General features: G+C 49.8%; 46 protein-coding genes, 1 tRNA gene, 1 rRNA gene and 4 pseudogenes. 29 read left to right on the forward strand and 23 right to left on the reverse strand.

What is annotated here, in order from left to right:
• The first annotated feature begins 77 nt into the window (after positions 1-77).
• From JW878_03725 to JW878_03735, 3 genes are all read left to right on the forward strand, one after another.
• A tRNA-His gene (locus JW878_03725) sits at positions 78-149 on the forward strand.
• Between the two features lie 272 nt (positions 150-421).
• Positions 422-631, forward strand: coding sequence for a hypothetical protein (locus tag JW878_03730; GenBank protein ID MBN1762178.1), 210 nt, complete (start codon positions 422-424; stop codon positions 629-631).
• Positions 632-1,099: 468 nt separating this feature from the next.
• Positions 1,100-1,741, forward strand: coding sequence for a CDP-alcohol phosphatidyltransferase family protein (locus tag JW878_03735; protein ID MBN1762179.1), 642 nt, complete (start codon positions 1,100-1,102; stop codon positions 1,739-1,741).
• 59 nt (positions 1,742-1,800) lie between these two features.
• Here JW878_03735 and purE read toward each other — a convergent pair whose 3' ends face one another.
• The 4 genes from purE to JW878_03755 are packed head-to-tail and all read right to left on the reverse strand — an operon-like array spanning position 1,801 to position 4,271.
• Positions 1,801-2,190: a 5-(carboxyamino)imidazole ribonucleotide mutase gene (gene purE, locus JW878_03740; GenBank protein ID MBN1762180.1), complete on the reverse strand. Its 390-nt coding sequence runs from the start codon at positions 2,188-2,190 to the stop codon at positions 1,801-1,803.
• A 25-nt stretch (positions 2,191-2,215) separates the two neighbouring features.
• Positions 2,216-3,190 (reverse strand): transcriptional regulator, encoded by a 975-nt coding sequence (locus JW878_03745; GenBank protein MBN1762181.1) that lies wholly within the window; start codon positions 3,188-3,190, stop codon positions 2,216-2,218.
• A complete protein-coding gene (gene proC / locus JW878_03750; protein ID MBN1762182.1) occupies positions 3,187-4,050 on the reverse strand; it encodes a pyrroline-5-carboxylate reductase in 864 nt (287 codons plus the stop codon). The genes JW878_03745 and proC overlap by 4 nt, the downstream gene beginning before the upstream one ends.
• Positions 4,047-4,271, reverse strand: a complete 225-nt coding sequence (locus JW878_03755) for an LSM domain-containing protein (protein ID MBN1762183.1) — start codon at positions 4,269-4,271, stop codon at positions 4,047-4,049. Before JW878_03755 ends, proC begins: the two co-directional genes overlap by 4 nt.
• Before the next feature lie 49 nt (positions 4,272-4,320).
• Between JW878_03755 and JW878_03760 the strand changes: the two genes are divergently transcribed.
• The 8 genes from JW878_03760 to JW878_03795 all read left to right on the forward strand — a co-directional run bounded on the left by JW878_03760 (position 4,321) and on the right by JW878_03795 (position 13,702).
• A complete protein-coding gene (locus JW878_03760) occupies positions 4,321-5,622 on the forward strand; it encodes a dihydroorotase family protein (GenBank protein MBN1762184.1) in 1,302 nt (433 codons plus the stop codon).
• A 90-nt stretch (positions 5,623-5,712) separates the two neighbouring features.
• Complete coding sequence (locus tag JW878_03765; protein ID MBN1762185.1) at positions 5,713-6,261, forward strand: CDP-2,3-bis-(O-geranylgeranyl)-sn-glycerol synthase; 549 nt, start codon at positions 5,713-5,715, stop codon at positions 6,259-6,261.
• Positions 6,262-6,374: 113 nt separating this feature from the next.
• Positions 6,375-7,634, forward strand: a complete 1,260-nt coding sequence (locus JW878_03770; protein ID MBN1762186.1) for a methanogenesis marker 15 protein — start codon at positions 6,375-6,377, stop codon at positions 7,632-7,634.
• Positions 7,635-7,638: 4 nt separating this feature from the next.
• A complete protein-coding gene (tsaA, locus tag JW878_03775; GenBank protein MBN1762187.1) occupies positions 7,639-8,058 on the forward strand; it encodes a tRNA (N6-threonylcarbamoyladenosine(37)-N6)-methyltransferase TrmO in 420 nt (139 codons plus the stop codon).
• Positions 8,059-8,084: 26 nt separating this feature from the next.
• Complete coding sequence (locus JW878_03780; GenBank protein ID MBN1762188.1) at positions 8,085-8,585, forward strand: M48 family metallopeptidase; 501 nt, start codon at positions 8,085-8,087, stop codon at positions 8,583-8,585.
• A gap of 161 nt (positions 8,586-8,746) precedes the next feature.
• Positions 8,747-10,315, forward strand: a complete 1,569-nt coding sequence (gene argH / locus JW878_03785) for an argininosuccinate lyase (protein ID MBN1762189.1) — start codon at positions 8,747-8,749, stop codon at positions 10,313-10,315.
• A 144-nt stretch (positions 10,316-10,459) separates the two neighbouring features.
• A complete protein-coding gene (locus tag JW878_03790; protein MBN1762190.1) occupies positions 10,460-13,324 on the forward strand; it encodes a DUF4062 domain-containing protein in 2,865 nt (954 codons plus the stop codon).
• Between the two features lie 30 nt (positions 13,325-13,354).
• On the forward strand, positions 13,355-13,702 hold the full coding sequence (locus JW878_03795; protein MBN1762191.1) for a hypothetical protein: 348 nt from the start codon (positions 13,355-13,357) through the stop codon (positions 13,700-13,702).
• A gap of 16 nt (positions 13,703-13,718) precedes the next feature.
• On the opposite strand, the gene JW878_03800 is transcribed toward JW878_03795, so the two are convergent.
• On the reverse strand, positions 13,719-14,966 hold the full coding sequence (locus JW878_03800; protein ID MBN1762192.1) for a cofactor-independent phosphoglycerate mutase: 1,248 nt from the start codon (positions 14,964-14,966) through the stop codon (positions 13,719-13,721).
• 68 nt (positions 14,967-15,034) lie between these two features.
• Between JW878_03800 and JW878_03805 the strand changes: the two genes are divergently transcribed.
• On the forward strand, positions 15,035-15,604 hold the full coding sequence (locus JW878_03805; GenBank protein ID MBN1762193.1) for a CBS domain-containing protein: 570 nt from the start codon (positions 15,035-15,037) through the stop codon (positions 15,602-15,604).
• Between the two features lie 17 nt (positions 15,605-15,621).
• On the opposite strand, the gene radA is transcribed toward JW878_03805, so the two are convergent.
• The 3 genes from radA to JW878_03820 form a co-directional block, all read right to left on the reverse strand.
• Positions 15,622-16,572 (reverse strand): DNA repair and recombination protein RadA, encoded by a 951-nt coding sequence (gene radA / locus JW878_03810; GenBank protein MBN1762194.1) that lies wholly within the window; start codon positions 16,570-16,572, stop codon positions 15,622-15,624.
• A 71-nt stretch (positions 16,573-16,643) separates the two neighbouring features.
• Entirely contained in the window at positions 16,644-17,144 is a 501-nt protein-coding gene (locus JW878_03815) for a pyruvoyl-dependent arginine decarboxylase (protein MBN1762195.1), read from the reverse strand.
• Between the two features lie 25 nt (positions 17,145-17,169).
• Positions 17,170-18,129, reverse strand: coding sequence for a carbohydrate kinase family protein (locus JW878_03820; GenBank protein MBN1762196.1), 960 nt, complete (start codon positions 18,127-18,129; stop codon positions 17,170-17,172).
• A gap of 113 nt (positions 18,130-18,242) precedes the next feature.
• On the opposite strand from JW878_03820, the gene JW878_03825 reads away from it, so the two are divergent.
• Positions 18,243-18,584 (forward strand): DUF3467 domain-containing protein, encoded by a 342-nt coding sequence (locus JW878_03825; GenBank protein MBN1762197.1) that lies wholly within the window; start codon positions 18,243-18,245, stop codon positions 18,582-18,584.
• Between the two features lie 9 nt (positions 18,585-18,593).
• Here the strand turns inward: JW878_03825 and JW878_03830 are convergent, their stop codons facing one another.
• From JW878_03830 to JW878_03850, 5 genes are all read right to left on the reverse strand, one after another.
• On the reverse strand, positions 18,594-19,955 hold the full coding sequence (locus JW878_03830) for a glutamate-5-semialdehyde dehydrogenase (protein ID MBN1762198.1): 1,362 nt from the start codon (positions 19,953-19,955) through the stop codon (positions 18,594-18,596).
• Between the two features lie 46 nt (positions 19,956-20,001).
• Positions 20,002-21,129 carry a hypothetical protein gene (locus JW878_03835; protein ID MBN1762199.1) on the reverse strand — a complete coding sequence of 376 codons (1,128 nt, stop codon included), beginning with the start codon at positions 21,127-21,129 and terminating at the stop codon, positions 20,002-20,004.
• 65 nt (positions 21,130-21,194) lie between these two features.
• On the reverse strand, positions 21,195-21,986 hold the full coding sequence (locus tag JW878_03840) for an alpha/beta fold hydrolase (GenBank protein MBN1762200.1): 792 nt from the start codon (positions 21,984-21,986) through the stop codon (positions 21,195-21,197).
• A 41-nt stretch (positions 21,987-22,027) separates the two neighbouring features.
• Complete coding sequence (proB, locus tag JW878_03845; GenBank protein MBN1762201.1) at positions 22,028-23,185, reverse strand: glutamate 5-kinase; 1,158 nt, start codon at positions 23,183-23,185, stop codon at positions 22,028-22,030.
• Positions 23,186-23,233: 48 nt separating this feature from the next.
• A complete protein-coding gene (locus JW878_03850; GenBank protein MBN1762202.1) occupies positions 23,234-23,707 on the reverse strand; it encodes a hypothetical protein in 474 nt (157 codons plus the stop codon).
• A gap of 60 nt (positions 23,708-23,767) precedes the next feature.
• Between JW878_03850 and JW878_03855 the strand changes: the two genes are divergently transcribed.
• Positions 23,768-24,082: a hypothetical protein gene (locus JW878_03855; protein MBN1762203.1), complete on the forward strand. Its 315-nt coding sequence runs from the start codon at positions 23,768-23,770 to the stop codon at positions 24,080-24,082.
• 73 nt (positions 24,083-24,155) lie between these two features.
• Here JW878_03855 and JW878_03860 read toward each other — a convergent pair whose 3' ends face one another.
• The gene (locus JW878_03860; GenBank protein ID MBN1762204.1) at positions 24,156-25,502 is read right to left on the reverse strand and encodes an FAD-dependent oxidoreductase; all 1,347 of its coding nucleotides are present in this window, start codon (positions 25,500-25,502) and stop codon (positions 24,156-24,158) included.
• Between the two features lie 96 nt (positions 25,503-25,598).
• Positions 25,599-26,282, reverse strand: a complete 684-nt coding sequence (locus tag JW878_03865; protein MBN1762205.1) for a hypothetical protein — start codon at positions 26,280-26,282, stop codon at positions 25,599-25,601.
• Between the two features lie 114 nt (positions 26,283-26,396).
• On the opposite strand from JW878_03865, the gene JW878_03870 reads away from it, so the two are divergent.
• Positions 26,397-28,382 (forward strand): hypothetical protein, encoded by a 1,986-nt coding sequence (locus JW878_03870; protein ID MBN1762206.1) that lies wholly within the window; start codon positions 26,397-26,399, stop codon positions 28,380-28,382.
• A gap of 109 nt (positions 28,383-28,491) precedes the next feature.
• On the opposite strand, the gene JW878_03875 is transcribed toward JW878_03870, so the two are convergent.
• Together JW878_03875 and JW878_03880 are read right to left on the reverse strand one after the other, a co-directional pair.
• Entirely contained in the window at positions 28,492-29,256 is a 765-nt protein-coding gene (locus JW878_03875; GenBank protein MBN1762207.1) for a DUF1828 domain-containing protein, read from the reverse strand.
• Complete coding sequence (locus JW878_03880) at positions 29,253-29,687, reverse strand: hypothetical protein (protein ID MBN1762208.1); 435 nt, start codon at positions 29,685-29,687, stop codon at positions 29,253-29,255. Before JW878_03880 ends, JW878_03875 begins: the two co-directional genes overlap by 4 nt.
• Positions 29,688-30,222: 535 nt before the next feature.
• Here JW878_03880 and JW878_03885 point away from each other — a divergent pair.
• The 3 genes from JW878_03885 to lysS all read left to right on the forward strand — a co-directional run bounded on the left by JW878_03885 (position 30,223) and on the right by lysS (position 33,064).
• Positions 30,223-30,996, forward strand: coding sequence for a hypothetical protein (locus JW878_03885; GenBank protein MBN1762209.1), 774 nt, complete (start codon positions 30,223-30,225; stop codon positions 30,994-30,996).
• 257 nt (positions 30,997-31,253) lie between these two features.
• A 5S ribosomal RNA gene (gene rrf, locus JW878_03890) occupies positions 31,254-31,375 on the forward strand.
• A gap of 159 nt (positions 31,376-31,534) precedes the next feature.
• A complete protein-coding gene (gene lysS / locus JW878_03895; protein ID MBN1762210.1) occupies positions 31,535-33,064 on the forward strand; it encodes a lysine--tRNA ligase in 1,530 nt (509 codons plus the stop codon).
• A gap of 69 nt (positions 33,065-33,133) precedes the next feature.
• Here lysS and JW878_03900 read toward each other — a convergent pair whose 3' ends face one another.
• A complete protein-coding gene (locus JW878_03900; protein MBN1762211.1) occupies positions 33,134-33,304 on the reverse strand; it encodes a hypothetical protein in 171 nt (56 codons plus the stop codon).
• Between the two features lie 140 nt (positions 33,305-33,444).
• Positions 33,445-34,065: a hypothetical protein gene (locus tag JW878_03905; protein MBN1762212.1), complete on the reverse strand. Its 621-nt coding sequence runs from the start codon at positions 34,063-34,065 to the stop codon at positions 33,445-33,447.
• A gap of 337 nt (positions 34,066-34,402) precedes the next feature.
• On the opposite strand from JW878_03905, the gene JW878_03910 reads away from it, so the two are divergent.
• Both JW878_03910 and JW878_03915 read left to right on the forward strand, forming a co-directional pair.
• Positions 34,403-35,455, forward strand: coding sequence for an AAA family ATPase (locus tag JW878_03910; protein ID MBN1762213.1), 1,053 nt, complete (start codon positions 34,403-34,405; stop codon positions 35,453-35,455).
• Entirely contained in the window at positions 35,439-36,047 is a 609-nt protein-coding gene (locus tag JW878_03915) for a hypothetical protein (GenBank protein MBN1762214.1), read from the forward strand. Before JW878_03910 ends, JW878_03915 begins: the two co-directional genes overlap by 17 nt.
• On the opposite strand, the gene JW878_03920 is transcribed toward JW878_03915, so the two are convergent.
• Complete coding sequence (locus tag JW878_03920; protein ID MBN1762215.1) at positions 36,041-37,153, reverse strand: class I SAM-dependent methyltransferase family protein; 1,113 nt, start codon at positions 37,151-37,153, stop codon at positions 36,041-36,043. The genes JW878_03915 and JW878_03920 overlap by 7 nt on opposite strands.
• Before the next feature lie 330 nt (positions 37,154-37,483).
• Between JW878_03920 and JW878_03925 the strand changes: the two genes are divergently transcribed.
• Complete coding sequence (locus JW878_03925; protein MBN1762216.1) at positions 37,484-38,923, forward strand: pyridoxal-phosphate dependent enzyme; 1,440 nt, start codon at positions 37,484-37,486, stop codon at positions 38,921-38,923.
• A 64-nt stretch (positions 38,924-38,987) separates the two neighbouring features.
• Positions 38,988-39,521, forward strand: coding sequence for a class I SAM-dependent methyltransferase (locus JW878_03930; protein ID MBN1762217.1), 534 nt, complete (start codon positions 38,988-38,990; stop codon positions 39,519-39,521).
• 111 nt (positions 39,522-39,632) lie between these two features.
• On the opposite strand, the gene JW878_03935 is transcribed toward JW878_03930, so the two are convergent.
• Together JW878_03935 and JW878_03940 are read right to left on the reverse strand one after the other, a co-directional pair.
• Positions 39,633-39,920 carry a hypothetical protein gene (locus JW878_03935; GenBank protein MBN1762218.1) on the reverse strand — a complete coding sequence of 96 codons (288 nt, stop codon included), beginning with the start codon at positions 39,918-39,920 and terminating at the stop codon, positions 39,633-39,635.
• Positions 39,917-40,663, reverse strand: coding sequence for a TIGR00266 family protein (locus JW878_03940; GenBank protein ID MBN1762219.1), 747 nt, complete (start codon positions 40,661-40,663; stop codon positions 39,917-39,919). The genes JW878_03935 and JW878_03940 overlap by 4 nt, the downstream gene beginning before the upstream one ends.
• 114 nt (positions 40,664-40,777) lie before the next feature.
• Here JW878_03940 and JW878_03945 point away from each other — a divergent pair, with 114 nt between their 5' ends.
• The 7 genes and pseudogenes from JW878_03945 to JW878_03975 all read left to right on the forward strand — a co-directional run bounded on the left by JW878_03945 (position 40,778) and on the right by JW878_03975 (position 48,695).
• Positions 40,778-41,566: a TatD family hydrolase gene (locus JW878_03945; protein ID MBN1762220.1), complete on the forward strand. Its 789-nt coding sequence runs from the start codon at positions 40,778-40,780 to the stop codon at positions 41,564-41,566.
• A 377-nt stretch (positions 41,567-41,943) separates the two neighbouring features.
• Positions 41,944-42,372 (forward strand): annotated as a pseudogene (traF, locus tag JW878_03950) (conjugal transfer protein TraF).
• Positions 42,346-43,062 (forward strand): annotated as a pseudogene (locus JW878_03955) (right-handed parallel beta-helix repeat-containing protein). Before traF ends, JW878_03955 begins: the two co-directional pseudogenes overlap by 27 nt.
• 39 nt (positions 43,063-43,101) lie before the next feature.
• A pseudogene (locus tag JW878_03960) lies at positions 43,102-43,548 on the forward strand (right-handed parallel beta-helix repeat-containing protein).
• A gap of 648 nt (positions 43,549-44,196) precedes the next feature.
• Positions 44,197-44,826: pseudogene (locus tag JW878_03965) on the forward strand (hypothetical protein).
• Positions 44,827-45,672: 846 nt separating this feature from the next.
• Positions 45,673-46,914: a thrombospondin type 3 repeat-containing protein gene (locus tag JW878_03970; protein ID MBN1762221.1), complete on the forward strand. Its 1,242-nt coding sequence runs from the start codon at positions 45,673-45,675 to the stop codon at positions 46,912-46,914.
• 23 nt (positions 46,915-46,937) lie between these two features.
• Entirely contained in the window at positions 46,938-48,695 is a 1,758-nt protein-coding gene (locus tag JW878_03975) for a hypothetical protein (protein MBN1762222.1), read from the forward strand.
• 168 nt (positions 48,696-48,863) lie between these two features.
• On the opposite strand, the gene JW878_03980 is transcribed toward JW878_03975, so the two are convergent.
• Positions 48,864-49,211, reverse strand: a complete 348-nt coding sequence (locus tag JW878_03980; GenBank protein MBN1762223.1) for a cupin domain-containing protein — start codon at positions 49,209-49,211, stop codon at positions 48,864-48,866.
• Between the last annotated feature and the right edge of the window lie 486 nt (positions 49,212-49,697).

The following is a 49,697-nucleotide window of genomic DNA, read 5'->3' on the forward strand; positions in this document are numbered from 1 at the left end:
AACGGTAGTTAAAAGAAAAATAAATAGATAACCCCCAATAGTTTGTATTAGTGATTCCGTTATCTGATTGCAGGATGGCCGGGGTGTGGTAGAGGCTATCCCTGGGGACTGTGGATCCCTAGACCTGGGTTCGAATCCCAGCCCCGGCCCTTTTACAAGCAACTACTTTGAAACGGCGCGATGCAAGCTGCTCGTGCTCTGGCAGTTAAAGCTAGCCTTCTTTAAACGGAATACTCGAATGCCCGTTCTCCGAGACTATTTATGTTATTCTTCTTCCAAAGTCGCTTCGGTTCTCGGGTTTGAATAAAAGAGATAAATGTGGCAGAATACTTCCCATACTCCACACACACTAAAATCAAGCAAAAGCGATAAGTTTAAATATATAGTTGGAGATTCTTGTTTATATGGTGAAATTTGAAAAATGAAAACTGAAGAAGCGCGAACCGCACACGAGTACTTTATAGGATTATTCGCAGGATTATGGTCTGGAATTATAGTATCGGTGATTAATGTTATGGTGGAAAGGGAAGCTTCTATTTGGGTGGCTGTCCCAGTTGTGTTTGTGGCTGCTGTGATTATGGCGTTCATCGGATGGGGGATGGTTAAGTTTCTAATTCTGCGAGACCCTTAAGCACTTTCATCTCCATCATTTTGAAATAATAAATGCACCGTTAAACCCTAAGCATGGGCTAGTTCCTTAACCTTCTGAGCCGTATCCTCCCTAACCGTTAAGATCGCCCAGCCCTTCTCAGGCATACGTGACTTGTCGGTAAACGTCGGTATAAAATTGACTAGTCAAATATCTGCGTGGTTAGTCGTGAGTTCATAGAATACACGACAAAACGGGGAGCTTTGAAACCTTGTTTAGGATATAATAAACTGAAGATCCGTTCAATCCTTCTGAGGATTTTTCTAAAATTGGAGAAGTGCCAAAATTTGTAGCCAACCGCTATCCTTTGGTGCAACCTGTAAACGACAAATCTCACATGTGGGGAGGCGTTGCTTCGTTGATTCTTCAATCTTCTTGGCCAGGCTTTTCTTGCGCGTTCGCGGTAAAGCTTTTATTAACAGTTTTGCAAAGAAAAGATGAAGTGTTACGATGGCTCTTAATTTTCTCCTGCGTACTATTGTAGATAATTCCGGCTTCGTGAGGACGACAACGCGATTTTTCGCCAATCGAGGCATCTCGCCGAATGTGTTGTCCCTGCTCTCGCTCGTCTTTGCCGCGCTCGCCGGCTTACTATTCGGCTTATCCCGCACGAGCATGTCTTTCAACCTCTTTTTATTAGTCGCGGGCGTTTTTGTATGCCTGAATGCCGTTTTGGACGGTCTGGACGGACTTGTCGCGCGAGAGATCGGTAATGCAAGCAGAAAGGGCGATTTCCTTGACCATGTGGTCGACCGTTATTCAGACGTATTCATCATCGGCGGTATCGTCTTCGGCGGCTATGCAGGCTGGCAAATTGGCGTTGTCGCGATTATTGGCGTCTTGCTCTCTTCCTACATGGGCACACAGGCGCAGGCAGTCGGGCTGAGCAGGATGTACGGCGGACTGCTTGGCAGAGCGGACCGCATGATACTTATAATAGCTGCAACGGCGCTCACATTGGTCTATCCCTATCCGATTCCCGCGTCAGGACTCGTGAGCTTGTCCTTCCTCGGCTGGGCACTCCTCGTCTTTGCTCTTGTCTGCAACGCAACGGCGCTCCAGCGGTTCGTTTACACCTGGAGAAGGCTCTAACTCGATAACAGAATGCAAACTGTCAGCCAGCGCACCTAATTCCGTTCGGAGTGCCTTACCTACCGTGCACGCACTATCCGCACGGCGAGCACGGCCGCATTCGTGCCGTTGTCGATACCCACTACGCCTACCGGCACGCCCGGGGGCATTTGAACCATGGACAGGAGCGCATCCATGCCCCTTAACGGCCCGCTTACCGGAACGCCGATGACTGGCTTATCCGTTTTCGACGCGATGATCCCCGGCAAAGCCGCCGCGAGCCCTGCAATCGCTATGAATACCGCGACATCGCCGCTCTCCTTCAAATAGCAATCCAGCTCTTCTGGGTTCCGGTGCGCGGAGAGCACCTGCACATCGTAAGGAATGTTGTGCTCTTCCAATACCGCGATCGCTTTATCCGCCACCGCTTGATCGCTCTTCGAGCCCATTACGATAGCTACTTTAGTCATGATCTTTCGGATTGCGCATTTAGGTTTAGGCCTTTATCCGCTCCTCCATCACCTCGGTGAACTCTTCTGGATCCTTTATCCGTTTCAGCTCGTCTTTTCCGATTAACACGGTATCATCTATCTGCACGTATTTGACATTCCCGTTCACGACGAATACCGACTTCGTTCTCGTAACCTGCGATAAGCTGCTCACTATCCTCGCCCGTTTTATCATGCGCTCGGTATATTCGCTTACGCCGGTAAGGATCTTCGGACATTCGACTCGCGCTTTCGACGGCGGCTCAGGGAACGAAACAGCGCTAAAAGGAGCGTAAGACGTCGTAAAAATTTCAAAGCCGATCTCTTCCATCATACCCAAAATGCGCTTCTCCAAGCTCGAAATCGCTTCGTCCGCGCCCTCTTTTAATACCTCCGCGGAAGGTTCCTCTGATTCGGCATTTAAGAGCTCTAAAGGCACTATGAGTACGGTATCTAAGATCTCCTCGAGTTTCAGCGCGATGTCGATGGTCGTACTCATGCCGCCCTCTTCGTATTTGCTCACGCTCCTCCGCGAGATGCCTAATTCCGAGGCGATATCGCCCAGGGACAATTCCTTCTTCTCCCGCGCCGTCTTCATCGCTGCCCCGTCGATATTGACATACACGCCGCCGGTGGCCGAATAAACGTAGGGATCCACGCCCTCCACAAAGTAATCGTAAAGTGTATGCGGGTTTAAAGCAGGGATACCGTATCGATGATAGACCACATCGTCTTCCAGAAAGGACACGCCTTTTCGCTCGCCGATGACCAGCGGAGACGCGAGTAAGCAAAATGCCGCGCGTTTTATGCTCTTCGCTACGTCTTCGTTAAGGCCGTCTATATTACGCATTATCTTCGCCAGCAGGGTCACTTCGCTTCGTCGCGCCGCTAAATCGAAACTCCGCGCCTCACATCTCTGTGATACGATAAAGCCCGCATCCTGCAATATTCCCAATACCTGAGAGATCAGATCGTCCTTCATCTGGCCTTCAACGAGCTAGCTTTGTCCGAGGATGATAGTTCCCGTGCCCGCTTTGTTGCTTCACTTACCGCTTCCATCAGCGCTGCCTTTACACCGACCGTGTCCATCACACGAAGCCCGCGTATCGTCGTCCCACCGGGAGAAGCAGTCCGATGTGTTATCGAAGACGGCTCGTTACCTGCAAGGATCATCTTCGCAGCGCCCAGGGCGGTCTGGGCAGAGATCGAAAGCGCCACATCATAGGGCAAGCCCTCGTAGACGCCGCCTTCAGACATTGCCTCGATCACTGCGGCGAAGAAAGCGATGCCACTGCCGCTTAATCCCGTAACAATATCAAGATCGCTCTCTTTCAAGCTATAAACGGCACCGAGCGCACTGAAGATCTCCCGTGCGAGCTCCACATCCTCTTCTCCTGCGTACGCGCCTTTACAAATCGCCGTTACGGATTCACCCACGAGCACGCCGATATTCGGCATCACTCGGATTACCTTCTTGCCTGTGCCCAGGGCACTCTCGATCGCGTGCGTTGGTACGCCAGCAGCTACCGATATGATTATTTTACTCCCAGATATGAACGGTGCAATCTCCTCCACGACCCTCTGTACATCGTTTGGCTTAACGGCCAAAATGGTCACGTCTGATTGCTCCGCGACCTCGCCGTTGCTCTCGCAGACGACGACGCGCGATTCTGAGTCGCCCACAAAGGATTCGAGACTTGCCTTCCGTACGTCGCTGATAAAAATCCGCTCGTTCAATCCGCCGCCGTTATCAGCAGCAAGAAGCCCCCGCAGAATAGACGCCCCTATGTTGCCCACGCCGATAATGCCGATTTTCTTCCCCTCGACCACGCTCACGTTCATTCCTTCAATGGATTTATAAGCACAACATTATTGCCACGGAGTATAACAGAGCCCAGAGAGCGTTTCTTTTCGCCTTGCAAGATCTCGCTCGCACCGCTCAAATGCAGATTCAAATAGTCATCAACCGATGTCAGCACGCCCTCCAGCACGCACTGCTCACCCTTCATCTCTACGTGTATCTCTCTTCCCACCAGACTCTGAACTTTTTTGTTTGGAAACATAGCTTCAACTCCTCTTATCTTTTCTATTTTACTTCCTTATTTAAAAACCATGCTCCATGAGCTTGTGGTTACCGGTAAAATCGTAAATCCTGAAGGGATACACGAGGCTCAGATCGGCATTGACGGGGCGTTTATTACCGCGTTGAAAAAGCAGGGTTTACGCGGCGAGCGGGAAATAGACGCGCGGGGATGTCTCATCTTTCCGGGATTTATTGATATGCACGTGCATTTACGGGAAGACGGCAGTCACAAGTGGGGTTACAAGGAAGATTTCACGTCGGGCACTGCGGCTGCGCTTCACGGCGGTGTAACGACCGTCGTTGACATGCCCAACACCCCGTTGCCCGGCATAACTGCCGAGCGGATACGAGAGAAGAAGGAACTCGCTCGCACAAAGTCGAAAGGCTTGCTTGACATTCTTTTCTGCGGTGCTGTAGCAGAATCCAATCTGAAGACGCTTGCGGATATGCAAGAAGACGTTGTAGCATATAAGATCTACCTTGCCAGGACGGGCGGGTTATACATAGATGAGAAAACGTTACCACACGCACTTACGGCGGTAGAAGCGACTTCTAAACCCGCCGTCATCCATTGTGAAGACCAGCATATCATAGACCGTAAGCAAGAAGAATCGCGATCACGAGGCGGCGGTGGGAAGAACCATGGGGAACTCCATTCAGAGCTAAGACCCGCGGAAGCTGAGTTGTCCGCGGTCAGAAACGTTTTATCCGCCGCTTCTACTGCACGAGAATTTAAAATAAGCATCGCACACATCTCCGTTTCCGAGACCGTAAGCCTCCTGAGGCAACACAAAAACGTGCACGGCGAGGTCACGCCGCATCACTTGTTCTTCACCAGAGACGATCTATTGTCGAAGAAGGCGTTTTTAAAGACGAATCCACCGCTGCGAACGGAAGCGAACAGGCAGCGACTGCTGACTGCATTCAAAGCGGGCGCAATCGATTTCTTAGCGACCGATCACGCACCGCACACGCAGGAGGAGAAGGCACACGACATCTTAGATGCGCCTGCCGGCGTTCCACATTTGGATACGTACGGTAATTTCGTGTCATGGTTGATTGCGCGTTGCGATGTCTCGCCAACTCTCATGGCACGCGTCTGCTCGTTCAATCCTGCGCGCTTTCTGGGCTTGAACGATAGAGGCAGGATAGAAGTAGGTAAGCGGGCGAATCTGACCATCCTGGATTTACAGAAGCCCGTTAAAATCAGCAGTGATCGGTTATATACAAAATGCGGGTGGTCGCCGTTTGAAGGGTACGAGTTTCCGGGTGCGGTGCGGCATACCATTTCCAGTGGCGTCGTTGCGACCGAATACGATGAAGTCTTTTGACGTATCTATCCTATCGCTCCAGCGTAAAAGCATAAAAATTGCTAGAGGTTTGTTTACTATGACTAAGGTACACACGAGTAACGTACTACTATGAGCGCTATTATAGTGACCATTGTTGCTGCACTCTGGCTGATGCTGCCGGCGTACGTAACGAATTCGAGCGCGGCGTTCTTTGGCGGCAAGACGCCCATTGACCGGGGCATGTATTGGGGTACGAGCAGGTTACTGGGTGATGGCAAGACGTATGAAGGCCTCGTAAAGGGCATCGCGTGCGGCATCCTCGTCGGCATCGTTCAGACCCTTTTTGCGGGCACTTATGTGGATATGCCTTCTTTCGGTACCTTTCCGTTCTTTTTCGTGACACTCATCTGCCTGTCGGCAGGAGCCATGCTTGGCGATCTGCTCGGTAGTTTTGCAAAACGGCGAGTCGGGCTGAAACGAGGTGCGTCTCTACCGCTGGTGGATCAGCTCGATTTCGTGGTTGGCGCCTGGCTGCTTTTGTTCCTCTTCGCCCGCACGTGGTTTCGTAACGCCTTCTCACTGGAGGTGATCATTGTGGTGGTTCTTATCACCCCGCTCTTGCATCTGCTTACCAATTACATCGGCTTCAAGATAGGAAGGAAGCAAGTTCCGTGGTGAATCGACGAACGGTGCTAAAAACCGTCGCGTCATTGGACGCGACGATATTAAACGGCCGCCGGTGAAAAAAGCGCAATGTTTAATTAGAAGGTCGGCATACATCTTTTACAATTATGGGTAAGACGAAGAAGGCCGAAGGCGAGGAGGAAGGAATAAGGATAGCCCAGGTTTCGTGTGGCACACTCTACGGTAATGTGCAGCACGAGATAGAGAAGGCTGCAGCGGAAGTGGGTGCAGAGCTCTTCGTGCCCGAAATTGATCTGGATTATCTCAAGGCAAAGGTGGACGAATTCGGTTACGACATGAAGACGAGCCTGGGTTTGAGTGTCGCGTTAGCGCGTGGCTTCGCCGTTGCGGAAGGTCTGAGCGATGCGGACGCGGTATTTCTGGCGGGCTGTCACAAATGTCCGCGCGGGGCTGTTATTCGGACGGAGATCAGGAAGATCATACAAGAAAAGACCCGCTTGCCCATCGTTATGTATCCGTTTTCAGAACGGACAAAGGCAGGGGAGCTGTTGACGCGAATGGAGGCGCTGGTGACGATTGTGAGACGGAGATGGATACTGGAGCGCACGGTGCAGGAGGGCCTTACCGCGGGCATTGATTCCGGCTCGACAACGACAAAGGCAGCGATCATGCAGGACAACGAGGTGCTGGGAGCGACGTGGTCACCTTCACGGGACGTGATAAAGACTGCGGAGAAAGTATTCGAGAAGGCGCTGGAGATCGCAGGCGTGAAACGCGGGGATATAGAAGCGCTGGGGACCACCGGTTACGGTCGGCACCCGTTAGGAGAGCATTTCAAGGCGGATCTGGTGCAAGAGGAGCTGACCGTGAACTCGAAGGCCGCAATGTATCTTGCGGGCATCGAGAAGGGAGAAGCTATGATCATCGACATCGGCGGCATGGACAATAAGATAATTACCGCTTATGATGGCATTCCTGATAACTTCACGATGGGCGGGATATGCGCTGGTGCTTCAGGAAGATTCCTGGAGATGGTCGCACGTCGACTGGGCGTCGACGTGGTCGAGATGGGTAAGTTAGCGTTAAAGGGCGACCCGAATAGAATAAAGACAGACAGTTACTGCATCGTGTTCGGCATTCAGGATCTTGTATCCGCGTTATCAAGCGGCGCGCGCAAAGAAGACGTGGCGGCTGCAGCGTGCCACTCGGTCGTGGAGCAGGTGAAGGAGCAGTTATTACAGGAGATTGACCTCAGGCAGCCCGCGATAGAGGTTGGCGGGACTTCGTTGGTGGAGGGCGTGCCGGTAGCGATGAACGACGTTCTGGGCTTTGAAGTAATTGTGCCGCAGTATCCGCAGTATATCGGTGCCGTGGGCGGGGCGCTGCTCTCGTCGTCCTTTAGGTGACGCGATGTTGCGATTTATCGGTGTGGTAGAGAAAGCGAACGAAAAAGGAGTTTCGCAGATACGAATTTTCGACGAGTTTCGTGACGGTTTGGAAGGATTAGATAGCTACTCGCATATAATCGTCCTCTATTGGTTCCATTTACGCGATACCGAGGAGGAGCGAAGCGTGCTCAAAGTAGTCCCGCGGCGACATTCGGGCGCGCCAGAAGTGGGCGTCTTCACCTCCAGGAGCCCAAGCAGACCGAATCCGATAGGGTTATGTGTGGTGAAGCTGGTGAGGCTGAAGGGGGCTGTTTTGTCGGTGAAAGGGCTCGATGCGTTTGAAGACACGCCGATAATCGACATCAAGCCGTACAATTCACGGGCGGATTCGGTTCCCGATGCCGTGGTTCCACCGTGGGCACTTCGTGGTCCCAAAACATGAGGGATTAGTTCGTGGAGAGCAGTGGAATGGACGTTAAGATCGTTCGCAGTCAGAGGCGGAAGAAGACAATCAGTGCACACGAAGTAGATGGTGAAATCCACTTATATCTGCCGATGGGGCTCTCACGCGCGGAAGAAGACAAGTACGTGCTGTGGGCGGAGAAGCGTTTTGAAGCACAGCGTCGTAAAAAGGAACTCAGAGCAAACAACGCTGACGCCGAACTGAAAAAACGCGCTCAGGCACTCAACAAGCGGTATTTCAGCGGCGAACTCACGTGGGAACGAATATGCTACACGACCGGGCAGAATGGAAGCACGTTTGGGATTTGCAACACGAAGAACAGAACGATCAGGATTTCGGATCGTTTACTGCAGATGCCGACGTTCGTGCATGACTACGTCGTGGTGCACGAGCTCGCGCACTTGCACGTGCCGAGACACGGACCTGAGTTCTGGGTGCTCGTCAATCGATATCCGAAAACGGAGCGTGCGCGCGGCTATTTAATGGCGGTTGGCATGACCGATTGAGATGAATGCATGAATGGTGGAGTCCTCAAACTTAAAAAGTACTTTTAAAGTATCATGTAGATATACATAAAGTTTATGCTCTGATTTAATGATCGTGAACGTAAGATCATTGAGAAGGGAGAAGCAGAGGCGAAAGAGAGGAACGGAAGAAGGAGAAGAAAATGAGAAAGAAAGAAGGGTATAAAGATGATTTCATTTTATCATTGGAAGCCGATAGGTGGCTCTTTCATGCGGATCTCCTCGTTGACAAGGCGCACGTGGTGATGCTAAAGGAGAGGGGGATCATAAAGAAGGAGGGCGCGGCTATTCTGAACTGCTTAGTGGATATAGAGGAGCGCAGCGAGGATTTTATCGAGCACGAGCTTCCCAAATACGAGGATGTGCACACGGCGATCGAATCGGTGGTGATACGGGAGATAGGCGCGGACGTCGGCGGGCGGATGCATACCGGGCGGTCGCGCAATGACGAAGTGGCGACGTGCATACGCATAGCGCTCCGTGCTGAGCTGTTCGAGCTGCTGGAGGCGGTGAACGACTTGCGAAGCGCGTTACTCGATAAAGCGGATAAGAATGTCAATACGCTCATGCCGGGCTACACGCATTTGCAGCATGCACAACCAACCACCTTCGCACACTACGCGTTGGCGCACGCCGATGCGTTCGCTCGCGATTTCGCACGGCTCATAACCGCATACGAGCGTACGAACGTCAGTCCCCTGGGTGCCGCCGCATTTGCCTCGACGGGTTTTCCGATCGATCGGGATCAAACGGCGAAGCTGCTCGGGTTCGATTCCGTGCTGGAACACTCGATGGATGCTGTATCCACACGCGATTTCGTCATTGAGTCGATTGCGTGCTTCTCCAATCTGATGACCAACCTGAGCAGACTGGCGGAAGAGCTTATACTCTGGAGCACGTCCGAGTTCGATCTCATCCGCGTTCCTGAGGACTATGCGACGGGAAGCTCGATCATGCCGCAGAAACGGAACCAGGACTACGCAGAACTGGTACGTGCGCGAGCAGGCACGGTCCACGGCTGTTTGCTGAGCGTGCTTTCGATCTGCAAAGCGTTACCCTATTCGTATAATCGGGATTTACAGGAAGTGACGCCGCACCTGCTGCGCGCCGTGAAGACCACGACCGCGTCGGTAGCCGTAATGAAGAGCATGATCCAAGGCCTGGAAGTGAAGCAGGAGGCGCTGGAGAAGCAGGCGTCACGCGGCTTCACCACGGCAACCGAGCTGGCGGATACGATTGTTCGAGAGACCGGCACGCCGTTCAGAACCGCGCATAAAATCGTCGCTTCGTTAGCTTCCGTTCTGACGGAAGAGAACTGGGGAGTGCTGACCGATAAGGAGGCTGAGAAAGCGTTCGTGGCTGAAATCATTCGGATGATAGACGATATCGCTCTGGAGATCACCGGTGAGAAGCTGAGCGAGAAGAAGGGACTGACGGAGAAGAAAGTAGCGGAAGCGCTGAACATCGCGTCGAACGTGCAGAAACGGCGCGTGAAAGGGGGACCCGCGAAGAAAGAAGTGCAGCGGATGCTCGGCAAGCGGAAAGCGGATCTGGAGAGGGACGAGAAGGAGCGGCAGGAGAAGGAGGAGCGGGTGAAGAAGAGCCTGGACGAGCTGGACCGCGAGGTGAAGCGGAAGAAGCGCGTTATTACCGTGATACGAAAGCCGAATCCGAACGTCGTCGTCGAACGCATAAAAGAGATGCGAAAATGAGCTAGATAGATGGGAATGAAAATTTTTCTGAGTTCTACTTACTGAACTCAGATATATTAGTCTTTTATTTATCATCTAGTATACTAAGTTAGTTTACCCGCATGTGTTCGATTATGGTCAAAACTTACGGAAGAGTATTTGGAGATGAGTACATACACTAATACTGGAAGCGGATCTGAAAAGCGAATCGTGGAAAAGCTTCAGAACGTACGAATCTTTGTAGCTTCGCCGGGTGACGTAGCAGAAGAGCGAGAACAGTTGCGAAAGGTTGCTGATAAACTAAACCATTCAATCACGCATGAACTGGGATTCAACTTAGAAGTCGTAGGATGGGAAACTCATGTTATTCCCGAAATGGGTGACCGACCGCAGGCAATCATAAATAAACAGATTGACCCGTACGATGTTTTTGTTGGCATCATGTGGAAGAGGTTTGGAACACCTACTGGCGAAGCGGAATCGGGAACTGAGGAAGAGTTCAATATCGCTTTTGAATGCCGCAAAAAGTTTGGTATCCCTTGCATCATGTTTTACTTTAACCAAGAGCCATTCATGCCTCGAACTCAGCATGAGATAAAGCAGTTAGAGAAAGTGATAGAATTTCGAGAGCGTCTGTCTCAAGAAGGGTTAATTTGGGAGTATACAGGAGCCGAGAGGTTTAAAGATATTGTTGATACACATTTGTCGAAACTTATTGTTCAGTGGAGCAAAAGAGAGGAAGAAGAGACTTCTAAACCTAAAAAAGAACAAGTGCTTGAACCATATTTCGCCCAGCCATACGCATTGCAGGAGAACTTCGTGGGCAGGCAAAAAGAGCGGGAGTTGCTCTCGGAATGGTTAGAGCAGGATCCTACGTCTATGCTGGCATTAGTAGCGATTGGCGGTATGGGCAAATCAGCTTTGTCGTGGTACTGGCTTAACGAAGATGTACTGGGAAAAGGCAAGCAATTCGACGGAGTTGTCTGGTGGTCTTTTTATGATAAAGAAGCGAGTTTTGAAAGGTTTTTAGACAATTCCATACGTTACGCCAGTAGACAGGCGATTGACCCCAAAGAGCTAGAATCAATGTGGGATAAGATGCGCGTATTTTTCAAATTATACGGAGAGAGCAATTACCTTGTGGTCCTCGACGGCGTAGAGCGGTTGCTTAGGGCATATGCCGGCTTGGGATCACCTTATCAGGGAGAGGCTGTAAAGGAGGATGAAAAACAGGAATTCCGTGCCTGTATTGATCCAAATGTAGCGAAATTTCTTCAATGGCTTTCTGCGGGTTATCCTCAGACTAAAAGCCTTATTACAACACGTCTCTTTCCTAAAGAACTTGAGGGTATTGCTGGATGCCGATATGTAAATCTGGAACGGATGATTAACGAAGATGCCGTCGAATTTTTCCACCGTCAGGGCGTTACCGGCGCACGGGCGGAAATTGAAACGGCTTGTGGTAGCGTTGATTATCTTCCTCTTTCTCTCCGACTGCTTTCTGGTATGATTGCGAGCGACCCCAAAAATCCAGGGGATATACAGGAATGGCGGAAATACAACCCATTGCCTGAATTGAAAGGTAAAGAAGGACACCACATCTTAGATCTCGCTTATAATTCTCTGGATGAACAAAAGCAGAAGTTTATCAGCAGACTTGCGGCGTTCAGAAACCCGATGGATTACGATGCGGTTTCTATTTTCAACGAGTTTGGCACTGAGGAAAAATTTAATGAGGTTCTGCGTGAACTCGTGGAAAGGGGTTTAATATTCAGAGACGAGAAAAGCAATAAATTCGATTTGCATCCGATTGTGCGAAGATACTGCTACGAGCGATTAAAAAATAAAGAAAGCATCCATTCAGTGCTCATGGATTATTTTGCTTATATCCCAGCACCAGAAAAAGTCGAATCAGTGGACGACTTGGCACCAGTTATCGAGCTGTATCACCATACGGTAAGTACAGGCAAGTATGACGAAGCTATTGATTTATTTGGCAACAGGCTTGCAGCGCCGTTATTTTATGTATTTGGTGCATATCAAGCAAGAATAGAACTGCTTCGTGCGCTCTTTCCTGATGGCGAGGATAAACCACCAAGATTGAAAGATGAATCTACTCAAGCATGGACGCTGCAAGCACTTGCAAATAGTTACTTAATGTCGGGTCAGCCTAAAAAAGCCCTCAGAATTTTAGAAACTGCTATTGACCTTGATAAAAAAATTGGAGGGATGAATTGGAAAAAAGTTGGTCTGAATATTCTTGCCTGGATTCAAATGCAAATCGGGGAACTTGACCTTGCTGAAACAAATCTCAAAAAACAAATTGAATTCTGCCGCGAAATCAAAGACATAATTAGAGAAGCGGTTGGTCATGCGGAATTAGGCCGATTGTTTGCCTATGAGGGCGAATTCGCGGAATCTCAAGAAGAATTGAATCGAGCACAAAAAGGCGTTGATGATTTTAGGGAAAAAGGAGGAAGAACAGGGTATATTTCAGTTGTTAGAGCGTACAAATCCATCCGTTCCATTTTTATGTTTAACGCCGACGAGGCTATGAAAGCAGCCAAAAAAGCCCGTGAACTTGCTGTGATTGACTACACAGAACGAGATGTCATCCAAGCAGAATGCCTCCTCGGAGCCTCCTACTTGATGCAAGAGAATTTAACAGAAGCCGAGCAGCATCTATCCGACGCTCTTACGAGAGACCGAAAAATCAATCTCGTGGAATTAGAGCCTGATATTCTGCTGGAGTTTGCTAAACTCAGGTTTAAACAGAATTACAAGAAAGAAGCGCTGGAAAAGGCGGAAGAAGCGCTGCAGATCGCGGACCGTTGCGAGTACCGGCTGAAGCAGGCTGATATTCACAACTTTTTGGCGGCGTTCTATCTGGATGCCGGTGAGGTGGAGAAGGCGAAAGAGCATGCAGAAAAAGCAAAGGAAAGGGCGGAGTGTGGCTACGTTCCAGCGTTAAAGAAGGCGGAGAAGCTTTTCAAAGAGATCGAACAAAGAAGTAAAGTAAATAAGGGATAAGGAAACAAATCCTTAGAAGAGAGAAAGAAAATGAAAACCAAACGAATCGCAATCGCGACCGTGATAGGATTCTTGTGCGGGCTGTTCTGCGCGTACGGGACGATCTTGATCGCAGCATCGAAACCGTCGCTTGTTGTTACCACCGGGCTGCTGGCCGTGGTCGTGTATAATCGCGTGCTCATCGGTCTGTTCGTTGGCCTCGGCGATGACATTCCGTTGCATCCCGTGCTGAGAGGTGCGTTGATCGGCGTCATTATCAGTCTCGCAATGGCGCTCATGAACATGATCGATGTCGGTATAAGTGACGGTGCAGCCTTTATCGGATTCGGCATCGTCTACGGCATCATCGCGGATGTCGTGGCCACGAAGTTCGCCTGAAGGGATACAGAAACCCTTATTTCAGCCGGAAGAACAACCGCATCAACTCTTGCGAGCGTGCATCGAGTACCTTTTCCGCACGCTTCTGCGCAGACTGTTCGTCAAACCGACCTTCCTTCTTCTGCTCCTGCGGATCAAGGGAATCGTATATGGCAAACGGCACGGGCTCTCGCGTATGCGTGCCCACGGACACCGGCGTGTAATGGTCCGGCATGACCAGGATCCGGTAGCCCTCAGTTTCTGCATAGTTTTCGTTCAAGCCGCTGAGAACGGTGCCGACCACCAACTCATCGAACTCTTCGATCGCGTTCACTTTCAGATCGATATCGCCGAGATGCCCGGCTTCGTCCGGCGCCTCGACATGTACGAGCACGAAATCATTATCCGCCAGGCTGCGTAGCGCGTACTCCGCCTTGCCGGTATAATTCGTGTCCAGATAACCCGTAGCGCCCGGCACATCAATCGCATCCAGTCCGGCACACCGCCCAATGCCTTTTATCAGGTCCACGCCCGAGATCACCGAGCCCCGCTGCACGCCGTACAGCGCGCTAAACGACGGCATCTGCGGCTTCTCACCACCGCTCCAGAGCCAGACCATATTCGCCTTCTTTTCGCCGCGTGCCGCACGCTTAACGTTGACCTCATGGTTCTCTAAAACGTCCTTCGAAGCGAGCATGACCGCTCGTAAAATCGCCTCTTTCGGGAGGTACGCTTCGATACGCTCGCCCACGATATCGTGTGGTGGTGCGCACCCGATCTCCTTCTCTTCCTGAAAAGCAAAATCGTTCGGCTTGGATTCGAGCACAAAAATGTTCCGGTAGCTCACGCCGGCATAAAAGGTAAATTCCCAGCCCTCATCAAGCCACTTACCGCGAAGTGCCGCATTGAGCGCCGCTATTAAACCCCGCGCCTCTTCGGTTGTTACGTGCCCGCCACTGAAATCCGCTAAAATGCCGTTGCGCTCGGTGATTAGATTACAGCGAAAGGCAATATCGCCGGCTTCGAGCGGAATCCGCAGTGCCATCGCCTCTAACGGACCCCTCCCGGTATGATATCTCGCAGGGTCATACCCAAGAATCGAGAGGGTGGCTATATCGCTCCCGGCGGTCATTCCCGCTGGAATCGTCTGCACCAACCCACAGGTACCTGCCGCCGCGATGTGATCGAGATTGGGTGTGGAGGCAAGTTGCAGTGCCGTCTTGTTACCACGCTCGGGAATCGGATAATCAGCCATGCCGTCCCCTATTAAAAGTACATACTTCATGCTCATACCTCAGCAGTATCTCTATTTGTTTTTAAAGCATACGTTCAACTTATAATTGTTGAGGAGACATGGAGACCGATATACCACTGAGAGATGTAATGGTACAGGAGGTCGTACGGGGGGAGAGAGATCTAACCGTACTGGAAGCGGCGAAGCTGATGAGGAAGTATAAGGTGGACAGTATCATAGTGCTCGATCACGGCGAGCCGGTGGGAATCGTTACCGAAGGCGATATCATCAGCGGCGTGGTGAGTCAAGATCTCAAGCCGAGCACGAGGAAACTGAATGACATAATGACGTCACCCTTGGTAACCGCATCTCCTAACGACCGCGTCTCAGCCATAGCGCGGAAAATGGCGAAGGAACGGATAAGGAAGATACCCGTAATCGAAGCCGGTAAGCTCGTGGGCATCGTTGCCGATGTCGATATTCTCTCTGTTTCGTCCCAGATGAATTCGATCCAGGCAGAATTGCTAGAGATGAGTATGGAACGAGAAGAACTGGAATTAGAGGACGAGAGTGTCGGGCAGGGACTCTGCGAGAAATGCGGGAGCTTCTCGAATTACCTGGTAATGAAAAGCGGGCTCATGGTCTGTGATACGTGTAAAGAGGAGTTAGAAATGGAAGGGTTGGATTAAGTAAGTACGCTAGCTAGCTAGTCCCCGATTCCCGCCTTGGTCACAGAGAACACCGCCTCGGCTTCCGGAAGATTCGGTGAATCAACTAAGCGTGCTATTCGCTTCTCTCCTTTTGACTTACGCAGGTATAACCTGAACGTCACGGTATGGCCGAGCACATGGCCGCCGATGGGCCGTGTCGGGTCGCCGAAGAAGGCGTCCGGTCTCACCTGTACCTGATTCGTTATCATTATCACCGCGTTATTAAGGTCCCCAAACCGCAAAGCGTCGTGCAGATGCTTGTTTATCTTCTGCTGACGGTCCGCTAACGTGCCTCTGCCGACATACTCACTCCTGAAATGGGCTGTTGCCGAGTCTATTATCAGTAACCGCACGGGCTTTTCCGTCTCTTTCAACTCCCCTGCGAGCTGTTCCGCCTTATCCACCAGCAGTATCTGATGATTCGAGTTGTATGCGCGTGCGATGTGTATGTTCTTGAGAACCTCATCGAAATCGAGTTCTACCGCTTCAGCCATATCCTTTATCCGTTCCGGCCTGAAGGTATTCTCGGTATCAATTATTATGACCGAGCCGTTTAATCCGCCCTTATCCAGTGGTAACTGCACGTTCACGGCGAGCTGATGCGCTATCTGCGTCTTGCCACTGCCGAATTCGCCATAAAACTCGGTTATCGATCGCGTCTCGATACCGCCGCCTAATAATGTATCCAGCGATTGCGATCCCGACGTGAGCTTGCCGACCTCCTGCCGGCGCTCTAATATCTTATCTCCGGTCTCAAACCCGCCGATGTCCGCAGCCTCTCGCGCGGCATTGATTATCTTCGCTGCAGTCGCTTCACCGATCTCCGCAGCGGCCACCAACTCGGCAGGAGATGCCACCGCTATCGCCTCTAACGAATTATAACCACCATCACGTAACTTCTCCGCAATTGCAGGTCCAACACCGGGTAATTCCTCTAAATCCACGATTATTCACCTCTTCGGTACTAAAACGATGACTAATTATACACCGTTATTTGAGCACTTAAACCTTTCGCACCTCAGAATACAAACACCAGTACTACGACGACCGAGCCGAATTTCCCCTTCTCTACCTCTACCGACTCCACCAACAACGCCTCTTCAAGTATGTTCATATCGCGAATCGTAGCCATCGTCTGTAACTTCTCCTGCACCTTCTCCGCCAGATATTCTCGTGCATGATGCCCATGATGCTCGCAGATGATGCCGAACTCTCTTTGCGCTCTACCGCCTTCTGTTTTTGCGCCTAACCAGCCGTAGCCGACACCTGCGCCAATGACTTCGCCCGACTTGCCATCTGCTCGTGAGAGCACGCAGAACGTTATGCTTCCCGGAGTTATTGTCACGTTACGTCGTTCCGTAACCTCTGCATTCGCCGGCAGGATAGACGAGACCTCGACCAGATTGCATTCGCTTATCCCTGCATCCCGCAACGCGAGATCGAACGCGTTCGCTTGCTCCTTGTCCATACCCACACCGGACGTAACGAAGAACGCTGTGGGTACCATGTGTCCATCCATTTTTTTCCTCTTTATCTTTATCCTACTAGTACTTATACAACTTTTCCGCTTCTTCGAATGCGGGATATGCCGTCCCCGTTCTTTTGGTGCTCAGGTATACTGCCGCGCAGGCATTAGCGAAGCGCAGGCACTCCTCAGCTTCTTTACCGTTTAAGACGGCATAGATAAAACCTGCATTGAAGACATCGCCCACGCCCGTCGGACTTAGCGGCTCTACATCAAACGCGGGAAAGCTTAGCTCGAACTCGTGGCTTATCCACGCAGAACCCTGCGCACCCCGGTGCAGAATCACGTTTTGGCAGCCCTTCTCCAACACATCGCGCGCTCCGTTCCTCCCTATCTTTTCACTCAAGCTCTGCAGCTCCGCGTCGTTAACAAAGAGGAACTCGGTATCCGGTAAGAGATTGAAAACAGTTTGCCGTGCACGCACAGTCCATCCGAGATACGCGCTCCAACCAATATCTACACCAGTACACGCACCTGCTGATTGCGCGACTCTGAGGAGCTTGTTATTGGCGGCGAAGAGCCCTTCGGTGTTCCAGTGACCGGCACGCATCACGAACCGCGCTTTTCGGAGAAGTTCTGTGTTCGCATCCTCTTCCCTGAGGTCTACATTTGCGCCACGGTCGGACAACATTGACCTGCTGCCATCGTCAAAGGCGATGCTCACCGTTATACCGGGATGCTGATGCTCTTCTCTCTTCGCTAGCGCAGCAAAGCAGTCCACACCTAACTTCAGTAACTCGGAGCGCACCCAGTGCGAAAGCGCATCAGTGCCTAGTTTACAGATAAGTGCGGTATTCAAGCCAAGGGCGGCACATGCAGCCGCACAGTTTCCTGCCTGGCCGCCTAGCTTGAGCATAAATTCACAGCCGAGCTGCTTGTCGCGCTCAGGATAATCCGCAATCGGCATCGTGATTATGTCACAGAACACATCACCGATGACCACGACATCATATCTCTCTACTATTTGCTTTGCCGTCATCATGTGCCACCCGTCCAAACCTATTTATTTATATCACTGCGATAGTAGCTGAACATATAGAAATAGAATAGACGATACGGGCTTATAAAAACGTGAGGAGGTGAACACGACACATGGATCAAATACCAAGACCGAAATTCGTGGTGCGAAAGCATCCGGAGTTTAAGCGCTTTTATTCGTCAGGCGTCTTCGGCGGCCATACGCCGTACGAATTCAAGATGATCGTGTATCAGGAGGGCTACGAGGATGTCACGGAAGGTACGGTGACGGGACGGGAACCACCAGTGATACTGCGGGAGTTACAGGCGGAGATAACGATGTCACCGGAACAGGCGAAGGCACTGCTGAGCTGGTTGGAGCGACATGTAAAGGCGTACGAGGAGCAGTTCGGCAAGATTCCATCGCCACCGATACCGGAGGAGCCGACAAGGCCTCCTGAAGGCATGTACGGCTAGCGAGGCACGCTAAAAGGTAAAGCTCTTCGGTAATCGCTTATGCGTGAATTCCTTCGCATCACTACCCACATAGGGTGCGACGGTCTGCCCTGAACCGACCAAGAGATATTTATAGATAACCAGCCCTTCTAAGCCGACTGGCCCCCGCGCATGCACCTTGTACGTGCTGATACCGACTTCGGCACCCTTGCCGTATCGGAATCCATCGCTGAACCGTGTGGATGCGTTATGCATGACCGAAGAGGAGTCGACGAACTGCAGAAACTTCAGCGCGGTGTTCTTATTATCCGTAACGATCGCATCGGTATGGCCGGATCCGTAGGCATTGATATGCTCGATAGCCTCGTCAACGCCGTCAACCACTTTGATAGCGATAATCAGGTCGTTATACTCGGTACGCCAATCCTCTTCTGTTGCGGACTTGAGCTCCTTGTTCTCCTTCAAAATGTCCATCGTTTTAGGACAGGCGCGTACCTCGACACCTGCTGCCAGGTACCGGTCGACCATGCGCGGTAGGAACTCGCGTGCAATTGCAGCATCCACAAGCAGCGTCTCCGCAGCGTTACAAACCGCAGGATATTGCACCTTTGCATCGTAACTGATATCCAGCGCCATAGCCACGTCAGCGTCCCGGTCGACGTACACGTGGCAGATTCCATCAGCATGCCCGAGGACCATGATACTGGTGTTCTCCTGGATGTATTTCACCAGCTGGTTGCTTCCCCGTGGCACGATGAGGTCGATATAGTCGGACAATCGGAGCATCTCCTTAACGTCCTCTCGTGTTTCCAATAGCTGGATCCAGCCCCCAGGGATACCGTTGCCTTCGGCCGCCGCCGTTGCGACAAGGTCAAAGAGCGCTTCGTTTGAATACCGCGCTTCCGATCCGCCCTTGAGCAGCACGGCATTGCCGGTCTTCAGGCAGAGCGCGGAAATTTGCACGAGCACATCGGGTCGTGATTCGAAGATCGTACCGATCACGCCGATGGGGCAGGAAACCTGAAAGAGCTCTAAACCTTCGTCTAACTCAATCGCGGCGAGCGTTTTCCCAACGGGATCCGGTAATTTCTCGACGTCCTTTACGCTCAGGATCATCTCGTTTATCTTCGCATCGTCCAGGATCAGCCGATGGAGAAGCGCTTGGGACATCTTCCCCGCCTCTACCAACTCGCGAGCAAGGGCGATGTCTTTGCTATTCGCCGCCAGTATCGCTTTCCGTTTTGCATCAAGCGCTTCTGCGATTTGGAGCAAGGCGCTGTTCTTCTCAGCCGTTGTCGCGCTCCCCAATTTAATCGAGGCTGCACGCGCCATCTTCGCTTTCTCTACTATTCCGGTACCAGACGCTAATCCGGGGTCCTTACCCTGTGTCATCTTCGTAACCTCCTCGGTTATAGGAATGGTATGATCTCGTGATAGATTATCTTATGTACTGCCCGCCGTCCAACGGTGCTGCCGTCCAGAGGTCCCAGCTATCGTCAGGAAGTGGCTGAAGATTGTTCATTTCGTACTGATCCCGGTTGGTGTTATAGGTATCATAAAATCCGTTCTCGACCTCGTAGACCTCACCCGTTTCGGGATCGTACACGCGTTCGTTACCCAGGATCGCGTCGCTTCGCTTCTCCGCGACGATGTCGTCCACCTTGTTTCTACTCTCCCAGCCGTCCATGATGATGTCCGATGCCTCGCTGAGCGTCTTGCCGGCTTCGAGAATGGCGCCATACGTCTGCGCTTGCTGCTGCATGCAGTTCTGGGCGTATGATTGAGAGACGGTGAAACTCTGCATTGATGCGGCAAGGGAGTTTTCGAGATAGCGGAATTCCTGCTTGGGCGCGGTAATGCCCATAACCTGGAAGCCGTACGCGATATCGCCGCCGGGACCGCCCATTGCGGGCAGAACGGGCGCGACGGTAACCAGGAAAAGCCCTTCTGCTACCGCACCATCCTGGACAAACAATCCTCGTACGAGCTCGGTTGTGCCGCCGGAAATGAAACTCGATTGTGAGGTTGTAGAAATGACTTCAAAGTGCTCCAGCGGCGGTGCCTGCGGCATGAACGACTGCGCGATGCTCGTTTCCGTGATGAGATGGAACTGTTGGAGGAAATTCTCAGGTGTTAGGGGGTCAACCACGGGCATCTCGATATACTGGATTGGATAGCCGCCCATGCTCATGTAGTCGTAGTCAATCTGCTTCTGCTCTTCGCTCATGTAGACCGGGCCAACCTCGCCGAAGAAGAAGACCTGCCGCAGCGGGTCCTGGGGGTCGCGGAGCAAGAACGCGAAATCGGCGCACGAGCCTGCGGTATAAATGTTCCAGCCCTGTGGTTTATCGATCGTGAAGAATCCACCGTTAAAGGTTTCCAAGCTCAGCGCGACGGGTTCTTCAGACGTTTGCGGGGTTTCTGAGGCCCCGCCGGTCTCTGCAACGTCTGATGAAGGTTCGCCGGAGATCTCCGGTTCGGATACTTCCTCCTCGACGCATCCCAAACAGGCAACGACCGAAACGAGCACGATGAGCACAAGAAAAACAGCACGTTTTCTTCTCATTTTCAGCTTCACGCTCCGTTGTTGGTTTTTCTCATTATTTAAGGTTTTCTTTTTTGTTCTGTGTTTTAGTGTTTGGCCAGGAATGCCAAGACGAACCGGGAAAGTTCAGGGAGCTTTTCTGGAATGAGCACGTTATGAGCGACACCGTCCAGTATTACCCACGTTGAGCCTTGGATAGCGTGATGGATCTGTTCGGAGAAGCGGAGCGGGACGAACGTATCCTCGCGACCGGAAATGATCAGCGTCGGAAGCGCGAGCCGGGATAGCCGATCCGCTACATTGAACTCCACACACGCATCAATGGCACGGACAAGAGCAGTGGCGGAATTCATCGCGACCATTTCCTCCTTAACCATTGCGATCTCATCGGCATGTGCAGCGGCGAACTCTGGAGTGACAGTTCGTTTAACCGCATCATCGAAGAATGCCGGGCAACCGCCCGTAATCAGGCTGTTTCGAAGCTTTTTGAACGTATCCTGCAAAGCAGGATCGGTATAGCTAAACGTGGAGAGGAGTATGAGCGAACGAACTTTTTCGGGATGTTCGAGGGCACATTGCTGGGCTATGGCTCCGCCCAGGGAAAGCCCGAGCAGATGGGCCCGTGGGATATCCAGTTCTCGCAGAAACTCACAAAGGTCATCGGAGAATTGCCGGATGGAATACGGCATATCAGGTTTCCCTGAGCGTCCATGGCCTCTGACATCCAGGGCGATGGTCCGGTACTTTTTGGCTAAATCGGGCATCAGCGGCGTCCACAGGCGGGCATCATCGGACAGCCCGTGAAGCAAGATAAGGGGAAAACCAGCCCCTTCTTCATGGTAATTGAGCTCTCTATCAGTTATAGCAACCTTTGGCATTTCAAAGATCTCCTGATGTTTTTCGTTAAAAGAAACCGTTTTTACAGCAGCACTAAATTGCCCCGGTACACGACCTCGGCGTGATCCTTCCGCCCTAAAATCCGCTCGATCTCGCGTGATTGTGCGCCTTTGATCTTCTCGATATCGCTGCTCGAGTAATTCGTGATGCCCTTGGCGAACGCAACACCGTCGGTGTCGACGATGCTCACCGGATCACCGCTCTTGAACTCGTTCTCGACACCGATGATTCCCGAAGCGAGCAAGCTCCCACCATCTTTTGTTACCGCGGATTTTGCACCGTCATCCACTTTAATACTGCCCTTTGGCGACGATGCGAAGCGAATCCAGTGCGCTCGCCCGTTCAGCTTTTCCGTCTTCGGCATGAAGAGCGTGCCAAGCGGTTCGCCTTCTATCACACGCACGAGAACGTTCTCTTCCCGGCTGTTGACGATGACCATGGGAATGCCCGCTTTCATCACGACCTTGGCAGCTTGCAGTTTCGTCTTCATACCCCCAACGCCCGTTCGTCCGCCTTTATCCGCGCCGTGCTCGATCTCCGACGTTAGCTCGTCCACCACTGAGATGAGTTCCGCCTGTTTGCTCCGTTTCGGGTTCGCGCTGTACAGGCCATCGACGTCAGACAAGATGATAAGCAAATCGGCATCGAGATTGCTTGCTACCAACGCTGACAGGTTATCGTTATCGCCCAGTTTTATTTCATCTACGGCCACCGTGTCGTTCTCGTTGATGATCGGGATGACACCGGACTTGAGTAAGGTATCCAGAGTATTGCGGAGGTTGAGATACCGCTGTCGGTTACGGAAGGCTGCATGGGTCAACAGGACCTGCGCGATGATCAGATCGTGTGCGGAGAAATATTTGTCGTACGTGCTCATGAGGATGTTCTGGCCGACTGCGGCCGTCGCTTGTAATACTTTTATGTCGCGCGGTCGCTGCTTGAGGTCAAGCTTTCCGATACCCGCACCGATCGCACCAGAAGTCACTAAAATGACCTCTTTACCCAATTCTTTCAGCGACCTGATCTCACGGGCGATCTTCTCTACTTTGTGCGGATTCATGCGGTAGTCGGCATCGGTGATGCTGCTGGTTCCCACCTTGATGACGATTCGCTTCGCTTGCAAGAGATCCAAACCGCCACGTTTCTCCGATGCGGCGACTGCTGCTGTTTCGCGTGTCATTCCTTGCGTACGCACCTGTTCCTCGTCTCTACCTTATCTCTATCTATGTTACAGAAGAGGATACATAATAAATGCTTTTTTCTCCTGCTTCGCCCCTTCCAGCCCTTTGAGTTCCACGCCGCCTTCGACGCCCAGTATCTCGGTGCCCTCGAATTCCGGCATGCCGCAGAGCAAATGCTGCTCGGGATGTGTGCCCGGCGTGATCTTACAGCTCAGCACGATGCGCTTGCCTGCCGAGACCACGATCTTCAGCCGTTTCGTTGCCGGATGATCTTTTGGTAATACGATCAACGGGGAGTTCACCTCGCGGATCATGTAGAGCACACACCGTAACCCGTTCACTACTGATTCATCTGTGCCAAACCCGGAGGCAACGAGTAAATCTTCAGGACCCAGCCCATACACTATCTCGCGTTCCGGCGTCTCAACGAAGAACTGTCGTTTTTCCCCCACCTTCACGATCGCTAAGGTGCCGGTCGTTCCGCGGACGAGCAGCAGCTCGGTGCTGTTTAACGGGATCATGGTATAGATTAAAATAAAAACAAAAATATATTAAATTAAGAGTATTTGAATTCACAGAGGATGATCGAAGAAAATTTCAAAATATTTAAGGAATTTTGGGAAGAAGAGATAAAAAAAATCGAAAACGCGGTTATCGACAATCGCAGCTCTCGTCTAATCTACAATCAGTTTAGCTTGACCAAAGAGCTGCTCATTATGACAATGACGAAATTTGATTTAACTGCTAAGTTCAATTTAGAAATAGGACTTCTTGACACGAAACTAACTACAGCTCTTGAAATGGCTCATACAAGGTACATGCTCCAAAATCGAAGTTTATGGGTAAAATTAATAGATAGCATCTCAAGAGTAATTTCGAGAGCCCCGAGGCCGTAATAAGCAAAAGTAGATCTCTGACTGTTTGGAAAGTAGCACCGTTAACTATACGGTTCTCGCACAATTTCCGAGCTCACCTCAAAGCTTTCAGCGCCGCATCGACGATAACGTCCTCGACCATGGTAAGTGACGGCTCGAAGCACCGTTCTCGCATTACTAGATCACTTGCGGTTATCCCTGCTTTTATCGCCAGTGTCAGCTCGTTTATCCGCTCTGCAACGGTCTCCTCCGAGATGAGCTGCGCACCGATCAGCTTCTCACTAGCGGCTTCGAAAAGCAATTTCGCAATGATCAGCTTCCGGGTGGGGAAGAATCGTGCCTTAGTGTATTTAATCGCTCTTCCCGCTTTCACTGTCATTCCGTTGCTCCGTGCGCACTCGGAGGTAACCCCGACACTGCCCACTTGAAGGCCCGAGATGGTAGCGACTGTAGGACTTAAACACGAGTCGTACGATGCACTGATGCCACGGAGGTTATTGGTGACGACCCGTGCCTGTATCAAGGCCGTGGACGCGAGTTGACTGAGTCGAGGACGATTGGTGACGGTATCGGTCACCTCGCTGCAGTCACCGAGCGCGTAGACGTTCGGTAAATAAGCATGCCCTTTTTTAACGTGCAACGAGCGATCTACCACGATCCCGCCACTTTCTCCGATCTCTATCCCTGCTTCTCTTGCAATCGACACATTGGGTCGCATCCCCGCCGCTATCAGCACGATATCAGCCGGAATAGCTTCTCCGCCCACTGAGACTGACCCTACGTGTTGTTCACCGTTTAGAGCACTCACCGGTTTACCCAGAATAAACGTCACATCGTTCCGCAGCCATTTCTGCACTACCGAAGCCATATCAGGGTCTAACATGGTCGGGAGCAGCCATGGCATCAGTTCCACGACCGTAGTCTGTAGCCCGTTCTTGGAGAAGGCGACTGCTGCTTGCAGCCCGATCATACCAGCACCAATAATTACCGCGTTGCTCGTTTCCGGTGCAGCCATCGCTGCTTTCAGCCGCTCTCCGTCTTCCCTACCCCATAACGTGAAAACCCCCTCGAGCTTCGTGCCGTCAATCGGCGGAATAAACGGTTTACTGCCTGTTGCTATGACCAGATAATCGTATGGTATCTCCTCGCCAGTATCAACACGCACCATGCTCTTCTCCAAATCTACACTCGTCGCTTCGGTACCTGTTCTAAAGTCAATCCCCTGCTTAATGTAAAACTCGGATCCAAAGAGAACGAGCTCTTTTATACCGTACATTCCCTGCAGCGCAAATGGTAACCCGCAACTTGAGAAGAAGCCCTCAGGCTCTTTCTTTAGCAGCGTGAACTCCAGCTGCTCAGCATCTGCTTCTGCCCGTAGCAAGAGTTCTAAAACGTCTATACCCGCTGCTCCTCCGCCAATTAGCACCACACGCTTCACCATACCGCGTTTTCACCCACCCGTGCTGGATAGGACTTATACAACTGTTAGTGCTATTCGATTTAATACATTGGCTAAAGCGATGAACATATCTCAAATTCAAAGCACAGTCTCTTTCGCCACGGCATAGGTCTCCTCCATCTCGGCTTCCGAGGTGATGCCCACGCTTACCGAGTCTGCATATTTATAGACGAACGAGAACAGCGACTGTGTTGGCTTCAAGCGACCCGCAGCCAACGGCTTTATCGCAATTATCTTTTTATCCGTGGTTTCCAAAGCCTTCAGGGTGCTTTCGTAATCCGGCTCCATGGCATAGCCAGCCGGATTCACTGGAGCGAGATAGACCTCAAAATCAAAGCCCGCATTGTCCAGCTTCTCGATTGTGGCACCGGGATAATGCGTAGCTGCCGCAGGTGACGCGTCCAGAGCACGTATCTCCTCAATCCAGCCTTCTATTCGCGCGTCAAGGGCGTCGCATGATAAAGCGTGTATCGCTATAATTGCGGGCTTTAACGGTCGTATCAGAGCCAAATCACGCTCGAAATGCCGCCCGCTCGGTATCGTTGCGGCAATAAAGAAATCTTCACCTGTTTCCTTTATCGCTGCTGTCAATGCGTTCACCAGCGGTTCGTACACAATGAGTTGCACCGCGTTTACCCCTTGTCGTGCCGACGCGATAAAAAGCTGCTTCATGGCGCGCTCGTCATGGAAGAACCGGTCTCGATACTCGCAGGCTTTCGTACCGAACTGCCCCGTGCCGATGAACGGAGACGTCCCGAGCATGAGTTGGGGGATTTGACGCGGCATTACATGTCCATATAGACCCGCAGCGAAAAATAGTTATGGTTATAAGAGAATAGAAAAAAGACATGAACACCATCTAAGGAGTGCTAAACTATGGTCAGTAAATCGTTATTGTATTCATCGATTCCACAGTTTCTCGAACCTTATGTAAAGGATGCCGTTGCTTTTCCCGCGTTAGAGACCCTGTCCTCAGTGCTGGGGATAAAAGAGGGAGACGGCGAGAAGGTCGTGCTAAAAGCGAACGAGCGGTTAGCGGGCTACAAAGTGCGAGACATCTTCTGCACGACAGAGACGCGGGAATTGCGGCGAGAGATCTTGAAAATCCTCGCATCCTATGCGACGACGCGAAACGGCAAGGAGCTGATTCTTACATGCACGCCCACACTCGACCGGGAGGAAGTGCAGAGGCGGTTTGAGGATGTGCGTGAGGGCGAACGATTGCATGAGCTTCTGGGCGCGGAGAGGATCGCGAAGGTGCGCGAGATCCTTTCTCATGCCGCAGTGAAGAGCCAGAGCTTTGGTAAATCGCCGCTTGTCGCTACTCGCAGTCGCGCGTTGGAAGCAACGCTGCAGGATTTTTACGGCGATTTCGTGCGCATCACTACTGTTGATTCCGTAGCCAAAGCGCACGAGCTGTTGCAACGAGAGAATATTATCCTGTTCGTCGAGGAAGGCGATGAGGAGCGCGTATTTGACGAGCCGGGCATTATACCCATAACCGAAGAAGCTTTGTCGAACATAAGTGAGGTTTATCCCGAGTTCGTAGTCAATTCCTTCGTCGCGAAGCAGAAGGCGATACAAGCAGTGATACGGCTCTTAACCGAGTTTGAGGAGCTGCGGGGCTCATCCCTGTTCAGCGGTATCGCAGTCGAGGATTTAGAAGCAGTTATGAAGCTTTTAGATGGCATAGCAGCGGGTGAACGCGCGGGGGAGACGAACTTTGAGGAGACGCTGTATCGCTGGGAGGAAGCAATCAACAAGGAAGTGGCGCGGATAACGAGGAGCGGGGGCGGTGCGGACGATTTTAAAGGCTACCTGGATGAGGTCGTAGTGAGCATTGCGGATGAGCTGCTGCTAACCGGCGAAGATAAAGATATCCTGTGGGAGAGCGCGTACGAGAACCTGGAGCGTGGCCCGCCGTTCGAATTCTCACGGGCAAAGACGGAACTCCTGCGACGACGGTATACCCGGAAGCTGGACGAGCAGCGGTATTACCGGTCACTAGACTGTGCACAGCTCCTGGAGCAGCGGAGAGAGGCTGTGAGTCGTGCGATTAAACAGCTCTTCTATTTCGATTTTATGCTTGCCGTTGCGCGCTTCAGCCAGGACTTCGGATTGACGGTGCCGGAGCTCATTGAAGACGGCCTGGGCGTGATTAAGGGCCGGAACCTCTTTTTGGTTGACGAGGAGCTCAAAGGCGATGAGAAAGTGGTGCCGATCTCTTATTCGATCGGGAAGGCGAATTTAGGCATCTTTGGCGCGACACCGTATCCCGTAGCCATTCTTACCGGCGCGAACAGCGGCGGTAAAACCTGTCTGCTCATTACGCTCGCCAGTTCGCTCATCCTCATGGAGCTTGGGCTGCCCGTGCCTGCGGAGCGCGCGGAAATGCCGCTGTTACCTCTTTATTTGTACCGGCGGAAGATGATCAAGAAGACCGGGTCGTTTGAATACTCCATGCGGGCGCTGAGCCGGATATTCATGCGGGAAGGCGCGAAGGTCGTGCTCATAGACGAGTTAGAGGCGCTTACCGAACCGGGCGCGATGGGCAGGATAATGGCGTCCGTGTTGAATAACCTGCCGAACGATACGCTGGCGGTGATGATCACGCACCTGATCCACGAATTACTGCCGCATATCAGTATGAAGAAGGTGCGCGTGGACGGTATCGAGTCCGAGGGTTTGGATACTGCGGGCAATATCATCGTTGACCGCCAGCCGATGTTCAATCATATCGGATCGAGCACGCCGGAACTGGTCATAACGAAGCTCCTGGGCCGCGTACGAAAAACCGAGTTGAAAAAGGTCTACGAAGAGATACTGAAGGTGCTGGAGAAGGAGCGCGAAGAGTGGAGTTGATGTGAGTCGATTTGAAATGACCGCGATCTTGGTTCGTTTCTCGACGATTCTCGATGAGCTACTCTATAGTAGGCTCCTTATTTGGCGAGCAGGATGAGTGTCTTTAACGTCACGCGAGAATCTCAATTAACTCGCCTTTTTGTGTCCACGGTATAACATGATCCACATATGTCCCCAATAAATCGAATCGTTTAGTATCCCATACATCCAACTCATCATTATATATGACTGCTGTTTCCTTTTTTTCTTCGTATTTCTTTTTAATATCTATTGATTTTACTGCAGCAGAGTCCACTACAATACTCGCCCTATAAGGATGAGCGGCATGAAGTGCATCTAGGAGAAAATGACCACTGCTCAGTACAAAATCAACGGTGTGTTCTACAGCGTAGCCTTCTATTTTGACATTATCATCATGAGGTATATCCTCTTCAACTAAAAATTTATCCACCATTTCTCTAAACCTCGGAGGAGTATATGGGTGAATGGTGTATGTCAAATAATTTATCCCGTATAATGCACTAATAATTCTTGTAACAGCATCTCCCAATTTCTCAAATTTTGTTAGTACAAATATCTCCTCTTCGCTGATATTTACTTCTAAGGTGTTAGCGAGCGTTTTTACAATTTCTAGTCGCTTACTTGACTTTTCTATTTCAAAACCAAGGGTAAAAAGTTTAGCGAAAGTTTCTCCCTCATCGCTAATTCTGATGATACCATTGCTCTTCTCACTGATTGTAAATTCGATCAAATCGCCATCCCCACTCATCAATGGCATAATTAATCTACAAGCCTTTTCCCCTTCATCTTCAATTATTATTTTCTCTTGAAACCAATCTACGGTATTTTTTTTTATTATATCACAAAAGCTCATATCCCCCACCCGCCTTTAAGTAAAGGATAATATGACCCTCTCCTCTTAATATTACACTCTCTTAAAAATTCCTGTAGACCTTTGTTAACATCATCTGTTGGTATGTTATCCACCGGATATATCTCTTCTCGGCTATTGTCAATATCAATGTAATGCTTATGGGGATCTCCAAAAGTAATTATGCTTCCATTACTTACTCTTCCAACATGATGGTAGTCAAAACGTCTTACGACTTTATCCTTAAATACTAACGAAAAGCTATATCTCCGATGTGCTGTGCCATATAATGCCAACAATTCCCCATTTTCGCATTCCACCGCTGCTTTAAATTTCATAAATTTCCCTTTAGTTTCCCATTTTAAATTTTCATAAACCCACTTTTCACATCTATATAAATAATCTAAGTAGTCCGTCGTTATTTCTTCTACCATTTACCTCCCCCCCGAAACATCCCTCGATTTTTAAATTTTGATAATTTTTACACTTCGATAGTTTATTTGTCTTTATCTTTATATTCTTGTCGCTTTTCACACGACCTGAGCAAAGATTGAAGGAAGCACTCCGATTTTGAGCTTGAGGGATGTAGAGCAATTTCTTTAAATCCTCTCGGATATCTCTTTTAACGTTTTTCTTGATTGTATGTGCAGTTAAAACGGCCACCTTAAACCCCTGACTTAAACTTCTTCCTTAGCTTTTTGGGTCGGGGGGCGGGGATCTTGGCTCATGCTTCGCTGATAAAAACGGTTACGGTACGTTCGGCAGGTGCGTGGTTATGTCTGTATAGATAGGCGACAGAATACCTAAAGGGACGCTCCGTTTGAGAGATTTTATTGAACCAGATTGTTTAGTTCAGAGAGAAAAGTCCACCTGCATTATCAGGGCAAGTGATTGTTGTGGCTGGAAGCAGTCAAGACAAAAATAAATGAGCCGCATAATTTTATAAACAAAAAGTGCATCCTATCGAGTATGAATAAGTTTATGAATAAATGGGGATTGACATTAAAGGTCTTGGGCATTGTTGCCCTCTTGCTCATACTGAAACTAGGTATTGACTTCTTTAATCTCGATGTGGCTACAGCAAGTGGCGAATGGCCGAGAGCAATAACTGCTCTTGTCGGTGGAGTGGTTTTTACGATCGCTATTATATTTGCGGGGACGCTTACCGATTACAAAGAAAGCGAGAAGATACCAGGAGAACTGGCTACGTCTATAAAAGCCCTTGACAAGGACAGCAAACTTATACACATGGACGATAGAAAAATCCCCGAAGATCTGCGCTCCCATATCCGCGACCTCATCCGTACGATAAATGCAAACTTCAGAAATAATGTCTGGGAACTAGGCGAAATAAACGCGGCCATGGATGCAATAAACGAGGATATCAGTCGCCTAGCAGAAAAAGGCATAGCTCCTCAATTCATTGTAAAGCTGAGGACTGAGCTTATCACCATCGATAAGATTTCAAATCGCATAAAGACCATCACGGGGACGACATTCATTCTCGCGGCATACGGCTTTGCAGAACTGGCGGTCGGCGCTGTGTTGTTGCTCCTACTGGTTATAAAAATCGAACCATACTATGTCGGGCTTGCTTTTATTGGCGCTACGTCCGCCCTGCTTATCGGGATCATAATGCTGATAGTGGATATGGATAATCCCTTCGAAGTGGGGAAAAACACCTACGCCGATGTGGACCTGAGCCTTCTCTGGGAACTTGAAGAGGATTTGAAGAATAAATAATGTCCGTTAAACGATTACAGGACGTCCCAACGTCGAACAGCCTCGGCGTATGAATTAACAGCGAATACAAATTTATCGCCCGTGTCCCTCTGCTACCGCGGAGGAACTCCAGCGATACAAGAACCGGATACCGGTGATGTGGATGTATTAGGATTGCCTTGAGATTTTATGAGACACACCTTTAACGTTGCGACCACGATTTCCCGGTGCTTTCGTTGAACCTTTATAAAGAGGAAATCAAACATAATGTAAATGGGCATAGCGGCCATAGCGACGGGGAAACTCCCGGACCCATTCCGAACCCGGCAGATAAGCCCGTCAGCGTTCCTTACTGTACTGAGTTGCGCGAGCACTTGGGAACTCTGGATCGCTGCTATGCTCACTACCCTTTTCTTCTGAAGCAATGCGTTCATTGACGGAAAGTAAAGTAACAGAACAATGAAGGTTAGCTTTTGAAGGTTTCCTTTCTTCCTTCATTTATCGTATCTTTAAAACCTCTCGGCACCACCTTAGTAATGTACCATCTCTATACAAGACAATGCACTGGTCGTTAGCAATCGCACAGGACATCGTATCGAAGCGGAAAGAGCAAAAGCATGTTGTTGCCACCGGTATTACGCCATCGGGCGCTATTCACGTGGGTAATCTGCGGGAGATAATAACCGGTGACGCCATATACACTTCGCTCAGGGATATGGGTGTGGACGCACGACTCATTTACATCGCGGACACGTTTGACCCGTTACGGCGACGATACCCGTTCCTCCCTCCGGAATACGAAGCGCATGTGGGCAAGCCGCTGACGGAGATCCCGGACCCTGAAGGACGCCTGCCTTCATATGCTGATCACTTCTTACAGCCGTTCCTCAGCTCTCTGGACGAGTTGGGCATAGAAATCGAGGTTTTCAGGGCCGACGAGCTGTATAAGGCCGGCCGATACGTGGAGATGATAAAGGAAGCGTTAGTGCGCAAGGAGGAGGTATCGCGGGTCATAAAGGACGTTTCCGGGAGGGACCTGCCAGAAGAGTGGTCACCCTTCAATCCGCTTTGTGAGGTGTGCGACAGGATCAACGCCGCGGTGGTCAAGGATTACGATCTCGAGAAGGAGAAAGTGTATTACGAGTGCAAATGCGGGCACACGGGCGTTGCTTCGTTTACCGGCGGTGGTAAACTGGCGTGGCGAGTGGATTGGGCAGCGCGGTGGAAGATCTTTGGCGTTACCATCGAGCCGTTTGGCAAGGATCACGCTTCGCCCGGGGGCTCGTTTGACACCGGCACGCGACTATCCGAAGAGATATACGCGTACCCTGCGCCGTATCCTATCCCGTTCGAGCATATCCTCTTGAAGCTGCAGCAGGGCGAGGGCACGACGAAGGCGAAAGTTACCGCGATGTCATCGTCCCGGGGCACGAATGTCCCCGTGCATGAGATCGTAGAGGCTGTACCACCGGTAATTTTAAAGTATGTCATATCGAGGGTGCGACCGGAGAAGCATATAGAATTTAACCCCTCGTTACCGTTGCTCAACCTGGTCGACGTGTATGAGCGCGAGATCGGGAGTATAGGAAGCGGCATTGCGGGAACAATTCCGTTCCGTCATCTCATCACGCTTGTGCAAATAGCCCGTGGCGATGCCTCGGAACTCCTCACGGTTATTAAACGGAGCGGCTACGAGCTTCATGAGGATAACGACGAGGAGATAAAGGAGATAAGTAAGAAAGCGCGGTACGCGGAGAACTGGCTGCGAACCTACGCACCGGAGAACGTGAAGTTCGAAGTGCAAACGGCGATATCAATAGAGGAATTAAACGAGTTGTCTGCAGCTCAGAAAGAGGCGTTGAAGCTCATGGCACTGGAGTTACAGACAGGCACGAATCTGAATGCTGCTGACTGGCACGATAAGATCTACGAGGTAGCCTCCATCGTCAACACGGAGCCAAAGGAGATTTTCAAAGCGATTTATATCGCATTATTGGGGAAGCCCTCAGGACCACGTGCAGGCTGGCTGCTTGCCTCTCTGGATACTGAGTTTCTAAGGAAACGGTTTGAAGCTGTAGGAACGGTCTAAATACGGTTTTTGAACTTCTCATGCGTTCACCCGCATAGCCAGCCATCCACCCATTCATTCATCACGGAGCTAAAAAAATCCGCTTCTCAATGCGTCTATCCAATACCGTACGAATCCCCCGATAAAGCTCCCGATTTGACTCGCGGACATGTCTTCGGGAATGGGCGCGTTGCCAGAGAGAATGGGCAGCAGGAAGAACAGTGCAATTATCACCAGTACAATGATCGCTATGATCTTCACCTTTCTCTTTCACCTCCTTTTCCTTCTTTCACTCACTCACACATACAACCGGATAAGGTCTCCCCTCTTCGTAATTCCATTCGTTCTTATAGCTAATAAAAGCTATCGATCGATCTAGTGCACACACCCGCGAATTTACCTTACCTCCCGGTATTGGCTCCGTCGTGATTGGCGGTTTTACGGGAGACGAAGAGAAGCGGGAAGATTATGTCGCTGAGACAGCAGGGTAACCAAACAGAAAGGAACAAAAACAGCCCTATAATGACGAGGGTAAGCCAACTTACCGTCTCTCCCAGGGCCATGATGATATGGAATGCCGACGCCCAGGTGCTCAACAACACGTGTCCCGCATGGGGGAACTCGGTTGTCGGTCTCCAGTACGCAATAGCAATGCCGAGAAGGGCAAGCGGGTTAACCAGCCACCACTTCTCGATAAAGCCGATGTGGAGTCCTGGATTCGGGAGCTGAAGTAAGATCTCACCGGCAAAGGGCACGAGGGAATCGCTTAGCGTGGCTATGCCAACAGAGCCGATGTAACCAATGATGATGACCGCCACGCCCTTGCCTCTGTATAGTCTGTACATGCCCGCAGTGACGAGCGCACTCAACAGGACGTGAATCGGGTGAAGAGTATAGAATATTTGTTCAGCCGCGGGTTGCGGGTAGTGCACGGCCAAAAGCACGATAATGATGCCGGTAATGGCACCGAACGCCGTGAACGGAGCGTGTCTCAGCAGCTCATGGGTGATAAGCTTTGACAGCTCCTCTGTTTCTGTGCCGAAAGCCTCATTACAATGCCCCATCTATCACGCCCACCCGTATTTCTTGATTGTGCTCTATCTAATTCTAGGGATTGTTAGCGTTTAAATAATTTGGCGAATCTATGATGTGTTTTTTTCAGGTATAGTCGTGTTTTAAGAGGGGTATCAAAGAGCTATCGAGAATAAAGGGAACTGCTACGATCGTTCCCGGCGACGAGGAAAGAAGGTTTACGTGACGTTAGTTATCGCTTGAGGGAGAGGGAGTTACGTAAATGGTTAAATATGCAATATCACACTTTATATACTATAAAGATAAAATAGATAATAGGTGCGATAAATGGCTACAAAAATAGCGCTTTTTAACCATAAAGGTGGTGTTAGTAAGACGACTACAACCTTTAATCTTGGATGGATGTTAGCGGAGCAAGGCAAAAAAGTAATGCTAGTCGATGCTGATCCACAGTGCAATTTAACGGGTTTAATACTTGGTTATAAGTACGTTGAGTTAGAGGACTTTTATGAAAAGGGACACGATAACAACCTACGGGATGGATTAGCACCTGCTTTTGAATCTATGCCAAAGTTGATTGGCGCTGTCGATTGCATTAAGGTTGATGGGCGAGATGGATTGTTTTTATTACCGGGGCATATCAGATTGGCAGAATATGATGTAACTCTTGGTATTGCACAAGAACTTACTGGATCTATTCAAACATTAAAAAATTTGCCCGGTTCTATAAACTATCTATTGAATAAAACAGCTGTTAAATATGGGATAGACTATATATTAATTGATATGAGTCCGAGTTTAAGTTCAATCAACCAGAATTTACTCATGATTAGCAATTACTTCCTTGTTCCAACTAACCCTGATTACTATTCTGTTATGGCTATAGATTCTTTAACTACGATTTTAAAGAAATGGAATGCTTGGTCTAAAGAAGCTCAAAAAATGTATATCTTAAAGGAGGCAGAATATCCATTTCCAGAGATAACACCAAAATTTTTAGGAACAGTTATTCAGAAATATCGGTTACGGGGGGGAAAACCGTCCAAAGGTTTTCAGCATTGGGTAGATGAAATAAATGACATGGTGAAAAAACGATTAGTGCCAGAATTGACCACCCAAAAAATGATTTTATCTGAAGAAAGTTACAGAACAAATGGTATTGCTTCTGATTACTGTTTAGCAACAATACCTGATTTTAATACGTTAATTGCAACATCACAAGACGCGCAAACGCCTGTGTTTTCACTAACACGAGAGCAAATTGAACATGTGGGTATAGTACTCGATAAAAGCTTAGAAAGTGTTGAAAGCTTCCATGATATATTTGATGAATTGGCTAAAAAAATAGATGGCTTGATAAATTATGAAGACGGTAATTAGTCAATTCCAAAAAAATATCGAAAGAATTCGCAATTTGCACCAAATTTTTAGAGTGATTAACTCAGGAACTACAAGGGCAATTGATGTATCCGATGTTTTAAGAGCTGAATTAGTTCTAGCTGTAAGTGCATTTGATCATTATATACACGAAATAGTAAGAATAGGCATACTTGAAACTTTTCAGGGGTTACGTACTGAGACGCCATCTTTTAACAAATTTAGTGTTTCAATGAACTGCCTACGAGAAGCATTATCAAATCCTTCGACTTTGAGTTGGCTGGATGATGAAATTATCGATCGGAATAGTTGGAAAAGCTTTCAGCAAGCCGAAAAAGTGTCAGAAGCAATTCGATTAATCTCGGATTTAAAAATATGGATAGAACTAGGTAGAAAATTAGGTAAAAACCCTGAAGATCTGAAAAGTCAATTAAATCTCATTGTAGATCGAAGGAATAAAATCGCACATGAGGCTGATATGGACCCTTCATACCCAGGAGTGCGATGGGCAATAGATGAAAGTATGGTGGAAGAAGCAGTCAACTTTATAGAAGAAATAGTCGCGACAATAGATGAAATCCTGAGTATTCAATAAGCGGTCCTATATTTCTCTAAACTCACATCAATCCCGATTATATACGCGTAGGGTGCGTACGGTTTCACTTTCCTTGTTTCGGCTATTTCCACCGAATACGATGGGAACTCGTCGCTCATTTCCTGTAGCGTTGTCAGCAATTTCTCCTTCGCTTCTGTCATCGCTATTTCGATAACTTTATGTTTTTCTAGATCGTCTGCAGGGTAGGCGGATTCGAGATCGTAAAAATGAATGATCCCGCCCTGAGGTTTGAGCATGCTCAGTGCTTCGCGGAGGAACAGATACGCGCTCTTCGGCAGGTTCATGATGATTCGATCTGCGGTGTTCCTGAATTGCGTATGAAGCTCACGAATGTCTCCTACCACAGCGTCGACGTTTTGCACGCGATTCAGCGCCATATTTTCCGTAAGATACCGTATCGCATCGGGATTGATGTCGATGGCGGTCACGTGACTCTGCGGTGCGCGTTTCGCGATCTGTATGGCGAAAGGGCCGACACCGGCAAACATATCGATTATTTCCTCCGGTTTTCCGCTCTGAGCCGTCTGCGACGCAACCCTATTTCGTTCCCTGGCCAACCGCGGATTGAAATAGACCTTCTCCAGATCGAGCTTGAATTTGCACGCGTTCTCCGTGTGCATCGTCTCTGTCCGCTGCTCACCAGCGATTACTGCCAGCCGCCGCGTTCGGTACACGCCTTCGACCGCGGAAATACGCTTGGCTACTACTTTGATGCTCCTGTGGAGGCGTATAAGCGCATCGGCGATTTTGTGCTCTTCTTTTTCCGCGGGGACCTCTTCAGTGAGCACGATGATGTCGCCTACTACCTCGTACGACGGTTTAAATCCGACAATATCCTCGATGCTCTTTCTCCGTTCTAAAAGTGCAAATTCGCGCGTGGTTAATTCCGTGCCACCTAGTTCCTCCAATTCTGCATCGGTTAGAGCGCGTACGAGCGGTAGATAAATGAACGTGTCATCAGCGGTTATCCGGGCGTCGGTTCTCAGCAGCTCGCGCTCTCTCAACGCTCGTCTGATCTCTTCACCTCGTCGCTTCGGTGCTTTCACGCAGGGCAGATGATCGGTCTTCATAGCGTCTTCGTTCATTATTAAACAATTCTGTAGCATCTAAATTCTTTTTTACCTTTTATCATACCCGAAGTGTAAATTATTTTTGCGGAGTTACCTTTCGATAACCACGGTGCCGAACGGCAGCCCCTCTCTGGCAAACAAACGAGCCACTTAACGTGTTTACCGTTTTAACGGCTGAATCCTCCACATATATGCTTGGAATTGTTTTCAAAGGGAGAAATGTACAGTATTTATATAGCCTGTATCCAATATTAGTGGGAGGTGAAAATGTCCCCCAAGGTTTGGGTTTAGGTTTTTATGTGGAATTGAGAGCTCAGTGGGACGAATGAGGGGGAGGTATGTATAATGAACGCAGGCACTCTCGATGAGATTATCACTGGAAAAGTTACTATCGTGGATGCAAATAAGGTCTTAAACGAGGCAGCAAAAGAAGGAAAGATCGTGATCCCAACGCCACTTATTAAAACGTCAGACTTTTTTACCAAGAAGACAGGAGCACGTAATATTTATCTTAAATGTGAGACTTTCCAAAGGACGGGTTCGTTTAAGATACGAGGTGCTTATTACAAGCTCTTTAAATTAAGAAGCCAAAACCCGTCTTGCAGCGAAGTCACCGCGGCATCCGCAGGTAATCATGCTCAAGGCGTAGCGTTGAGCGCACAGATGTTAGATCTCGATGCTACAATATTTGTGCCCAAAAATGCACCTGCTTTCAAGCTTCATGCAATAGGAGATTATGGAGCGACCGTAATAGAAGTAGAGAGCCTTTTTGACGGTATAAAGCAAGCGAAACGGCGGGCCAAAAAGCAGTTGGGGCATGAAGATTTTTTCATACACCCGTTTGACGACTATGATATCATCGCAGGCCAAGGCACGATTGGATTGGAAATCTTTGAGCAGATTGTCGCCGAAAGGCTGAAAGAGAATCCGGAGAAAAAGAGGGAGGAGCTCGAAAGGAGCTTAAAGGATGAAGAGTTCACCGTGATAGTTCCCGTAGGCGGTGGTGGGTTAATAGCAGGTATTGCAATTGCGCTCAAAAAGGTTTGTAAGTGTAAAAGAGTGAAAATAGTGGGCGTTCAGACTACTGCGGTGCCGAGTATGGCAAAAGCACGTACTAAGGAAGCGGCTATCAAGAAGGCGAGCACGCAAAAAGAGCAAAAAGGGGGACGGTTATCCGATGAAGAATTCAAGAAAATTGTTGAGTTAAGCGATGACGAATTCGGCTTTACTATCGCTGACGGGATAAAAATTCGTGCGATTGGGCGAAGAACTTTTGAGATTTATCAGAATTACGTCGATGATCTCGTCATGGTTAGTGACCGGCAAATTGCCGGAGCCATTTATAACCTGTTAGTGAGAGAGAAAATCGTTGCAGAAGCCGCCGCAGCCGTCTCGTTTGCGGCCTTACTTTCTGTGCTTGAAGAGCAATATGTAAAGGGCAAAAACGTTATTGTTGTTATTAGCGGTGGAAATATCGATCTCAACTTGCTCGTGTGGACACTGATTCAGCAACATTCGAGAGAATGTTATACCTTCAGAATAGAAGGCGAAGTGGAAGATCGACCCGGTATGCTTGCGGATGTATGTCATATCATTGCAGAGAACGAAGGAGGGATTATACAAGTGCACGAAGATCGAATGAGAAGCGAATTAAATCCGGGCAAAATGTTTATTAGTATTTATGTCGAAGCGTTAGGGAAGAGAGAGCCAGCAGCCATTAGTAACGACATTCGTGCAGCCCTAGAAGAGATACATTATGACTTGAAGGTCACGCGTCTTGAATGAGAAGGCAGTAACTGGTGTTCGCTGCGTAAGAAGTCGTTGTGGTGATAATAAGAAGAGGCTAAAAATGGAAGAGCGATTGAAGGAGGACGACGAGGGGCGGATCGAACGAGCGGAGATTTTGAGACGTTGGAACGTTCACAATAAAACGGTGCTCGATATCGGGGTCGGCCCGCTGGCGATTATTGCGGCCAGAGATTTCAACTGCACCGTCATGAGTATAGATGTGGCTGAGGATAAGCTCCAAGAAGCCGAACGGGATGTCGAAACTGAAGGATTGGCGGCACAAATAACCGTTGAATACGGCGATGCGACCGCGCTTTGGTATCCTGACCGAAGTTTTGATGTGGTAATCAGTTACGGGGCTTTGCATCATGTCGCAAAGGAAAGCCGGAAGAAGTTTATTCAAGAGCTAAGGCGCGTAGCAAAGGAGACGGTTATTATCGTTGAATTGAACGCACGAGGCTTCAAGCATATTCACGAATTCGACGATTTCACGCCGGTTGACCTTGATTGGCTGGAACGAGCGATACACCCGTTGGGGGCCGTCGAGAAATATCAGGGGCGATTGATGAACGTCTATGCACTTTCTTTCTGGTAGAAAGAACCGGTACTAAGAGCGAGTGAAACTCATCAGGTTATGCGCTCTTGTTCAAACGATAATTGGAGGGTTATTCCAGTCAGGTGGCTGAAAAGTTTTGACGATTGGGCGCTATTCCTCCTTTTTTACGCCCTTTTCTTCCTCCTCTCCCTTCCCTTTAACGTCCGCTAACGTATACGAGCCGTAGCTATCGATTTTCGGCTCTTTCGTGATTAAATAGTAGGGGACCGCAAGGATGAGCGCAATTCCTGCGACTATGATGAAGATAATTATCCCGATCAGCATGCCGAACCCGATAACCAGCGCAATGAGTGCAAGGATCTCAAAATAGTGGAGCACCTCCAGGATTACTACAACGACAGCCAGAAAGATGAGAACAGCGATGATACTGTTCTTCATCTGCCGATCGTTTCCTCGAGCAGGGTGCCGATAACGCCAGAAGAGCCGGACGAACTCGAAGAACGCTGCTGCGTGGGTAAGAACGGCGCCAGGGCGGTTGCTAAATTGTGCAATGTCATCGACTGGATAATAATCTTCCCGGGGCCTCGTAGCGTGGTCAGGAAGAGTCCTTCTCCGCCGAAGAACATCGTTTTTATCCCCTTCACGCGCTCGATGTCATAGCCGACGGTGCCATCCCAGCCAACGACACAGCCGGTATCCACCTTCATCGTTTGCCCGGTTTGCAGATCGAACTCGATGAAATCGCCACAGGCGTGGATAAACGCGGTGCCATCACCGGAAAGTCGTTCTAAAATGAACCCTTCGCCACCGAAGAAGGCGGACCCTAACTTCCGCTGGAATGCGACGCTGAGATCAACGGCATTTTCGGCGCAGAGGAACGCATCCTTCTGGACGATGAACTCTTTGCCAGCCGCAAGCTCTATCGGCTTGATCGTCCCGGGCGCGTTACCACCGAACGCCACAAGCCCCTCACCGCCTGTCGGACTGAATTCCGTTAAAAACATCGTCTCGCCCGCGAATTTCCGCCCGATTGCCTTCATCAAGCCGCCTTTCATCTTCGCCTCCATGTTTATATTCGAACTCATGTACACCATCGTGCCGGCCTCGCCATAGACCGTCTCGCCCGCGCTTAATTCCAGCGTTACCAGTTGCAGATTATCACCCGTTATTTTATATTCCATATCAAACCTCACCACTTGAAAAGAACAGAGGCGTATTTAAAAAGGTTGGTATTCGCGCCACACACAAAACAAACTTTTTTATGAGCGTCTCATGAACTATGATTAACTGTCGAGGTGGTTGAAATCATCGATATACACTGTCATTTGACGTTTAAGGACTACGACGCGGACCGTGAGCAGGTCATAGCGGATGCGAAGCAGGTGCTGAACGGAGTGGTGGTAAGCGGAGTGGAGCAAGAAGACGGGAGGAAAGCATTAGCGCTTGCAGCACAGCACCACGAGTTCATGTTCGTCACGCTCGGACTGCACCCAATCTATGTAGAGCAAAAAACAGATCAGGAGATCGAACGTTATGCGGAATTCATCAGTGAGCACAAGCACGAGATCGTGGGTATCGGCGAGATCGGGCTGGATTACCATTGGATTCGGGACCCGGGGAAGCAGGAGCGGACGAGAGAGGTGTTTGTGGAGTTCCTCGGCTTAGCGAAGGAGTTGAAGCTGCCTGCGATACTTCACTTACGCGGCACCGGCAGCGAGGCAATCGAAGAAGGATTGAAGATCGTTTCGGACGAAGACGTGAAACAAGCGGTGTTCCACTGCTTCACCGGCAAACCAGGCGTTGCGGAGGAGATTTGTGAGGAAGGCTATTACGTATCGCTGCCCACCACAATAGCGCGGAGTAAGAGCATGAGGAAGGTGGCGAAGCGCGTACCGCTTTCGCAGTTATTCACGGAGACCGATGCGCCGTATCTTTCACCGGACGATGACGAGCGCAACGTTCCGCAGAAGGTGCACGTAGTGTACGAGGAGATCGCACGCCAAAGAAAGACAGATGTGGAGCCGGTGAATGCGGAAATAGAGCGTAACTTCGAGCGGGTTTTTGGGGTTGCGTCACGAGGTTAAATCGCAATCACTGACTGAGCCGGGCGCTGTTATCATGCTTTTGGCGACATCACCAAAAAACTCGTGCTCACAAGCCAAACATTAAAGGCCACAGGGGTTGCCGCCTTACCGAAGAGCAGTCGAAATTGTGGACACAGCAAAAAATAAGCGAACCAAAGAGTCGACGACATCGTAATGAAACATGTCGGTGCCAAGCAGTGCTTCGTTTCAGAATCGCGGTCACAGCCATTGGCTTAGGTGCCGGTTCAGAGCGATAAGAACTGCTCATTTGCGTATAGCTCTCTTTATATCGAAAAGCTTTTGATACCAACTACGTATAATGGCCTATAGATGGTATTCTCCAATTTACTGAGTGTTAGGAGTGAGGAGGCCAAACTATGGTAGGGAAACTGAATGGAAGAAACGGAAGGGTCTATTTCGTGCTCATAGGGATTATGGTGACTGTGTTGGTGGCATGCACGTTAAGCGGTGCGGGAGGTGGCGAAGCAGAAGAAACGCCAGCCCCTCATATCGAGGCTGAGTTATCAGAGATATCGACACAGGACTCCTCAAGCCCGCTCGGCTCCAACACTTCGTTACAAGCACAGATAGATGAAATTCTCGATGAGAAGCCCGTATTCCTCTTCTTCTATTCCGACTGGTGCCATTTCTGTCAGCAACAGATGCCCATAATAGACGAGCTAGAAACGATATACACAGAAAAGCTCTTTTTTATTCGCATTAACGCAGATGAACGCCCTGAGGCTGTGGAGGCATTTGAAGTCGGTGAATTCCCGACTATGTTCATCATCACCGGGAAAAACGATGCAGGATATATCAGGCAGAAACTTTCAGGGTTTACCGGCGAAGTAGAGTTACGGGAGCAGATCGCTTCTGGGATTGCCCTTGAACCCGAGGTGAGTGCCCCTGATCGTGTGGTCACGGGCGAGGTCGCGGTTACCGAAACCAGCAGTACGTGCGATTCCTGCAGTGATTGCACGGAAAAATTGAATAAAGGTGGGTATGATGCGGTTATACTGACGCAAGACATCCTGAATCACTCCGGGAACTGCATAACCCTGTCGGCAGATAACGTCATCTTTAACTGCTCTGGACATTTCATTAGTGGTGATTTACCTGCTGCACCTTTTAATGTCGATTACGGCATAAAGCTCACGGGCGATAATAACGCCGTCACGAATTGTAATGTTGGCTTCTTCTGGTACGGTATATGGCTTGATTCCGCGCGCGGCAACACCATAACAAAAAACAACATGGCTTTGAACGGGTATTCGGGTCTGACACTGACAAATTCGGAGAATAATGAAATTGCCTCAAACACGATAAATTTTAACGGTTATGGGCTGACGATTGTCTATTCTGATAATACGGTAATAGACTCCAATGGTGCCTGCGCCAACCTTATCGCGGATATCTGGCAGGAGAATTCAACGGGCAATACAGGCAGTAATAACACCTGTTATAACGCCCACAACTGGAACGATACGGGAACGGTAGACTGCACGAACCTCTGCTGCTTGGTGCCTACGGACAATATGCACATCGATAAAGATACCAAGTTCTGTCCGGGTAACTACAGCGTCAACGATACCGGAGACACGGGTGTTATCATCATTAACCATTCAGACATAACGCTCGATTGCAACAACGCATCGTTGATAGGGAATCATTCGGGCGTCGGAATTTATAACGACGGCTTTGATAACGTCACGATTAAGAATTGTAATATCAGTTACTATAGCGCCGGAATCGATGTGCGCAATCTCGAAACGAATGCTCTGACCAATAATAAAGTCACCGACAATACGATCTATGGCATCACACTTGAATCGGTTAATGACAGTTCTCTGACGTATAATACCGCGCGGTATAATCGTGATGGCATATCCCTCTGGCATTCGTCGAATAATCACCTGCTGTGGAATGAAGCATGTGCGAACATCGAGTCTGATATTCGTGTTGTTGGTAGCCAAGACAACACAGGCGATTGGAACGAGTGTAACGTCACCGAGGACTGGAACGACAGGGAGACCTCAGGATGCACCTACGCCTGTCAAGTCTGCGATGATTGGGACAAAGACAGGGTTTGCGATGATGCTGATAATTGTCCCTTCGATCAGAATCCAGATCAAGCGGACGGTGATGGTATCCGTGAAAATGACTTGGTGAGTTATTGGCGGTTTGACGAGGGTACGGGTACGAACGCTTCGGATTCCGTGGGAAGTAATCATGGGACGCTGGTCAACGGTCCTGGATGGACGACGGGTATAATTGAGTCCGCAATGACGTTCGACGGCGCGAACGATTATGTCAGTACACCTTTGAACATCGATCAGTCAGGGTCGTCTAATGTTACCATACAGATGTGGGTGTACCCCACCAGCACCTCCTCCGGCAGGCATCAAGTGCTCTGCTCCGACAACGGCGGATATGACTGGTCTGTACTGCGCGATGGCGGCACGTGGCAGGTTTTTACCGGCGAATTGAGCAGAAGTACGGGGTTCAGTGTAGATATAAACACGTGGCAGCACCTTGCGGCCGTTTTCATTCCCGGCACTGGCGTGAAGTTCTATAAGAATGGAGTGGAAGCTCTCATCCCCCATATCGATTATGATACGAGCGATACCACCATTAACATTGGCCGAAATGCGTTTTATGGTGAACACTTCGCGGGTGAGATCGATGAGGTTGCCATTTATGATACCGTTCTGACGGCGGCCGAAATACAGGAGCTTTATAACCGGGGCTTAAGTGGGCATGATTATCTGGGTGACGACGTCGGCGATATCTGTGATAATTGCCCGGATGTCTATAATCCTGACCAGGCAGATTGGCTGGATATCGATGGGTTCGGCGATGCCTGTGATAACTGCTGGTCCAGAGATAATCCCGATCAAAACGACACCGATGGCGATTGTGCGCCATTAAAGCTGGACACGAGCTACTGGGATGGCACGAGATGGCTACAGGATCCGCATTGTGGTGATTTGTGTGATAACTGCCCAGAGGTCAGCAATCCCGATCAGAATGATACCGATGGCGATCTAAGGGGGGACGTATGCGATAACTGTTGGTATGAAGTTAATACGTACCAGGATGATACCGATGGCGATTGCACGCTATTAAAGCTGAACTATACGTACTGGGATGGCTGGCTACAAGATCCGCATTGCGGTGATGAGTGCGATAACTGCTGGAATACGAGCAATCCAAACCAGGAGAATTCGGATACCGATGCGCGGGGAGATGCGTGCGATAACTGCGCTAACGAAAATAATCCGAGTCAAACGGATTGGGATAAGGATGGCGTTGGCGACGCCTGTGATAACTGCTGGGATGTGCCCAACCCTGACCAGAAAGATTGGAATAATGACGGTCTTGGGGATGCCTGTGACTGCTGGGATGGGTTTAAGGGACCCAACGAGACAGGCGCGGATTGCGGCGGAATATGTGTGAAAGCGTGCCCTGCATGCATACCCCTCATCAAAAACGGGGCGACCGGAGATAAGTTCAATATCGTTTTTGTCCCGGATAAGGATTACCAGAGCAATATGACCAAATTCTTCAATGACGTGCTGTTTCTGATCAACAGTGGTTACTTCGGAGCGAGTGAGATTAACACCAGCAGATGTAAATTCAACTTCTATTACTATCCTCATGAAGGCGAGTATGTGCCTGTTTGCTCCAAATGGATCCTGCCCAAGAACTACCATAGTGATTGTTCGTTCGCAGCTACCTCGGTGATTGTCTTTACGAACCTGAGCAAGCGAGCGTGCTCAAGCGGAACAGTACTTTCTACCGAGAATAATGACCCGAGAACAGTCGTTCATGAAACAGGCCACAATATCTTCGGCATGAAGGATGAATACTGCTGTGACGGGTCGTATAAACAATTAGCCAATTTGTCGAATATATACTCGTCAAATGCAAATTGTCAAGCTTTATCGTCGAATCCAGCTGGCTGTTTCGAGTTCTGTCCGGCGATCAAATGCTGGCCCAATACTGCGGCCGAGGAACAGAACTGTAAGAACTGGTATCTCAATAGTAATTGGCCGTGGGCTGCCAACTATTCATGCAATTGTACCGAATACGCCAACATAACGGGGATGGATCCCAGCAAATGTACTGCGATAGCGCCTGGAAATTGCCCGGATGTGTGGCAAGGCTATTGGCAAACTCGCGGCGTGGTGGATATGAATGCGTTGACCATACAATCACCCAACTGGTGCAATTACCGAGGGTCCGGTGTCAAGGAATGCTGCGATAGCGGTTGGTGGAAGTCCGACCCGGACAGCTGCTACATGACGAATGGAAACGTTTTTGAGCTTGATTGCCACGCGCGGGTGATAGACAAACTGGACTCAAAACCCGCCTGCACCAACCCCGGATCGACGGCTTTTGGATCTTCACCGCTATCCGTACTGGAGGAAGAGACTATGACAAAAGTAGTGATTCTCGATTACAACATCAAGAACTCCGAAATAACGCTCCTCGATTCGCGAATTGTATATAACGAGCCGCCGAACCATTTCACGGAGTATGGAGCATTTCAGGTGAGCGCGTTATCGTCCCAGAACGAGGTATTAAGAAGCATTGTATTGGAGGACCCCCGGGAATTTAGATTAGCGAATGTCGAGAATTTCGAACAGGGGATGATGATGGGTGATGACATTAACTTTACGGTAATCCTACCGTTCGTAGACCTGATGAAAGCCGTAGAGGTGCGTGATTTTGAAACCACCGCACTGGTTCATACAGCTGATTTATCAGAGGTCGTACTTGATTTCTGCCAAGGAGTCGGGTATAACGACCCTCAATGCGTGATTTCAGATCTTGATGACGATGGCGTTACAGATCAGGAGGACAATTGCCCACTCACCGCTAATCCTGACCAAACCGATTCGGACGAAGATGGCGTGGGAGACGCGTGTGAAGAGGTTTCTTCAATTGGTTTCGACACAGAGGGCGGCTCGTACCCAAGCATCGCCGGCACGCACAACGGGACGATCATACCAAATACAGATATGACCGTGAGCAAACTGTACACCTACCCAAGTCCGGGCACCGGCGGGCATACCGAATATGTAAAAATCTGGAATGGAACGGAAACGCTTGTGGAAACGGAATGGAACGGCTATCAGGGAGATTGGCAGAACATTACGTTCGACGGCCCTGTCGTCCTGGAGGCCAATGAGACGTATTACTATACCATTGCCACAGGCTCCTATCCCCAGATCATCCATTCGCCGGAGTCCGATGCACCCGGAGGGACGATAAACTGTACGGAATTTATAGACCTGAATGGACGAAGATACACCGATTGGATACCGGCGATACGACTAGATTAATGAGAAAAAGGAGGCAGAAAAAAATGAGAACAAACAGAGGATTGATTGTTGTAGCTGCGTTGACCGTACTGTTGCTTGCGATCGTTACGGGAACGGCAACGGCAACCACCTATTATGTTGCCCCTACTGGCAATGATTCCCATCCTGGCACAATCGATCAGCCATGGCAGACGATCCAGCACGCCGCTGACACACTGACGGCTGGTGATACGGTTTATATCAGAAGTGGCACCTACAACGAGCATGTGCGCACGATGCAGAGCGGCAACCCTACGGACGGCTCCATCGTCTTTGCCGCCTATCCAGGCGAAACGCCGGTAATTGACGGTACCGGTGTGACCGAGGCAAATAACGGCGTTATCGTGGATCAATCCTATATTAAACACATCGGCCTTGAGATCTGCAACTGGACGGAAAACGGCATATGGGCGGAGAACGCGGGCTATTTAGAGATTATCGATTGCGTCGTACACGATGTCGGCTATGGTATTGGCGTCGCCGATGGGACGCATGACTTCGCACTCACTCGCGTCGAGATGCATCACTTCGACTACTATGGCTTTGACGCTTCTCCGTCCGGCGGCGCTGACTGCTACAACGGGACCTTTACCGACTGCAGTGCGCATACGTGGCGGGACCCTGAACTCGGTCATGAGTGCGACGGCTTTGCGCTCAGTCATGAAGGGAACCAGCACGATTTTGTACTGATCCGCTGCGAGGCCTATACTGTCGGTGATGGTTTTGTCTTTGGCGGTCGGGATATTACCGTGAACCGCTGTTCTGCTCATGATGCTGAAGTGGGGTATAAAGTCTGGGGAGATAACACGACCCTCGTCAATTGCCTCAGCTATCACAATGAGAACGCAAATGTGGAGTTGGACTGGGACGAAGCGCCCGGCACGACCACACTTCAGAACTGCGACTTCGTCGATACCCAGACATATAATATCTGGATCGAGAATTCCGGTGACTCGCTGTGCATGTATAACTGCATTCTTGCCGGTGGTGACACCCTTGGGCTAGCATTTGAAGAGCGGGATGCAAGCAACTATCAAGGGGATTACAACGTCTTCCATAACGATGTTAGTGATAGTGCGATTGTGGTGGGCTATGAGGACGAGTTTTCACTGGATCAGATCGCAGCAGGGGCTTGGACAGTCTATAGCGGCCAGGACGCGCATTCGCTCGTTGCCGTTGACCCACCCACGCAGCTCTTCCAGAATCTGGCTGCCTGGAATTTCCACCTTTGTGAGGGAAGTATCGTCATCGATAACGGCACTGCTCAGGGCGCGCCATCCGAGGACTTTGAGGGGACGCCACGACCGCAGGGTGTCGGGTACGACATCGGCTGTTACGAGTTCATCGCATCGTCAACGAGCTCTTTTGATACCGGCCAAGGCACGTATCCGAGCATCGCGGGCGTCCACAACGGTACGATCACGCCAGATGGTGATCTAACTGTTAGCAGACTTTACACCTATCCCTGCGAAGGAACTGGAGGTCATACCGAATACGTAAAGATCTGGAACGAATCGGGACCGATAGCGGAGGGAAACTGGACCGGTTATGACGGCGATTGGCATAATATAACCCTTAACGTCGTACTCTACGAGAGCGAGACGTACAACTACACCATTCAAACGGGCTCATATCCGCAGATCATCCATGCGCCCAGCAACGAGGTAGAGGTAACAGAAGGAACGATCACCTGCACGGAGTTCGTGGACGTCAATGGGATAAAACATGAGGGCTGGATACCGGCGATACGGTTGGGATCATAGAGCAACAAAAAAGGGACGGATAGGATAAACAAACCATCCCCCCCCCTCTTTTTCTTTTTTTTCTTTTTTTCTCCGTAACATTGCCATCCACGGAGTTAACGATGCCAACGCCTGTGGTAACGTTACCAGCAAGACGTTAATCGAATACCTCTCCGTCAGCTCTCGAGCTTATAAGATGTACGGAATGCCTTCCGCTCTGGGGACGCAGACCGTAAGCGTGAGAAATCTAAGATCCTCTGCGGAGGTATTACTGAGGAAGTGGCCCTTATCAGGCGGTATATAGACCTCGTCTCTGGACTCCACCTCGCTGCGTTCGTCCCCGATATGCATCAGGCCATTGCCGGATAAGAGGTAATATAATTCCTCTGCATCGGGATGATAGTGGGGCTGGATGCTCTGGCCGCTTGGAAGCGTGGTCTCGTAGATTGCGACGATTCTACTCGCACATTCACGGAGATTCACGCCACCTCGTAGTTTTTCAACAAACATCGCCTTCTCGTGATTCTCTCCTTCCATTCTACTCTCTGTTTCATGCGCTTAAGAAGAGATCATCGTTGCGTTGTTCATGGTGCCAGTGACCACGAAATTTGAAGTGGTTAATGGAAATCGAACGGATAGAACGAATGGAACCGGAGAAATAACAGGCCATCAAAAAAATCTGAAAATGTCTGTGCTGTGCTCGAGAAAGCAATAAAAAGAGAGAAGGAGTTTTGAAAGCGCATTAAAGCACCCAAACGTAATCTTTGGTGAGGTTTCTTTTTAAGAAAAGGGTGCGAGGGTTTCATTGCTTCACAACAAACCCCACATTGCCGAGGCAAGCTGCGCTGAGCAAGAAGAGTGTAATTTCGAGCACGTGTTCGAGGTTGAGCTGACGTAAACCACCGATTATCCGGATTAACACATGAATTTTTGCATTGTGTTAAGTAAACTTTGAAACTACCCGGTATAAAGTGATGCTGGTATGGCTTTGATCCCTCTATGATACCTTTTAGTGTTGAACCA

The sequence above is a fragment of the Methanomicrobia archaeon genome, assembly GCA_016930255.1.
Classification (GTDB): Archaea; Halobacteriota; Syntropharchaeia; order Alkanophagales; family Methanospirareceae; genus JACGMN01.

What these genes read in the sequence shown, in the direction of transcription:
- JW878_03730 (MBN1762178.1), top strand. Translation starts at nt 422, where the DNA reads ATGAAAACTGAAGAAGCGCGAACCGCACACGAGTACTTTATAGGATTA.
- JW878_03735 (MBN1762179.1), top strand. Translation starts at nt 1,100, where the DNA reads ATGGCTCTTAATTTTCTCCTGCGTACTATTGTAGATAATTCCGGCTTC.
- purE (MBN1762180.1), bottom strand. Translation starts at nt 2,190, where the DNA reads ATGACTAAAGTAGCTATCGTAATGGGCTCGAAGAGCGATCAAGCGGTG.
- JW878_03745 (MBN1762181.1), bottom strand. Translation starts at nt 3,190, where the DNA reads ATGAAGGACGATCTGATCTCTCAGGTATTGGGAATATTGCAGGATGCG.
- proC (MBN1762182.1), bottom strand. Translation starts at nt 4,050, where the DNA reads ATGAACGTGAGCGTGGTCGAGGGGAAGAAAATCGGCATTATCGGCGTG.
- JW878_03755 (MBN1762183.1), bottom strand. Translation starts at nt 4,271, where the DNA reads ATGTTTCCAAACAAAAAAGTTCAGAGTCTGGTGGGAAGAGAGATACAC.
- JW878_03760 (MBN1762184.1), top strand. Translation starts at nt 4,321, where the DNA reads ATGCTCCATGAGCTTGTGGTTACCGGTAAAATCGTAAATCCTGAAGGG.
- JW878_03765 (MBN1762185.1), top strand. Translation starts at nt 5,713, where the DNA reads ATGAGCGCTATTATAGTGACCATTGTTGCTGCACTCTGGCTGATGCTG.
- JW878_03770 (MBN1762186.1), top strand. Translation starts at nt 6,375, where the DNA reads ATGGGTAAGACGAAGAAGGCCGAAGGCGAGGAGGAAGGAATAAGGATA.
- tsaA (MBN1762187.1), top strand. Translation starts at nt 7,639, where the DNA reads ATGTTGCGATTTATCGGTGTGGTAGAGAAAGCGAACGAAAAAGGAGTT.
- JW878_03780 (MBN1762188.1), top strand. Translation starts at nt 8,085, where the DNA reads ATGGACGTTAAGATCGTTCGCAGTCAGAGGCGGAAGAAGACAATCAGT.
- argH (MBN1762189.1), top strand. Translation starts at nt 8,747, where the DNA reads ATGAGAAAGAAAGAAGGGTATAAAGATGATTTCATTTTATCATTGGAA.
- JW878_03790 (MBN1762190.1), top strand. Translation starts at nt 10,460, where the DNA reads ATGAGTACATACACTAATACTGGAAGCGGATCTGAAAAGCGAATCGTG.
- JW878_03795 (MBN1762191.1), top strand. Translation starts at nt 13,355, where the DNA reads ATGAAAACCAAACGAATCGCAATCGCGACCGTGATAGGATTCTTGTGC.
- JW878_03800 (MBN1762192.1), bottom strand. Translation starts at nt 14,966, where the DNA reads ATGAAGTATGTACTTTTAATAGGGGACGGCATGGCTGATTATCCGATT.
- JW878_03805 (MBN1762193.1), top strand. Translation starts at nt 15,035, where the DNA reads ATGGAGACCGATATACCACTGAGAGATGTAATGGTACAGGAGGTCGTA.
- JW878_03815 (MBN1762195.1), bottom strand. Translation starts at nt 17,144, where the DNA reads ATGGATGGACACATGGTACCCACAGCGTTCTTCGTTACGTCCGGTGTG.
- JW878_03820 (MBN1762196.1), bottom strand. Translation starts at nt 18,129, where the DNA reads ATGACGGCAAAGCAAATAGTAGAGAGATATGATGTCGTGGTCATCGGT.
- JW878_03825 (MBN1762197.1), top strand. Translation starts at nt 18,243, where the DNA reads ATGGATCAAATACCAAGACCGAAATTCGTGGTGCGAAAGCATCCGGAG.
- JW878_03830 (MBN1762198.1), bottom strand. Translation starts at nt 19,955, where the DNA reads ATGACACAGGGTAAGGACCCCGGATTAGCGTCTGGTACCGGAATAGTA.
- JW878_03835 (MBN1762199.1), bottom strand. Translation starts at nt 21,129, where the DNA reads ATGAGAAGAAAACGTGCTGTTTTTCTTGTGCTCATCGTGCTCGTTTCG.
- JW878_03840 (MBN1762200.1), bottom strand. Translation starts at nt 21,986, where the DNA reads ATGCCAAAGGTTGCTATAACTGATAGAGAGCTCAATTACCATGAAGAA.
- proB (MBN1762201.1), bottom strand. Translation starts at nt 23,185, where the DNA reads ATGACACGCGAAACAGCAGCAGTCGCCGCATCGGAGAAACGTGGCGGT.
- JW878_03850 (MBN1762202.1), bottom strand. Translation starts at nt 23,707, where the DNA reads ATGATCCCGTTAAACAGCACCGAGCTGCTGCTCGTCCGCGGAACGACC.
- JW878_03855 (MBN1762203.1), top strand. Translation starts at nt 23,768, where the DNA reads ATGATCGAAGAAAATTTCAAAATATTTAAGGAATTTTGGGAAGAAGAG.
- JW878_03860 (MBN1762204.1), bottom strand. Translation starts at nt 25,502, where the DNA reads ATGGTGAAGCGTGTGGTGCTAATTGGCGGAGGAGCAGCGGGTATAGAC.
- JW878_03865 (MBN1762205.1), bottom strand. Translation starts at nt 26,282, where the DNA reads ATGCTCGGGACGTCTCCGTTCATCGGCACGGGGCAGTTCGGTACGAAA.
- JW878_03870 (MBN1762206.1), top strand. Translation starts at nt 26,397, where the DNA reads ATGGTCAGTAAATCGTTATTGTATTCATCGATTCCACAGTTTCTCGAA.
- JW878_03875 (MBN1762207.1), bottom strand. Translation starts at nt 29,256, where the DNA reads ATGAGCTTTTGTGATATAATAAAAAAAAATACCGTAGATTGGTTTCAA.
- JW878_03880 (MBN1762208.1), bottom strand. Translation starts at nt 29,687, where the DNA reads ATGGTAGAAGAAATAACGACGGACTACTTAGATTATTTATATAGATGT.
- JW878_03885 (MBN1762209.1), top strand. Translation starts at nt 30,223, where the DNA reads ATGAATAAGTTTATGAATAAATGGGGATTGACATTAAAGGTCTTGGGC.
- lysS (MBN1762210.1), top strand. Translation starts at nt 31,535, where the DNA reads ATGCACTGGTCGTTAGCAATCGCACAGGACATCGTATCGAAGCGGAAA.
- JW878_03910 (MBN1762213.1), top strand. Translation starts at nt 34,403, where the DNA reads ATGGCTACAAAAATAGCGCTTTTTAACCATAAAGGTGGTGTTAGTAAG.
- JW878_03915 (MBN1762214.1), top strand. Translation starts at nt 35,439, where the DNA reads ATGAAGACGGTAATTAGTCAATTCCAAAAAAATATCGAAAGAATTCGC.
- JW878_03920 (MBN1762215.1), bottom strand. Translation starts at nt 37,153, where the DNA reads ATGAACGAAGACGCTATGAAGACCGATCATCTGCCCTGCGTGAAAGCA.
- JW878_03925 (MBN1762216.1), top strand. Translation starts at nt 37,484, where the DNA reads ATGAACGCAGGCACTCTCGATGAGATTATCACTGGAAAAGTTACTATC.
- JW878_03930 (MBN1762217.1), top strand. Translation starts at nt 38,988, where the DNA reads ATGGAAGAGCGATTGAAGGAGGACGACGAGGGGCGGATCGAACGAGCG.
- JW878_03935 (MBN1762218.1), bottom strand. Translation starts at nt 39,920, where the DNA reads ATGAAGAACAGTATCATCGCTGTTCTCATCTTTCTGGCTGTCGTTGTA.
- JW878_03940 (MBN1762219.1), bottom strand. Translation starts at nt 40,663, where the DNA reads ATGGAATATAAAATAACGGGTGATAATCTGCAACTGGTAACGCTGGAA.
- JW878_03970 (MBN1762221.1), top strand. Translation starts at nt 45,673, where the DNA reads ATGGATCCCAGCAAATGTACTGCGATAGCGCCTGGAAATTGCCCGGAT.
- JW878_03975 (MBN1762222.1), top strand. Translation starts at nt 46,938, where the DNA reads ATGAGAACAAACAGAGGATTGATTGTTGTAGCTGCGTTGACCGTACTG.
- JW878_03980 (MBN1762223.1), bottom strand. Translation starts at nt 49,211, where the DNA reads ATGGAAGGAGAGAATCACGAGAAGGCGATGTTTGTTGAAAAACTACGA.